This window comes from Cohnella lubricantis (assembly GCF_014212015.1).
Classification (GTDB): Bacteria; Bacillota; Bacilli; order Paenibacillales; family Paenibacillaceae; genus Cohnella; species Cohnella lubricantis.
Window position 1 is genome coordinate 57,672 of the sequence record NZ_JACJVN010000006.1, and the last position, 40,693, is coordinate 98,364.

The window sequence follows — 40,693 nt, forward strand, 5'->3', positions numbered from 1 at the left end:
ACATTACGGCGGAGACGGTCAAGTACCATCTCAAGAACGTGTTCCGCAAGCTTGACGTCAACAACCGCGTGAAGGCGCTGCAGCGCGCCAAAGAACTGAAGATCGTTCCGTAGCCTGCAGCCAGTATAGTAGAAACGATCGCTTCCCCCCCATTCGGGGGATTTTTTATTATAGGAGAATCTTTTACATTAATAGACGATGAATGCTCACAAGTGGGAGGAGAATCATGCGTCGAATCTTGTCATTGTTGATGTTGTGCGCGCTGCTTGGCGGCAGCTTGCCCTTGCCGGCGGCTCATGCGGAGGCCGTTCAGAACAACGATTTTACTTATGCGCTGCAATTGGACGACACGTTCATGGTTACGGATTACTTGGGAACGAGCACGGAGGTCGCCATTCCGAGCGAATTCGAAGGCAAGCCGGTGACCGCGATCGGAGCGAATGCTTTTCAATCCGATCAACTGGAGCTAACAAGCGTAACGATTCCGCCCAGCATTACGCATATAGGCGATTTTGCATTCGCGCGCAATCGTTTAACCGCTATCGAGATTCCTAGCGTCACGTACATCGGTAGAGGGGCCTTCCAATACAATCAGCTGCAGAGCGTTGAGCTCGGAGACGTCATCTTCATGAATGCCTACGCTTTCGCAGACAACCAGCTGGAACGCATGACAATCCCCGACAGTCTGACCTTGATTGAAGTAGGCGCGTTCCAACGCAATCGGTTGACAAGCGTATCTCTCCCGGAAGGATTGCGGCAGATTTATGAATCCGCGTTCGCCGATAATCAGTTAACGACGCTCCAGATTCCGAGTACCGTAACCGCCATTTACGCCAGAGCGTTCGAGAACAACCGATTGGGCAACGTGGCGTTACCGCCGAACATCGATCTCGGCAGCGATAATGAGAACTCCGTATTCAGTAATAATCCGAAAGTGACGCTATATGATCCCGGCGGCGCATCGGTGAATAACCACGCCACGAAGTATAGCCTTGATACGATGCTTTGCACTTATACCATCAAGTATGACGGCAATGGCAGCACAGGAGGAGACCTGCCCGCGTCGACGGCTTACAGGTGCTATAAGCAGGCCTCCGCGGTTCCGGGCCAAGGCTCGCTAACCAAGGACGGCTACACCTTCAAAGGCTGGAACACGAAGCCGGACGGAAGCGGGACGAATTATGACGGCGGTATATATCCGATTATTTATGGCATTCAGGATCGGTCCTTTACCCTGTATGCCAACTGGGAGTTGAACTCCTATCAAGTATCATTCGACCCGGGAGGGGGCGCGCCAATCGCCGATCGTCAAGAGATCCTTCACGGAGAGCATGCGGTCGAACCTCCGGCGCCGTCGAGGACGGACTACGTCTTCGAGGGATGGTATTCGGAGACCGGTTATTCTCGCCCATGGGACTTCGACAACGACACGGTTACCGAAGATCGGACGCTGTATGCGAAGTGGAAGTGGAACGGACCGGCGACGATCGCTTCCGTAGAGCTGACGACTGATGGTGACAATGTGACGGGCGGCGATACGGTCACGATAACCGTCACGGTGAGGGACAATCACGATCTGCCGGTTGCGAACGCCGTCGTCAACCTGTCCAGCAACATGGGCCAATGGAAGCTTACGAACGACGGCGATATGTCGACGACAACGGATGCGAATGGCGAGATTACGGCCGAATGGACGGCGCCTTGGGTAGAGGCATCAGAGCCCGTGACGATCACGGCGAGCGTAGACGGAACGATCGGCATGGCGGACAGCCAGACGATTCCGATCGTTCCGTCGGAGAAGTCCAATGTCCGGTTAAGCGGCTTGTCGCTTGGCTACGGCGAACTTGACTCCATCACGCTTAGTCCGGCATTCTCGGACGACACGCTCCATTATGCCGCGGCGGATGTCGGCAATGCCGTGACGAGCATCGACGTGACGGCAACGACAGACAGTCAACTGTCCACGCTGACCATTCACTATTCGTCCGCCGCGAGCGGGTCAACCTTCGGCGTACCTGCAGGCAGCGGATCGGCTGTTAGCGTACCTTTGCAAACTGGCTTGAACCTGATTACGGTCGTCGTATCTGCGGCAGATGGTATCCATACGCAGGCGTATACGATACTCGTGCGCAGAGACGATACGGCGACCAGCGGGGATTATGCATACAGCCTGAAGGATGAGGGCAGCGGGATTGCGATTAAGAGGTACAATGGAACGGATTCGGACGTTGATATACCCGAGAAGCTAGACGGCTATGTCGTGACGGAGATCGGGATGAATGCTTTCGCGAATGAAGAGCTAACTAGCGTCACGATACCGGATACGGTGACGACCATTTCTAGCTTCGCATTCAATAACAACTTGCTGACGGCGGTGACTTTGCCGAAGGCTTTAACGAGCATTGGGGACTATGCCTTCTACGGGAATGAATTAGCTGAAATAACGCTTCCCGATGGCTTAACGGCAGTGCCCAGCCATGCATTCGAAAATAATCAGCTAACCTCGATCTCGATCCCAAGCAGCGTCACCCTGGTAGATGATTATGCGTTCTCTAACAATCTTCTTACCGAGGCGAATTTCGCTGAAGACGGATTGCAGGAGATCGGTTTCGGCGCATTCTCCGACAATCAGTTGTCTTCTGTCATCCTTCCAAAGACGACTACCTACTTGGATACGAATGCCTTTATCAATAACAAGCTCACGAAAGTGATCATGCCTGCGACCTTGCAGCTAGGGGATAACGTGTTCGGAGGGACGCAGAATGGACTAACGCTGGTGTTCCCGGCCGAAGGCGATAGAGATATGGTCAATTATGCGACGTCGAACGGATTCCCATTTGTAGCGAGTTATGTCCACGTTGAATATGACGGCAACGGCGACAGTCAAACCGAAGGGGAAGCGCCGGTCGACTACACTCATTACGATTATTATTCATCGGTTCCCATTCAGCCGAGCGGGAGCTTGAAGAGAGAGGGATATACTTTCCAAGGATGGAGCACCGAGAAGGACGGCAGCGGACAATTCTATGAGGCAGGTAAAAGTTATGCTTTCAAGCTGATCGGCGGAATTGTTAAGCTCTATGCGGTATGGGAGCCTGCGCCATATTCCGTTTCGTTTGAGACGAACGGGGGAACAGTCGTTCCTGCGACAACCGTCAATGGCGGCGCTCTTCTTGCCGAGCCGACGCCGGCGCCGAGCAAGGCGGGATATAGGTTTGCCGGTTGGTACTTGGACCCGGACTATAAGACGAGATGGAATTTCGAGCAGGATACGGTTGCCGGGGATATGACCTTATATGCCAAATGGGAGAGCAAGCAGCTCGCGGTCAGCTTAGTAACGAGCGGCAACACGGTGTTCGGCGGCCAAGAAATCTCGGTTACAGGCACCGTTTATGATGAAGACGATACGCCCCAAGCGAACGTCTCCGTTCACTTGAGCAGCTCGAGCGGAGGCATGTGGAGCGTATCGGAAGCCAGCGAGGCGACGGTGACGACCGATGATCGCGGCACATTCGAGGTGACTTGGGAGGCTCCGCATGTATTCGATGCTGCAACGGCCGAGCTATCGGCAAGCCTCGATGGATCGAGCACGGAGCCGGCAACGGTGTCCATTCAGGTAAACCCGCTGCTAGGCCCGATTCTAAGTTCGGATGCCGGCTTAGCCGGCTTGACGTTGAGCGACGGTGACTTGACGCCGGAGCTCCAAGCAGAGGTTACCAGCTATACGGCCGACGTCGGATATGCGACGAGCAGCGTCGCGATCATACCTGAAGTATCCGATGAGGCAGCAACGGTGACCGTCAATGGGAATGTAGTCGAGTCAGGTCAGCCCGTACAGATCGATCTGAATGTGGGTTCCAATTCCGTAACGATTGTCGTTACAGCTGAGGATGGTACAACTCAAACTTATGACGTAACCGTCAAGAGGGCCTCGGCTCCGATCGTCACGATCCCTGTTGCAAACGTCACGGTAACGAGCGTTCAATCCTCCGTTTATGAGGGTGACAGGCTGCAAATGATCGTCATCGTGAGTCCGGACGATGCCGCCAACAAGCAGGTGTCGTGGTCGGTGCAGAACGGAACCGGTGCGGCCGCCATCGACGAGAATGGACTGTTAACGGCCCAGAAGGCCGGTACGGTAACGGTTCAGGCGACGGCTCAGGATGGCTCAGGAGTAGTCGGAAGTCTAGCGATCACGATCTATGAACGCCAACAAGACGGCGACCCGACAACGCCGACAGAGACAGACCCGACGCCGCCAATAGATAACGCGGGAACGCAACCGACTGCGAAGCCTCCGGTTCTTCACGTTGTTCCCGGCAGACCGCCGATTGACGTGAATGACGCGGAAGCGGTCCAAACGATGATAGAGGCACTTACGGCAAAATTCAATGATCCTAAGAATGCGAACGCACCTGTGTTTCCAGATGCGGAAAACCACTGGGCGGCCGATAGCATCCGATTGTTCGCAAGGCTCGGTATTGTCCAGGGATACAGAGACGGGACATTCAAGCCGGACGCAAGCGTTACGCGAGGGGAATTCGCGGCGATCATCGTGAAGCTGTACCCGCTTGCCCAAGGAAGCGCGGCGTCGCCCGAATTTAGCGATCTCGGGAACGGTTGGGTGAGAGAGGCGGTCCTAACGCTGGCCGGCAACGGCATCATCAGCGGTTATGAGGACGGTACCTTCCGCGCCGACCGTGAGATTACGCGCGCCGAGATGGTGGCGATCATCGCAAGGATTGTGAATCTGGCTTCGGTGAAGCAAGAGAATACGGTGAATCTTCAGGATATCGATCATGCGTGGGCTAAGGAGCAGATTCAGTTAGCCGCGAATACCGGAATTATCAACGGCAGAAGCGAGAATGCTTTTGCCCCGGAACAGAGCGCTACCAGGGCAGAAGCTTTGACCGTGCTCTTGCGCGCGATCTTGCTAAGTCCTGAAATCGCACAGCTATTGGAGGGGATGAACTAAGCCATGGCAGCGAACGAATACTACATGCCTACCCATTGGCGGGTGAAGGGAAATATCTGGGAGATTTACGAGATTTGCTCGGACTTCTTGGACTACCAACGGTGGTGGCCCGAAGTGTACTTGCAGATTCAGAAGGGAGACAAGGACAAAGAGACAGGCGGCGAGGTCTACGACATTCTCTCAAGGGGCAAGCTGCCGTACAAGCTGCGCTGGAAGTCTTGCAAGACGGCCGAACAAGCGCCGCATTCCATCTCCTTGAAGTCTTCGGGAGACTTGGTCGGTCACGGAACATGGATGTTTGAACAGGACGGCGACTATGTGAACGTGCAATTCGATTGGTATGTGAACGCCCAGAAGCCGCTGCTCAAATACTTCTCCCCGATTCTCAAGCCGATCTTCACCTCGAACCACTACTGGGCGATGGCTAGAGGAAGAGAGAGCCTTGAGAGGGAATTGAGGCGTAGGCGCGAGGCTTGAACTGTCAGGCTGCAAGTTGCGATTAATCCACTTGACACTCCGCACTCGCGCGCTTCCTCTAACTAACTGCTTCACACGAAATCCACATAGCACTATCCACCAGTCTAATCTCCAAAGAAAAGGAGGTGCAGAGAGTCACAGCTCCCTGCACCTCCTTCTCCGCTATCACTAGCCGTGCGCTTCCAACAGCCAAGTGCCAGCCCCTAAGCTTCCATCTTCTGCGCCGTATACAGCCTGTAGTACAAGCCCTTGCGCGCGATGAGCTCGTCGTGCGAGCCGACTTCGGCGATGCCCTTGTCGGAGACGTACATGATGCGGTCGCAGTTCTTCACCGTCGACAGCCGGTGCGCGATAATGAACGACGTGCGTCCCTTGAGCAGCTCGTTCAGCCCTTGCTGCAGCAGCCGCTCCGTCTTGGCGTCGATCGACGACGTCGCTTCGTCCAAGATCAAGATCCGCGGGTCCGCCAGCAGCGTCCGCGCGAACGAGATGAGCTGCCGCTGCCCTTGGGACAGCTTCGAGCCGCGTTCGTTGACCTCGGTGAGGTAGCCCTGCTCGAACTCGCGGATGAACTCGTCGGCGCACACCGTCTTCGCGGCGGCGATGATCTCTTCCTCGGTAGCATCCAGCTTGCCGTACCGGATGTTGTCGAGAATCGTGCCGGAGAAGATGAAGCTGTCCTGCAGCATGATGCCCATCTGGCTGCGCAGCGACTTCAGCGTCACCTGCGAGATATCGTGTCCGTCGATGCGAATGCTGCCGCCGGTCACATCGTAGAAGCGGGAGATGAGGTTAACGACCGTCGTCTTGCCGGCCCCCGTCGGTCCGACCAGCGCGATGCTCTCGCCCGGCTTCACGTCGAAGGAGAGGTTCTCCAGAATGTTAACGCCGGGATCGTAGCCGAACGTGACGTTGTCGAACGTCACGCGGCCCTTCATCTGCGGCATCTCCGCAGCATCCGGCACGTCGCGGATCGTCACCGGCTCATCCAGCGTCTCGAAGATCCGCTCGAGGTACGCGACGGCGTTGATGAAGCTGTTGTACAGGTTCGACAGGTTCAGAATCGGCTGCCAGAAGCGGGCTGCATAGCTGCTCATCGCGAGAATGACGCCGAACGTGACGTCCGCGGGGCTTAGCGCTAGCAGCCCGATCAGATAGATCAGCGCCGTCACGATCGTAGCCAGATTGTCGACCGTGAACGGTATGAGGGCATTGTAGACCATCGCCTTCATCCATTCGGCCCGGAAGTTCGTCGCCAGCCGCGTGAAGATGCCCTCGTTCCGCTTCTCGCGCGAGAACATCTGCGTCACGCCGATGCCGCTGATGCTCTCCTGCATGTAGGCGTTCAAGTTGGAGCTCTTGTTCGAGACCGCTTGCCACGACCGGCGCTGCTTCGTCTTGATGAGCAGCATGACGCCAAGGAAGACCGGGAGCCCCGCCAGCGTGATGAACGAGAGCTTGACATCGACGGCGAACATGAACGCGGCGATGAAGATCAAGTTCACGATCTCGAGAATGAAGTTAATGATACCGTTGGACAGCACGTCCGAGACCGAGTTGACGTAGTTGACAATCCGGATCAGAATCTTGCCTTGCGGACGGTCGTCGTAATACTTGAACGGCAGCATCTGCAAGTGCTTGAATAGATCGGTTCGAATCTCGAAAATAATCTCTTGCCCCACGTTCGTCATGATCCGCGAGCGAATCGTCGCGAGCACGACGCTGACGACGATCGTCAGCAGCATCAGACCGGACCAGCCGATCAGCGCCCCATGCGCCTTCGCCGGAATGATCACGTCGACGACGTGCTGCATGATGAGCGGCGCCGACAGCCCGATGGCCGCCGACAGCGCGCTCAGCACGAACGCGATGATCATCGGCTTCTTCTGCCGCTTGATATATACCAACGCTCGGCGGAAGTGCTTCATATCGAAGGGAGACTCCAGGTTCTCGTCGATGTCGAATTTATTTCTAGCCATTCGCGCTCACCTGCCTCCCGATGCCTTCGTTCTGAAGCATGAACACTTCATAATAATAGCCTCGCTTCGCCAGCAGCTCGGCGTGCGTGCCCTCCTCGATGATGCGTCCGCTCTCGAGAATAATGATGCGGTCGGCCTTCGCCGTGGTGGAGACGCGCTGGGCAATGATGATCTTCGTACAGGGGAAATCCAGATCGCGCAGGCTCTGCTGGATGTGCATCTCTGTCTCGAGGTCGACCGCGGACGTCGTGTCATCGAGAATGAGGATCGGCCTGCGAACGGACATCGCGCGCGCCAGCGCGATCCGCTGCTTCTGGCCGCCGGACAAGCCGACGCCGCGCTCGCCTACGATGGTGTCGTATCCTTCCGGCATCTTGCGGATGAATTCATGCGCAGCGGCGAGCTCGGCGTACCGGACCACTTCTTCTTCGGGCAGATCCGGATCACCGTAGGCGACGTTGCCGTCGATCGTGTCGGAGAAGAGAAGGACGTCCTGCGTCGCAATGCCGATATTGCCGCGCAGCTCGTCGAGCTCCAGCTCGCGGACGTCGACGCCGTCCACCAGCACGCGTCCCTCGGAGACATCGTAGAAGCGCGGAATCAAGCTGATGATCGTCGTCTTGCCCGAGCCGGTGGCGCCCATGATAGCGATCGTCTCTCCGGGCTTCACGGTGAAGCTGACGTCGTGCAGCACCGTCTGGCTGTCGTATTTGAAGCTGACATGATCGAATTGGATATGACCGTCATAACGCTTCTTGTCCGCCGCACGATGTTCATTCACGATGTGCGGCTTGGCGTAGTAGATCTCCGCGATCTTGCTCAAGCTGGCGAAGAAGCGCTGGATGTCGTTGATGATGATGCCGATGTTGCGCATCGGGTTCGAGATGGCCCAGATGAGCGACGAGAATGCTGCGTATTCGCCGAACGTGATGCGGCCGTTCATGACGAAGAAGCCGCCGGCGATCATCAGGATCACGTTGAACGCCTGCGCGAACGTCTCCAGATAAGGGAAGTAATCGAGCCAGACGAGGGCCGCGGCCTTGTTCGCCTTCGAATAATTCACGTTCTTCTCCGTGAACTTCTCGATCTCATATTCCTCGCGGGCGAATGCCTTAATGACGCGGTTGCCGGCAATGTTCTCCTGCGTCGTCGAGTTCAGCTGCGACAGCTTCTCGCGGAGGCTGATGTACATCGGGCGAACCCGTCTCGCGAACAGGAAGGCAACGATGAAGATCGGAGGCGCCAGGATGAGCAGCCAGAGCGTCAGAACGGCATCAATGGTGAAGAAGTAGATGACCGCCGCCACGAAGATCGTCAGCGATTCAATGATCGTCTTGATGATCCACGCCATCGAGTGCCGAACCATGTCGAGGTCGCCCGTCATCTTCGTCATCAGGTCCCCGGTTCGGTTGCGATCGTAGTACTCCATGTCTTGGCCCTGAATCTTGTTGTACAGATAGATCCGGATGTTGTACAGCATGTTCTGCGAAGAACGCTCGTACTGCATCGTCGTCACGTAGGCCAGACCCGTACGCAGCAGGGAGAAGCCGATCATGCCCAAGGCAAGCGCGATGAGCAGTCCCCTCTGGTCGATCAGATTCTGGCGCGCATCCTCATTAGAGATGAACGTGTCGATGATGAGCTGGCCGAGATAAGGATTCGCGATCGTGAGAGCGGAGCCCACTACCGAGAGACAGAGCGCAAGCAGGTACCGCACCCTGTTGCCTTGCAGGTTGTTCCATAACCATTTGATCTCGAACATGGGGTCACCTGTTTTCCATATGGTCTGTTAATTCTGTCAATTGCGTTGCCAAGCTTCCGTTATCCAGTGATAAACAAACGTGATTATACCATAATTATCGGCAGGTCAAGACCCTAGATGTTGCTTTTTATTTAATCGATTTTGCGGTGTGTGCCGCCCGGAATTAGGAGGGGAATGGAACATTAGAAGATTCTCAATCTTTTCTAATAAAGAGTGATTTTCCCCGGTATGGCGGCGAATTTTTCCTTCATGGAAAAGTTTAGGTCGGACGAACTATGCTATCGTGAATTTCGAAATACAACACATGGAGGGATTCACATGTCTAGATCCAAGCCAATATTGCGTCAGCTCGCGGCGGTCGGCCTGTGCGCCGCCATTGGGTTCGGAGCTTTAAACATTGGACAAGCCTCGACGCCGAAGGCAGCTGCTGCAACCGTCTATGAGACGAAGGTTACATATGGAGTGAACCTTCGAGCCAGCGCGAGCACGAGCGGCCGCGTCATTCGATTGATTCATACGGGAGAGAAGGTCCATGTCGTCAGCCAAGTGAACAGCTACTGGCTGAAGGTGAAGGACCAGAACGGCAACACCGGGTATATCTCGTCGAGCGACAAGTATACGAACTATAGCGGTTCCTCCTCTTCTTCGAGCTCCTCTTCCTCTAGTTCCTCTAGCAGCAGCTCGAAGGGCGACCAAGTCGTTGACATTGCGAAAAGCTACATGGGCCGCGTCAGCTACGACTTCGGCACGCGCAACCCTTCCAAGCTCATCTTCGACTGCTCGTCGTTCACGGAATTCGTCTTCGCCAAAGTCGGCGTCGACTTGAAGTGGGGCACGAAGTATCAGAAGTCGGCCGGCTCCTATGCGAGCAAGAGCAGCTTGAAGAAGGGCGACCTCGTCTTCTTCGACACGGTCGGCAGCAATAACAAAGTCATCAACCACGTCGGCATCTACATCGGCAGCGGCCAGTTCATCCACGACACGCCGTCCCAGGACGGGCTGGCGATCAACACGCTGACAAGCGGCTACTGGTCGACGCATTACGTCACCGCCCGCCGCGTACTATAACAGTTAGTATTGATTGAGCTGTCCGGATTGTCCGGGCAGCTCATTTCGCGTACGCGGGTTGACACCTCGCAGTCCGGTTAATCCGGATAACGCAACTCTCGCATGGGGCCAAAGCCGCAGTTATAATGAGCTAGAGGTGAGGTGCCGGATGTTCGAACGGCTGATACAGCGAATGGATCGTCATAGCAAGCTGCTCCGAGCATGGGAGCTGAAGGGCGGCGTCTCAGCGCAGGTGACCGCCTTGGAAGTTCTCCTGTCGAACGGTGAGGTGCGGAAGTTAGTAGTGCGTCAGCATGGTCCAGCGGACGTAGCGCGGAACCCTCATATCGCAACGGATGAATACAAGCTGTTGAAGCTGCTGGCCGATACGGACGTCCCCGCGCCAGCCCCTTACGGCGCCGACGAATCCGGCGAGATTCTCCCTTCGCCTTATATTGCCATTGAATTCATAGAGGGAGAGACGATCCTCTCTGCCCCAACCCCTAATCAAGCCATTGACCTGTGCAATCAGTTGGCGGCCGCTCTCGCGGCGATCCACCAGGCGGATATCTCCTCTCGCGACGTCTCCTACTTGCCGAAGCAGGAGAGACGGTTATCCGAATTCCTGGCGAGAATTCCCGCGGATGTTGCCGATATGGCAGAATCCAGCCTTATAAGGGAGGCGTTGCAGCGCATCGAACCGTCGCCGCCAAGGAACAAGGAGACGCTGCTGCACGGCGATTATTGGCCGGGAAATATGCTGTGGAAGAACGGCCGTCTCGTCGCCGTGATCGACTGGGAAGATGCCGCAATAGGCGATCCGCTCGCCGATCTCGCGAATGCCAGACTGGAGATTGCCTGGTCATTCGGGACCGAGGCTATGCACCATTTTACCCGACGCTATCAAGCTCTCATGCCCTGCCTCAACTATACTTCTCTTCCTATCTGGGACTTGCGCGCCGCGCTGAAGCCCGCGATCCATATGTCCGGTTGGGGCTTGGACGAAGATACGGAGAGGGGGATGCGGGAGAAGCTGGCATGGTTCGTCAAGCAGGCTGCTAATCGACAAGGTTAGCGGCCTCTTGGCATTTGGCATGGTCGGATGATTGTCCGATGCCAACGGCGTTTAATCGACATACGCTACAGTATGCAGACAAGATGATGCGCTCATGGCTAAGGAGGTGGCGTCCCGTTGAAGCTTACGTTTCCCATCTTGACCCTCTGCAAGGGCGGCGCCCAACGAATGCTGGCAGAACTCGTGAACGGTCTTGTCCGCAAGGGACACGACGTGACGATCGTGATGCCTTCCGAAGGCGTGATCGAATATCCAGTCCAGGCCCGCGTCATACAGACTACCCGTACGGTTCTGCGAGCCGATGATTTGCCCTCGTCGGACGCGATCGTCTCCAATTATTATTTGACGGTTCCCTTGTCGCAAGCGGCAAGCGAGCAGGGCAAAGGCCGACACATCCGCCTAAGCATGTGCTACGAGCCGGTCGTGCTTCCGAACAATCACCAATCCTTCCCGACATACTTCGCTACGCAATCGTTAATTGTCATCTCTTCATGGCAGCAGAAGCTCATCGAATTATTGCACGGAATCAGAGGGACGGTAGTCCCGGTCGGTCTCGATCCCGTCTTCCGGAATCTGCACATTCGCGAGCAGAGCCGGACGATCCGTATCAGCGCCATCGTTCGGGAGCCTGAAGGGTTTGCCTTTCACCGGGATCAGCATTATTTGATGGAAGAGCTGTACGCGGTGAAGCGGGATTACCCGCATGTCGAGATCGCGTTGATCACCCCGCCGGGCGAGATGTATCGCTCCCCCGCGCTGCAACGGATGAGAGCGACGCTGCCTTACTTGTTCTATACGCCGGGCGATGATGTCGAGCTCTGCTACCACTACAATCAATCGCATATCTTCGTGACTTCTTCCATCTATGAAGCGGCCAACATGCCCGGTCTGGAAGCGATGCGGTGCGGAGCGGCGCTTGTCTCGGCTTATTCCGGAGGCAATACCGACTATGGCCGGCATGGGCACACGTGTCTCGTAGCCTATCGCCACGAGGGCTCGTTAGGGCAACAGATCCGCTTGCTGCTGAATCGTCCGGAGCTGATGCAGAGCATTGCGGCCGCAGGTGAGCAAGAGTCGCAGAAGTGGACCTGGGCGCGCAGCGTCAATGCCTTCGATCAGGCGTTAAGAGAGTATCTGTTCAATCGATAAGGGAGGTTATGATTCGATCATGTATCCGCAAGGGCCGATATCGCTGCCGCCCTTCATCTCCAGCTCCGTGCCTAAGAGCGGCACGCACTTAATGCATCAGATGCTCAACGGTATTCCAGGCGTGACGAACGACATTAACGATGCGAGCAAGAAGTTCTTCGCCAACAATCCTCCGGCCGGATTCTACGACGATCATTCCCGGCGTCTCGCCCTGCTGCAGCCGAACCAATTCGCCATCGGGCATCTGTATTACGAGGATCGTTATGCTCGAATGCTGGAACAGTACAAGCTTAAGCACATTTTCCTCTATCGCGATCCTCGTGACGTGTTCGTCTCGTTAATCTACTACATCGCCGACAACTGGATTGCGCATCCGCTGCATCCCTACTTCCGTACGAGGTACTTCACGTTTGAGGATAGGGCCGCGGCGCTGCTTCAGGGGATTCCGGAGTATTCGCTCACATTCGGGCAATATATCACGCTGTTCTACGGCTGGATCCGAGAGCCCAATTGCTTGAAGGTCTCCTTCGAGCAGCTGATGGTGACGCCTGAACGAAGAAGGGAGACGGTTCTTCGCATCCTGCACTACCTATGGGAAGGCCGTATGCTGCCGATGCCGATGCAGACGATGGCCTTCTCGATGGAATCGCGCATTAACAGCACCACCTCTCGCACCTTCCGCAAGGGACTCATCGGGTCGTGGCGTACGGAGTTCAGCGGCAGAATCAAGCAGCTGTTCAAGCAGAACGCCGGGCAATTGGTGATCGATACGGGCTACGAGAAGACGATGAACTGGTAATTAGCCTTAGGCTCCGCGGCGAACGGACATGCGCTGGTTAGGGAAGGAGGGTTCCATTGACTATGCCGGTGTTCCTTAATTCTGTGCCGAAGAGTGGAACTCATCTGCTCAAACAGATCATGTCCGGGATTCCGGGCATGCAGCTGAAGCCGTATGAATTCTATGAGGGGTATCCGCAGGATCTTGCCTTGCATGAAGCCGGCTTCACGCAGTTGAAGGACGGTGACTTCGCGGCGGGGCATGTATATTATTCGCCGGAATATGCCGCCATGCTGAAGCGCAACCGAATCAAGCAGGTGTTCTTGACGCGCGATTTGCGAGATATCGTTGTCTCATATGTTTATTTTATTGTCGGGCCGTATCCGGATCATCCGCTTCGGGAGTACCTGCTCCTGCTTGACAGCCGCAAAGAGCAGTTCCTGGCGCTGATCCGGGGCGTTCAACTGGGCAAGTTCCGCTATCCGGACATCGGGACGTGGTACGGCCAATTCCGCGGCTGGATTGGCCAGGACGACGTGTGCTGGTTGACGTTCGAGCGATTGACGGCCTCTGAGGCCGCCCGGCGCCAGGCGTTGGATCGGTTGCTGCGGTATGCGCTGAACGGACGGCTGCCTCCCGCTTCGCAGCTAGAGGCTGCGCTGGACGAGATGGAGCGGCGGATTGATCCGTCGACTTCGCTGACGTATCGCAAGGGGGTCAGCGGCGAGTGGAGGCATGAGTTCGACGACGAAGTGAAGGCCGCCTTCAAGCAGGTTGCCGGGCCGTGGCTCATCGTCGACGGCTACGAGAAGGACGATCAATGGCAATAGCTCATGGAGAGAGGGGAAGAAGCGAATGCAGAGAGGCGTAACGCTGTGGTTCACAGGGTTGTCTGGAGCCGGCAAAACGACGGTATGCCTTGAAGTCGCCAGATTGCTCGCTCTTCGGGGCGTGAAGGCAGAGCTGCTGGACGGGGACGAGATGCGCGGGCAGCTTACGGCCGGGCTCGGCTTCTCCAAGGAGGACCGCCGGAAGAATACGGCGACGGCCGCTTATATCGCGCGGCTGCTGACGCGCAACGGCATTATCGTGCTCGCGTCGTTCGTATCGCCGTACAAGTCCATTCGGGAGTCGGCGCGCGAGTCGATCGGCTCATTCGCGGAGGTCTATGTGTGCTGCCCGTTGGAAGAATGCGCTCGCAGAGATGTGAAAGGGCTGTACAAGAAAGCGTTCAGCGGGGAGATCGGGCAGTTCACCGGCGTATCTGATCCGTTCGAGCCGCCGGAAGCCCCGGAGCTCGTGCTGCACACCGACCGGGAGACAGTCGACCAATGCGCCGCGCGCGTCGTCGAATTTTTGGAGACGCGCGGCTATATCGGGTAACTCGCCTTGCAGGCGCAGAACAGCCGTCCGCACTCGCTGCGGACGGCTGCTTCTCTGTGCAGCGAAGATACTGGCTTCGGCAGTGCAACTCGCCTGGGGTTGGGCTTCGCGAGGGAGAGCGGAGATGATCGGCTTGACCGAGCATCTCCGCCCTGCGCGTCAAGCGAGCCCGCCGCTCTGCGTGTCAAGCAAGCCTGCCGCACTGCTCGAGCAGCATAGCGCGCAGATTCTGCCCGTATCTGGCGAGGGAGAACTCGGTCCTCACCAGCTGCTCCGCCTGTTCGATGATCGCTTGGCGGGCTTTGGCGTTGCTCATAAGTTCATACGCGGTTAGAGCCGCTGGCCCGGGTGCGTGCGGTGGAATAATCATTCCGCTCTTCCCGTTAAGGATCATGCTGCGGATCCCGTCCGAGTCGGTGGAGATGACCGGACAGCGGCAGAGCATCGCTTCAGCGACCGCGTAGCCGAACCCTTCATTAAGAGAGGTCGAGGCGAGGAACCCGCCGGAACGGCCGACTATGGAATAGTATTCGGCCATCTTGCTATGCGGGACATTATCGCGCCACACCGGCCGCGAACCCGGAAGCTGCTGGCTTATGAAGGCTTCGTATGCCTGCAAGTCGGCCGGTTGATTCAAGGAGGAGTCCCCGAAGATCCAGATATCCAGATCGGGACGAAGCTTGCGCAGCTCCCGGCAGATCTCGAGGAAGTACCGCCAATTCTTGTTCGGCTCCAGCCGTCCTACCCATGCGGCGATCGGGCGATTGTGCGGCGGAAGCTCGCGGTAACCGAACCGCTCCGTATCCAGACCGTTGTGGAAGCTATATTGCTTAAGCCCCGGGTACATGGTCTGGAACAACTCGCGAAGGTGCGGCGTCTGAGGATACAGCGCCGCGTTGCAGAACGAGTAGATGTAGCTTCTCGCTTGCTCCAGCGTCTCTCGGGCTTGCACCTTCGTCCCCAAGCCCTGCACCTCGAAGATCACGGGGCCGCCGAAGCCGAACTCGCGAATCCGCCATAGCATCCCATAGTTGCAAGAGACGATGACGGCGTCGAACCGCTCTTGGCGCAGAATACTCTGGATGTTGTCTCTGTTCTCCGTCACGTAGACCGGGTAACCGGGATTGTTCTTCAGGCCGGAGCCCGGCCATTGGTACAACACATGGCATTCGATGCCTTGCATCTCCAGCGCTCTGCAGCGCATCCGGTTCAGCGTCTCGACTCCTCCGCTGGCGATGAAGTAAGTGACGAGTACCTTCATAGCGCGTTCATCACCCCCAGCCTTTGAACAGGCATACCGCGAAGCTTCGGCCTGCCTGATCCTTGAACATGCGATCGTGGGCGATGGGGAAGCGGCGCAGCTCCTCCATGCTCCAAGCGCTTAAGTGGCGCTCGTGCTCATTGCCGTATACGGCGCCTTGCGGCCAATTCGTCCCGATCGGGATGATGAGCAGCACGTGGCTGCTCCGATACAAGCATTTGTCCAAGAAGTGAAGCGCTTGTGTCTTCTCGAAATGCTCCAGCACGTCCCCTAGGATGATCAGATCGTAGCGGCCCAGCGTATCGATAACCGTATAGGCGTTGCCGACATAGATTTGGTTGTAGAAGTATTGGTGGTATTGGTCGACGTTCGCGGGGAAAACCTCGATGCCGTCTATCTGCGTCGTCCATTGGCTCCGGAAGAACTTACCGCCCCATACGTCCAGGAATTCCCGGCAGAGCATCCCCCATCTGCCGTAACCGACGCCCACGTCCAGTACCTTAGCCGGCTTAACCAGGCGAATCAGTTCGACGCAGTAAGATATATTTTGCCAATTGGAAGTGCCCATCCTTACACCCCTGCTTCCTTATTGGAAAGTTTCGATCCGCCGCGGCGACGGCTTGTTGTATTGTACGGGTATTCGGCTCGGAACGGCACTACGGTTGTCCCCCCTGCCGGCAAATACGCTTCATATTATCCGCCGGGCAAGTTACAATGAGATTATGATCTCTAGGCTAAGAAGCGATGGGCGTGTATGCCCTATTCTTAAAAAAAGATGCTGCTTCAGATGAGTCGCTGGAAGACGGGGTATCCCAAGAGGCCACGATAGTGGCTTGAGGGACAGCCCTTTTTTTGCGCTTTGACCGATGGTCGGCGCACTGTGGCTATGGCTAAGTCCCGCAACAAACGCTAGGTCCGTGATCAATAAACTAACGGTCGCAACAGCCGTTATTGCGCCGTCGGAAGCCGCATCAATTGGCCAAATTACGGACGTGGCTTCCGTTAGCGATAGAGCCCTCGGCTGCTATCGCTCCAAGCAAGAAAACATCTTAACTGGTGAAAGCTATACGATGTAAATCCAACGCTCAGCTTATTGTTTAAGGAGCTATCGCATGAAGAATCGCATTTGGAACGGAGCACTCATCCTTCTTGCGCTGCTGTTCGCCGGTCTGCTCGCGGGCTTCGCGATGACTGTTCAGCATACGCGAGATTTGACCTCGCAGCTCAAACCGGAGAATGGGGCAGAAGCCGCGGCAACGGCGGGCGAACGAACCCGAATCGCCCTGATCTCGCAGGAGCAGGACAATCCGTTCTGGCAATCCGTCGAAGCGGGTGCTGCGGCGGCCGCCGAGCGTTACGGAATGGAACTCGAATATATGGGGCCTACTCGGATTAATCCCTCGGAGCAGACCCGGCTGCTCGAGAAGGCGATCGCGGAGGGCTTTGACGGCCTGCTTGTGCAAGGCCAGAACGACCTTGCCTACGCGAGCTTGATCGATCAGGCGTCCGCCAGCGGGATCCCTGTTCTGACGATTGACGCGGACGAGCCGGACAGCGCGCGGGCGGCATATGTCGGAACGGACAACTTGGAGGCAGGCCGGCGCATGGGCGAGCTCGTCGTGCGCAGCGTCGGCGACAAGGGGGAGCTCGGCGTCCTGCTCGGCAGCGAAGCGAGCAACCAGCAGCTCCGCCTGGAAGGCTTCCGCAGCGTCATCGCCAGGCATCCCGATCTCGTCATCGCGGATGTGCGTACCTCTAACATCTCCCGCTTGCAGGCGGAAGAGCAGACGGAGGATATGTTGCGCGAACATCCGGACCTGAAGGCCGTAATCGGCTTCAGCGCGCTGGATGCGCTCGGTATCGCAGAAGCGGCCGACCATCGGCAAGCGGACGGCCTCCTCGTGTTCGGGTTCGACGATCCGGGCAATACCCGACAGGAGATCGGCCGAGGCCGGATTGCGGCGGTGATCGTTCAACAGCCGGGGCAGATCGGCGAGAAGGCTGTCACCCTGCTTCACGACTATATGCAGGGCAAGAAGATCGAAGAGCTGCACTATACCGGCACGGCTGTGCTGGACCGTGCCGCGCTCGCCGCAAGCGAAGACGGCGTGTCCAGTCAAGCCTGTGTCCCTTTGGAGAGCTGCCCATGACGATTCGCGCGAAGCTGCTCATTGTCATTCCGCTTCTAGTTCTCGCGGCGAATACCGTGATCTTCTTCCTATTCCGAAGCTCTGCGCTCGTTCAAGGCGGCTACGACCGGATGATGAACCGGATTCTCGCTTACAAGCAGTCAGTTCAGAGCGCGGACGAATCGCTTCAGGCGCTCTACAATTATCTGCTCGATCCGGGGCCGGAGCTTCTCACCGAGATGGAGCAACTGAACGATGAGCTGCGCTTTAGCGGGGATACGCTCCATCAGCTTGGCCAGCTGCCTTCCCTTGCCTCGCAAGCGGAAGGCTATCTGAACTTGATCGACACGCTCGCCGAGCAGGAACGCCAAGCAGCGGAGGCTGCGTCCGCAACGCCGAAGGAAGCGCTGGCGCAGTATGAATCCGCGGAGAAGACAGCCGGGTTCATTCGCGAGGAGGGCTCGCATCTCGTCGATCTCGAGCTTGGCGTCGACCGCCCGGTCTTCCTGCAGATCCAACGGGAGAACGAGCGAATGAACCGACTGGGAGCCGCCGTCATCGCCGTGCAGACGCTTCTCGGCGTAGGGCTCGCCCTCTGGGTATCTCGCAGCGTGACCGATCCCGTCGGGCGGCTCGTTCGCATGGCTCGCCGCATCTCTCAGGGGATGCCGCTTGCGGAACCGGCTGATGCAGCTTTGACTGCCGGCCGGGCCAACTGGGAACCTGACGATCCCAATGCCCGCTCCCCAACCGGCAGCGTCGCTCAAGCTCATGACCAAGCCCAAACCAATCCGGGCGCTCAGTCCCGATCCGATGCCCGCCTCAACGCCTCTGCCAAGGACGAGCTGGGCATCCTGACGAACGCCTTCGTCCAGATGATCGAGTCGCTTCAAGCAGCCGCCGATCGGGACAAGGAACGGCTCGAGCAGGACCGCTTCGTCAAGGAGCTGGAGCTGCGCGCGCTGCAGAGCCAGATTCAGCCGCACTTCCTGTTCAACTCCTTGAACGTGCTATCCAAGCTCGCGCTCCTGGAAGGAGCGGAGCGGACGTCCGATCTTATCGTCTCCATGTCCAAGCTCATTCGATACCGTCTTCGCAGACTGGACGAGCCGGTCTCGCTGCGCGACGAGCTGGGGCACGTCATGGAGTACGTCGCCATTCAGCAAGCCCGATTCGGCAGCCGCGTCCGGTTCGAGACCGACATCGACGATGCCGCCTTGCCGGCGAGGATTCCGGCGCTGACCGTTCAGCCGCTCGTCGAGAACGCGTTCGTGCACGGCATCGAGAGCATGGAAGCGGGCGCCGTCATCAGGCTGGCTATCGCGCGGGAAGGCGGCGACGCCGTCATCGAAGTCGCAGACAACGGCGCCGGCATGGACGAAGCGATCCGCCTAGCGCTGCTGCAGCTCGATTATGAGCCGGAAGCTCAGCCGCAGCCGCAAGCCTCGCCGCAGCCGCAAGCCTCGCCGCAGCCGCATCCACATGCCGCGCCGATCTCGGCCGGCCTAGGCACACGCAACGTTTTCCGAAGAATACAGCTGTTCACCGGACGCAGCGATGCCATCCAGATTCGGAGCGAGCCTGGGCAAGGCACGACGTTCACGATCCGCATACCGATGACACCGAAGGAGGAACCCGCCGATGTACCGCCTATTGATCGCGGATGATGAAGCGCTGGAGAGAGAAGGCCTCGAGTGGATCGTCCAGCGGATGCTCCCGGACACCTTCGAGATTGTGCAGGCCGAGAATGGCAGGCGGGCGATCGAGCTGGCGGAGGAGCGAAGGCCGAATATCGTGCTAATGGATGTCCAGATGCCGGGCATCCAGGGGCTTGAGGCGCTGCGGGAGATTCGCAAGCTGCTGCCCGATGCGAAGTTCGTGCTCGTGACCGCGTACGATTCGTTCCACTATGCGCAGGAAGCGCTGACGCTCGGCGTCAAGGAGTATATCGTCAAGCCGGCCAGCCGGGAGCAGGTAGCCTCGCTGCTGCAGCGGTTGGCGGACGAGCTCGACCAGGAGAGATCGAAGCGGGCCGAACATCTGACCCTTCGGAACAAAGTGTCCACGCTTCAGCCTCTCGTAGAGAATGAGCTCGCTCTTATCCTGATGGTCGATCAAGTGGCGGGCGAAGGTCCGGAGCAGCTCGCGCAGTGGCTGGAATTCCCGCTAGAGGATTGCCGCTGCCTCGTCATCGCCTTCCCCGGGCACGATAGCGCGGAGGACCGCAAACCGCTGTACGAGACGATTCGGCGAACCGCGAAGTCGTTCGGGCCGTGCCTCGTCAGCTCCATCGTGGAGCGCCATCTGGCTGTCTTCCTGCGGAAGCCGCCTCAGGCTGCGGACGATTGGAAGGAGGAGCCGATCCGCCTCGCGCGCAAGCTGAACGACGTTGTCCAGCCTCTGCTGAAGACGGAGATCTCCATCGGCATCGGTTCGCTTCAGAGCGGGGCAGAAGGCCTGCGGCAGTCCTACTTCGAAGCCGTGTTCGCCTCCACATGCTCGGACCAGGTGTGCCTGTTCGAGGATTTGAAGGCGGGCGGAGGCCCCCGGGTTCCCGGGCAGGGAGCTGACAGCGAGGGCTGGCAGAGCTATGTCGCATCCGCCCTTCGGCGGATCCGGGAGATTCGCGAGGAGCAGACGTCGACGGTGATCGATCGGGCCAAGCAGTATATCCGCCAGCATTATTCCGAGGAGCTGTCGCTCGAGGAGGCAGCAGAGTCGGTTCATCTGAACCCGTTCTACTTCAGCAAGGTGTTCAAGCAGCACGTCGGCGAGACGTTCATCGATTACCTGACCGGCCTGCGCATCGACCGCGCCAAGCAATTGATCGAGGAGGAGGACCTGAGCCTGAAGGAAGTGAGCTACCAGGTCGGCTACAAGGACCCTAACTACTTCAGCCGCGTGTTCAAAAAGGTAACCGGCGTCGCCCCTTCGGAATACCGTTCGCAGCTGAAGTGATCGGCGTACACCTTCCCGGGTCTGCTTCGCCGACATGGATTATTTTGCGGTATCGCGCAATATTGTGCGATTCGCGGTCGAATCTGCCCCAAACTCCCCGCTGGCAAAATAATTGTGCGGGAACTACGCAAATTAGTGAAGAAGATCATGCGCCGTCCGTCGCCCTCCTGGTGCTATACTGAAGTCCAATCGCTAGGGAAAGGACAGATCACCAATGGCATCCATAACAGCTAAGTCCCGCAGCGGCGAACAGCTGAATATGAAATACGTGCTTCTCATCTCCATCATCGGCGCGGTCGGCGGCTTGTTGTTCGGCTTCGACACAGCGGTCGTCTCCGGCGCTGTCGGCTTCTTGGACGAGCGCTTCAACTTGAGCGAATTCGGCGAAGGCTGGGCGGTATCCAGCTTGATCATCGGCGCCGTCGTCGGCGCCATCTCATCCGGCTGGCTCAGCGACGGCCTAGGCCGCAAGAAAGTGCTGATCAGCGCAGCCGTTCTATTCATTATCGGTTCGGTCGCTACGGCGCTTCCGTCCACATTCTCGGGCTACATTATCGCCCGGATGGTCAGCGGCATCGGCATTGGCATCACGTCGACGCTCTGCCCCATCTACAATGCGGAGATCGCTCCGGCCCGCTATCGCGGACGGCTGGTCGCTCTGAACCAGTTCGCCATCGTAACCGGCATCTTCTTCACCTACTTCGTCAACTCGGGCATCGCTGGCGCAGGCTCTGACGCTTGGGACATCTCGACCGGCTGGCGTTGGATGTTCGGCGTCGGCGCGGTACCGGGCATAATCTTCATGGCTCTGCTGTTCCTCGTGCCGGAGAGCCCGCGCTGGCTGATCAAGAACGGCAAGCCGGAGAAGGCGCTGAGCATTCTGCTTCGGATCCACGGAGAAGAAGCGGCCAAGCAGGAAGTGCTTGATATCAAAGCATCGTTCCGTGAAGAGCGCGGCTCGATCCGCGACTTGTTCAAACCGGGCCTTCGATTCGCGATGTTCGTCGGCATTGGTCTGGCGATATTCCAGCAAGTAACCGGCATTAACGCGATTCTGTACTACGCTCCCGAGATCCTGAAGCAGACGGGAGCGGGGACGAACGCAGCGCTCATTCAGACGATTCTGGTCGGCGCGGTGAACATGGTCTTCACCGTCGTGTCGATCTGGCTCATCGACAAGGTCGGCCGCAAGGCGCTTCTGCTGACCGGCGTATCGATCATGGCTGTATGCCTCGGAGTGATCGGCCTTCTCTTCAACACCGGTCACAGCTCTGGATATACGGTGCTGGTCTTGATCCTGATCTACACGGCGGCATTCGCTATCTCGCTCGGCCCGGTCGTATGGGTGATGCTCTCCGAGATCTTCCCGAACCGGGTGCGCGGCTTGGCGACGTCGATCGCTTCGATGTTCCTCTGGGCTGCGGACTATGCCGTCTCGCAATCCTTCCCGCCTCTACTGGATTGGGCAGGCCCTGCGGCAACCTATTGGACATTCGGCATCCTGTCCGTTATTGCGGTCCTCTTCACGGTCTTCTTCGTGCCGGAGACCAAGGGCAGATCGCTGGAGCAGATGGAGAGCCTCTGGAACCAAGGCAAGGCGCAGAGCCGTTAATCGAATCCTATCCTTCGCTCGTCACCGCTTGACAGCTTAATGCTGCCGAGCGGTTTTTTTTTTGAAGTTCACTGGAGGAAACCGAGAACAATGTCGAATATAACAGTATCCTGATTGAATCGGCTAGCGGAGGTGAGCGTCCTGAGTTTAAGAGTCGGCCTGTCTGAAGTCTTGTTAGCGGCAACGGCTCTCATGCTGGTTGTATCTTATCTCGCCTATCGGAAGAGAAGACAGGACGTAGCCCAATACTGTGCTTGGGCCATGCTGGCCGCTTCGTTCTACTCCTTCGGGTATGCTTGCCAGATCATAAGCACGAATCTACAGCAGGCGAAGCTCTGGCTCAATGTGCAATACATCGGCATTCCATTCATCGTGACCTTCTGGCTTCTTCTCGCCATTGTCTACACAGGGAATCGAGCTTACCTGAAGAGATGGGCGGCTGTCCTCTTGTTCGCGATCCCCGTAATCATCTTGATCTCGCAATTGACGAATGATATCCATCATCTCTTCTACCGCGAGCTGCGGTTTGATCCGAGCGATTCGAATCTATCCTCTGTCGTCATAACGAAGGGTCCTTTGTATTGGCTGCATTTCGGTTATTTTAACGTGGAAGCCGTGGTTGGCATGGCATTGTATCTTCGCATGTATGCGAAGTCCATACCGATTGTTCGTCGGCAAGTGGTGATGCTGATGGTCAGCGGCGCGGCTCCATGGTTGTTGAATATGATTTACCTGGCGATATTCGGTCGTGCGGAGGTGGATCTGACGCCGTTCGGCTTCGCGATATCCAGCTTCGCCTATCTATGGGGGATCTATCGGTTTAACCTGCTTCGGCTGGTTCCCATCGCTTATCAGAAGGTGTTCGAGACGATGCAGGACGGCGTCGTCATTCTCGATTATGACCATAATCTATCCCACGTGAATGAAGCCGCGAGAGGAATGCTGAGGGAGCTGCGGTTATGGAACGGACAGACGGTGTCCGTCCATAAGGTGTTCGCATCGAATCCGGAGCTATTGGCGAAGATCGCGGCCGGGGGGGCCGATGAGAGCCGTATCGCCATTAGGCAAGGGCAAGAGCTTCGCCAGTACCAAGTGAGAATATCCACGATCTATGATCAGGCAGGCATGGAGATGGGCAAACTGATTATCTTCAGCGATGTGACGCAGGCCGTTCTGTACCAAGAGCAGCTGCTGGCCAATGCCAGTCAATTGGAAGAATTGAACGCCTTCAAGGACAAGCTGTTCGCGGTAGTGGCTCATGATATTCGCGATCCTCTCGCTATGATGGTTAATTTATCGGAGATTATCGAAGAGGATTTCATCGAACCGGGAAGTGAAGAATCCCATATTTTCCAGAAGATTGGCGGCCAAGTCCGGGATACCCACCTGCTGGTGGAGAATCTATTGGACTGGGTTCGCAGTCAGAGAGACAAGATTAACTTCCACCCGATGGTATGGGAGCTGGAACCGAGTATTCATCAAGCGGCCCAGACGCTCAAGCATCACCTGGAGCGGAAGCGGATTCGAATGTCCGTCTCCGTGCAAGAGGGTTCCGAGGTGTACGCAGACAAGGATATGATGGAGCTGGTCCTGCGGAATCTCATGCTCAACGCGATTAAGTATACCGGGACTGGCGGCTGGATTCAGGTGGAGGCGGCCGATCATGGCGGTCATATGATCGTATCGGTGAAGGATTCCGGAGCAGGCGTAGATAGTGAAGTTGGGAAAACGTTGTTCCACGAAGTGCAGCCAGGTTCCGCTCCAGGCACCGATGGCGAACGGGGGACGGGGTTAGGGTTATATCTGTGCGGCAAGTTCGTGCGGTTGAACGGCGGCGACATCGGGTATACATCTGTTCCGGGGCAAGGCAGCACCTTCTACTTCACCCTCCCGTCAACCAAGACGGCGAACGTTCGACAGCGAACATGGAAGGAGATCGACGCGATATGAGGGTTATCGTCATCGACGATGAGAAGGCGATGCATCTCATTATGTCCAAGATGCTGGGCAAGCTTGCCGATGTAGAGGTTGCGGGATGCTTCTTCGATACGGCCTCGGCCTCCCGCTGCATCGACGAGCATGAGGTCCATGCGGCCTTCGTCGATATCAGCATGCCGCAGGAGAGCGGCATGCAGTTTGCCGAGCGGATGGCGATGGCCCATCCTGATCTGTACATCATTTTCGTCACGTCGCATAAGGATTACGCGCTGGATGCCTTTGAATTATCCGCGCTCGATTATATCGTGAAGCCCGTGTCGCCGGAGCGGATCGAGAAGGCGGTCATGCGGGCTAGAGCGGTTCATTCGTTCGCCGAAGCGGAGCGGACGGAGCCTAAGACGGACCGGGTTCGCATAGATGTCTTAGGCGGCTTGGAGGTCAGCACCGCGTATGGCAGCGTGAAGTGGATCTCCCGCAAGAGCGCGGAGCTGTTCGGCTACCTCCTGATCCATCCCGGCAGGATCGTATCGAGAGCGAGAATTCTGTACGACGTATTCGGCGATATGGCGTCCAAGAATGCGGATACCTATCTGAACACATCCATCTATCAGCTGCGCAAAGCGTTGGCGCCGCATGGGTTGAAGTCGATGGTCTTGTCGGATAGCGAAGGGTACGGACTGGACCTGACAGACGCAAGCATTGATTATGCCGAGTTCGAGGAACGAATCCATCAGCAAGCAGAGTGGGCAGCAGACGATCTGGACAAGGCGATGGAGATAGAGAAGCTGTATGCCGGCGAGCTGTTCGGAGAGAAGGGGTTCGGCTGGGCGATGAACGATACAGAACGCTTGTCCGCCCTGTATGCTGCATTCGCCAAGAGGCTGGCGGCAGCGCTGCTGGAGCATCGGGAGGAAGACACAGCGGTCCAGCTCTTGAATAAGCTGTTCGACCGCAACGAGCTAGACGAAGAGACGGCGAGCCTGCTGCTTCGCGCCTATGCCGCCAAGAAGGATCGGGCTTCGCTGGCCAAGCTTTATCGAAGGTACGTCAAGGTGCTTCATCAGGAGCTGCATCTCGATCCTTCTAAGGAATTAATAGAGCTGTACACTCGACTTCAAACGACATGACAATTGTTATCAGAGACCCGCGAGGCCAATAGCCGCGCGGGTTTTGTTGTTTCGTGACAGATATTCTTTCATTCTTCTTTCAGTGGACGAGCGTATTGTCGAATATGTATGCACACAACTCTGTCATTCAGAGTTCAGATTGAAGAATAAGGAGAGATGCTTGGAGCGAAGGAAGCGGATGGTTGACCGGTCGATCGAGCAGGGATGCATAGGTTAGTGACAAATTTGAATGGAAACGAGGTTCTGATATGAAGCAGAATTTAAGAAGATGGCTGTCGCTTGCGACCGTAATGGCGGTCTTGGCCGTAACGCTGCTGGCCAATGTTGCGCCTGCTGCTTATGCGGCGGGTTCAGATATTACAATAGAGCGCGCGGTCTTCAGCAACAATAATCGAGATATTATCGTGACCTTCAATGAGCCGGTTGAAGTGAAGCCTGGCGTGACAGATCAGGCATCGAGAGTTGGTTTGAAGCCTCAGTATATCGGTTATTATATGTCGGTGTCTGAAGGCGGAGGCACATTGGAGATATCGGATGCCGGAGAGCTGATCGTGCATCTGAACAGCACAATGCCGAATGGCTCCTACCAGATCCGAATCCTTGCAGGCACGCTTCAAGGCAGCGAGGATTCCGGCTATCAACAGACGTCTGAGTTGATTAGCGAGTTGTTCTCGTCTTATACAATTCCCGCTTTCCAAAGTGTTGCGCTGACCGACGAGAATGATGTGACGATTACGCTGAACACGTCGGTAACGGCGGCGACGTATTCAGTCTCCGGCGCGACATACAATTATGATCCGCACGAATTCGTGCAGATTAGGAAGAACGGCGATCCGGACTATAGCGAACTGGACAGCGACGACATCGTGACGGTGAGCGATGATCTGTTGAATATTGACTTCGCTTCGCCGCTGGCAGACGCGACGCAATATTCCATCAAGGTATTGGCAGGCGCGGTGCAGAGCGCTCCGGGTATTACAAATTCGGAGTTCACTGTTGGCGTCAATACGAAGGCTCCGACGTATAGTTCCAGCTCTAAAGATGAGTATTCAAGCTACTCTAGAATTTATGTAAACTACGATCAAAATATATACAAGAATGGCTTGAGCGATGATGAACTGAAAGCTGCTGTCACAATATCCTCGGATGGCGGAGATTCGTTTGAACAGCTGGCTGAGGATGCCGAGGTTTACATCAGTGGAAGTAATTATTTGACTATTTATTTCGACTCACCGTTAGCGGCGGGCGATTACCAAGTGAAGATTGGTGCCGGCGCACTGAAGAACAGCGTTGGGGTACCGTCTAATGTAGTGACAACGCCTGCCATTACCTTTAGCGACCTCACCGGTCCCGAATACCAGTCGCTGGAGCTTAGCGAAGGCAATACCAAGGTCACTCTTACGTTTGATGATAATATTTACATTCGCAATGGCTACAATTTAGTGAATTACATCTATATCCGCAAGGATGGTAGTTCGCTGCCGAACAACGACTGGATAGAGTCAGCCGTTACATCCGGCAACCAACTTGTGATCACGCTAAGCAAACCGCTTGTCGGCAATGGATACCAATTCGTAATTTATTACTATGTGTTGCAAGATGAGAACGGCAATTCCTTGAAAGATAGCTGGGACGTAGTAACGGACCTGATTGACACAGCTAATCCGGATTCGCCGGCTTATGACTATTCCAAGTTCAGCAATACGAACCATGACTTGACGCTCTACTTCGACGCGCCGATTCTCAACAATACCGCTTCGAACGATGCGCTGAAGGCTGGGATCGCCTTAAGCGTCAATGGCGGAGCGCCTCACGCGCTGGCCGCTTCCACGACGGTAACGATTACAGGTCAGACAATCTTGCTGCACTTCGCCGACCCGTTGGTTGATCCGAATATTCAGGTTCATATCGCGGCGAATACGCTGAAGAGCGAATCGGGCCATGCTTTGGCCAATCCGATTACGACCGAAGCAGTGTTCCCGAATACTCTGTATCCGCCGGAGCTGGATGATGCGTATCTCATCAGCAGCCATACGGCTGTTGTCGAGTTTGATACGAACGACGGGAATCTGGCAGACAATACGCCGGGGACAGACGAATCGAATCTGAAGACCGCCGTGTCCTATTCGCTGGATCATGGCAGTACCTTCTTGCCGCTTGGGACAGATGACGACGTCATCCTGAATGACAGTCAATTGTTGGTTTATTTCCATGAAGCATTGACGGGCGAGGTTCAAATTCGGATAGCGGGCAGCACGTTGAAGAATTCGTTCGGCAACGTGTTGACTGAGGCTGTGACAACCGAAGAGCTGACTGCTGATGCTCCTTATAACATCTCAGGCGATGCTTATACGGATGCGCCTAGCGTCATCACGTTTGACGATGATCCCGTATGGAGAGAACATATCTCGGGTGTAGGGATTTATAATGACAACACAGGACAGGATCAAGAGCTAGCGCAGGAGGATTACACGATCAGTCCAGGGAAAATCACGATTCGGCAAGGTGTCTTTGAAGAGTTTACCACTTACTATTTTTATATCGATGCAGACGGATATGATAATCGGGACGTAGAACTATTCTCTCATCCGGTCCAAATGAGTTTTGCTATGGGACCTGTCAAGACGGATAGCGCCAACGGCATCACCGCTTCTGTTAAGGTAGCTCCTTATGCTTCGTACTTAGGAAGTCAGGCGACGGTCATCTTCCAACTGATGGACGGGGAGAAGCCGGTAAGCATTGCCGCCATTCATACGGATGTTCTGGATGATATCGGAACGTTTACGGCTCACTTCAACGCAGCCGACGCAACCGACACGACCAATCATGATTATACGGTAAGAGCTTACGTCGTGGATCAATATACGAATGATCCTTCCTCTGTCGGTTACGATTTGGCTACACGGTTCACTGAGGCTGAGATGGAATCGAACGAGGATCTGCAGGATTACTAGAATCTCTAGGACAACAACAATTAATTTCTGAGCCGTTCCAGTATAACCAGTTGAAGCTGCCTCTTAGGGGGCAGCTTCAACGACTACGATGAAAGCGAGGAAACAATGCGCGTGAAACCTCAAAAGCTCTTAACCAAAATGTCGCTGGCGGCAGTCCTGGCACTGTCGGGTTCCATGACGGCCGTGCCGATCATGGCATCGGCGGCTGAATCGGCGCCGCAGGTGACGCTTAATCCGATAAACTCGATCGAGCTCGGCGGCAAGGTGACGATCTCGGGAACGACTTCGGATAGCGAAGTTATTATCAAAGTGGTGCGTCCTACGGGAGATATCGTGTTCTTCAATATCGTCGAAGTAACCGACGGCGTCTTCACGGATTCGTTCGTGTTGGGCAGCAATGAGCCTGCCGGAACTTACCAGGTGGTCGCAGGGCGGGGAACCATGGTTGCCCAGCAGAATTTAACCGTGACGGCTCCAGATAATTCGAGCGACCCCGGCAGCCCGGACAACCCTGGCAACCCTGGCAACCCGGACAATCCGGGCACTCCTGGAAGCCCCGGCTCTGGTACCGTAATCATCGATCCGGGCGCCGCCGCTCCCGGTAAGGACGGGCAAGTCAGCATCGACCCCAGCAAAGTCAAGTCCGTCAGCGTCACCGGCCCCGACGGCCAAGTGACGACGACCGTCACCGTCGACAATCAGGCGCTTGCCGATTCGTTCAGCCAACTGCAGAAGAGCGATGCGAGCCAGCCAGTCATCTCCATCGCGATCGACGCCATAGCGGCGAATGGGACGACCAGCGTCTCTCTACCGGCATCCGCGCTCGCGGAAGGCGTGCAGAACGCTCCGAATGCGGTTATTCTCCTCCAATCGGGCGAAGAATCCTACTCTCTGCCGCTAGCGGTTCTGGACCTGAATGCCATCGCGCAAGAGCTTGGAACGTCGAACGCTATCATTCATGTGAATATCTCCTCGCCAGGATCGAATATCAACGATCAGATTAAAGCAGCAGCCAATAAGCGGGGTGCCCAGTCGTTGGATCGTTCCATCGATTTCGCTGTCACGGCTGAAGGCAGCGGCAAGACGATCGAGCTGAATGACTTCGGCCGCACGTATGTCAGCCGCGAGATGGTCGTTCACCAATCGATCGACCCGAACACATCGACAGGCTTCGTCTTTGATCCTGCTACCGGGGCTATGTCCTTCGTGCCGACGGTATTCACCACAGGACAAGATGGGGCTACTCATGCGGTATTCAAACGGAACGGCAACAGCATCTATTCGGTTGCGACGTACGCCAAGTCGTTCGATGATATCAAGGAGCACTGGGCGAAGTCGGATATCGAGCTGCTGACCTCCAAGATGATCATCAGCGGCGTGACCGACTCGAACTTCGCGCCGGGACAGAACATTACCCGCGCCGAGTTCGCGACGCTGCTCGTGCGTTCCATGGCGCTGAGCCCGGATGCTGAATCGGCTTCCTTCAGCGATGTGCAGGCGGATGCTTGGTATGCCGGTTCCATTGGTGCCGCCGTTCAAGCTGAGCTGGTCAGCGGCTATGCCGATGGAACCTTCAAGCCGGACGCGCCGATCACCCGCGAACAGATGGCGGTGATGGCGGCCAACGCGCTAAGCGCTGCCGGCCACCCGGCCGCCGCTCAAGCGGATTCGCTGAACGCGTTTAACGACCGCGCCGACATTGACGCGTGGGCGAAGGACGCCGTATCCGAAGCCGTCCAAGCCGGGATTATCTCCGGCATCACCTCTTCCGCCTTCGTGCCGGACAACAACGCGACGCGCGCGGAAGCGGCCGTCATGCTGAAGCGGCTGCTTCAATACGTTGATTTTATTAACTAAGAGATAGGCATTGCCCATTAAGGCCTCGAGCGCAATTCGCTCGGGGTCTTTCTTAATTAACAGGTCCGTCCAAACTTTTACAAACAACTTATTTATGTAATTAAGGTTGTCAGTTATCCATATGTTTGTTATAGTAATAAAAACCCAGCGAAATAACAGCGGTATCCTTTACAGCCCATTCTGTGGCAGTCCGCAGTTCGCAATCCGCTTCCTCCTCGCATTACCGCTTCAGCCTCTATCTAATCGCGTTCGCGCATCGAACATGTGAATAGCCGGAGAGTAGGACGGTGCTCTGCACTGGTCTTGTTTTGTCATATCAAATATAGATCCGCCGAGGATAAGGAGGAGATATCATGATCCAATTTGACGGCGTTAACAAGGTTTACGACGACGGGCATCAAGTGCTCAAGAACTTGAATCTGGAGATTAAGCAGGGTGAGATTACGGTGCTGATCGGTCCCAGCGGCTGCGGCAAGACGACGACGATGAAGCTGATCAACCGGCTCATCAGTCCGTCCTCCGGCCATATTCTGGTCGATGGGCAGGACATCTCGACAGTGGACCCGGTTGCGCTGCGGCGCAAGATCGGTTACGTGATCCAGAACATCGGCCTGTTCCCGCACATGAACATCGCGCGGAACGTCGGCGTCGTGCCCCGGATGCTGAAGTGGGACAAAGCGAGAATCGCGAGCAAGGTGAACGAGCTGTTGTCGATGGTCGGGCTGGACCCGCGCATCTTCGGGAACCGCTATCCGTCGGAGCTTAGCGGCGGCCAACAGCAGCGCATCGGCGTCATTCGGGCGCTGGCGGCGGACCCGTCGATCATTCTGATGGATGAGCCGTTCAGCGCGCTCGACCCGATCAGCCGCGAGCAGCTGCAGGATGAGCTCATTCGGCTGCAGCACGAGCTGAAGAAGACGATCGTATTCGTCACGCACGACATGGACGAAGCGATTAAGCTCGCCGACACGATCGTCCTGATGAATGACGGCGAGATCGTGCAGGCGGGACCGCCGGAGCGAATTCTGCGCCATCCGGCGAACGACTTCGTGAAGAGCTTCATCGGTCAGAAAAGAATGCAGCTGGAGCATCCGCTGCGCGGCAGCCTCCCTGTTGCGAGCGACGTCATGGTCGAATCGCCTGCGGTCGCTTCCCCGACCAGAGGCTTGGCCGAAGCGGTGAAGATGATGGAGAAGCGGCGCGTCGATTCGCTCCTCATCGTCGACAAGGGCAACCGTCTCGTCGGATCGGTGTCGATCTATCAGGTTCTCGACCATTACACGGACGAGAGCAAGACGGTGGCCGACGTCATGAAGCCAATCGAGCATGCGGTGAAGACGAATACACCGCTATCCGTTGCGTTGCAGCTGATGAGCGCGCACCAGCTGCCGAATGTGCCGGTCATCCGGGACGACAACGAATTCGTCGGCCTCATCACCAGAGGGTCCGTGGTCAGCCATCTGGCGGAGGTCTATTCCGAAGAATCGGGGGAGACGGCCAATGTGGGCTGATTATCTGGAATTCTGGCGGGACCGCTACCCGGATCTGCTGACAGCGGCGCGGGAGCATCTGACCATATCCGCCGTCGCCATTCTGCTCGGCGTCCTCGTGGCGGTGCCGCTTGGCATTTACTTGTCCGGCAATCGGAAGAAGTGGGTGCACAGCGTTATTTTCACCATTGCGAATCTGTTCCAGACGATCCCGAGCCTCGCGCTGCTCGCTCTGCTCATCCCGCTGCTGGGAATTGGCGTTAAGCCTGCCATCTTCGCCTTGTTCCTATATTCGCTGCTGCCGATTCTGCGCAACACGTACGCGGGGTTCCAATCGGTCGACCCTTCGATTCTGGAATCGGCCAGGGGGATGGGCTACAGCCGAACGCAGCAACTGCTGCAGATTCAGCTTCCGCTTGCATTCCCGTACATCATGTCCGGCATTCGCCTGACGACGGTGTACGTGATCAGCTGGACGACGCTCGCGGCTCTGATCGGCGCCGGCGGCTTGGGACAGCTCATCGTCTCGGGCATCGGCGTGAACCGGACGGAGCTGATCGTCTCCGCGGCCGCTTGCGCGATCGTGCTGGCGCTGCTCGCCGACCGCCTGCTGGGGGCGCTGGAGAAGCATCTGTCGAAGCGGGCGAGAACGTCCAAGTCGGAAGCATCGCTTATTTAAGGTAATTCATGAACTGCAATCATAGGAGGAAGATATGAGAAAACAACTTTTTATCGTCGCTGCAATTGTCCTGATGTTATCCGTTGTCGTCACCGCATGCGGAGGGAAGAACGGCGGTAGCGCCGCATCCGGCTCGATTAAGATCGGAACGCAGACGTACACGGAGCCGAAGATTCTCGCCGAGATGTACAAAGCGTTGATCGAAGACCAGACCGATGTGAAGGTCGACATTGTGCCCGACCTCGCGGCCAGCCCGATCGTTATTCAGTCGATGAAGGCGGGCGATATTCAGATGGCTACGCTGTATTCGGGGGAGATCTTCAACGGCTACTTCGATATTGAAGATACGAAGGACCGCGCGGAAGTGCTGAAGCAGGCGCAGGAAGGGTTCGACAAGACCTACGGCTTCAAGTGGTTCGACGGGCTCGGCTTCGAGAATACGTATGCCTTCACCGTGCGCAAGGAAGTCGCGGATGAGAACGGGCTGAAGTCAGTGTCCGACTTGAAGGATCTGGCCGGCGATATGCGGATCGGCGTGGATACGACGTGGCTCGAACGGGAGAACGACGGCTATAATGCCTTCACTGATGTATATGGCTTCAAGTTCGCCAAGACGTTCCCGATGGAGATCTCTCTCGTCTACAAGGCGGTCGCGGACAAGGAAGTGGACGTCGTGCTCGCTTATACGACCGACCCCGGCATCAAGCAGTACAACCTGCAGACGCTGGCGGACGACAAGCAGTTCTTCCCGCCGTATGACGCATCGCCGGTCGTGCGCAATGACACGCTGGAGAAGTATCCGGGCATCGAAGACGCGATCTCGCCGCTCATCGGCAAGATCGACGCGGAGACGATGACGTCGCTGAACTACGAAGTAGACGTGAACAAGCGCACGCCGCAAGAAGTCGCGGTGGAGTATCTGCAGAAGCAGGGCTTGTTGAAGTAAGGATTGCTGGTGTAAGGACTGATGAGGTAAGGGTTGCTGAAGTAAGGGCTGCCGAAGTAGGGACTGATGAGGACGTAATCTTACGCGACGGCCGAATGCCGAACGGGAGACGTATTGATCGCCGTCGGCCCAATTCACGCAACCCTGCGCGAACGCGCGAATTTGAACGTAGGAGGTGAGACGTATGGGGAATACCAATCTGCTGACTTACCTGCAGGACAACTGGCCGCATCTGCTCAGCTTAACGTGGGGACATATCGTCATGGTGCTGTGCGGCCTGGGGCTCGCGCTCGTCGTGGGCATCCCGCTCGGCGTCGTCAGCGCGAAGAATGAACGGCTCGCTTCCGTCATTCTGGCGGTGGCCAATGTCATTCAAGTGCTGCCGAGCCTGGCGCTGCTGGCGCTGCTGATGATCTTCCTCGGGCTTGGCTTCAAGACGATCGTCGTCGGCCTGTTCCTCTATTCGCTGCTTCCGGTCATCCGGCATACGTACGTCGGCCTGAAGCAGGTCGACAAGAGTGTGGTCGACGCGGGCCGCGGGGTCGGCATGAACCAGCTGCAATTGCTGCTGCGAATCCAGATGCCGCTGTCTCTGCCGTTCTTGACGGCGGGGCTGCGCGTCGCCGCCGTCATCGCGATCGGCGTCGCGACGCTCGCGCCGCTGATCGGCGGCGACGGGCTCGGCCGCGAGATCTATGCCGGGCTCAATCTGCGCAACAACGTGCAGATCTATGCGGGCGCGATCCCGGCGGCGGCGCTGGCCATTCTGGCCGACGTCCTGCTCGGCCGGCTGCAAGGCCGGTTCCGGACGTAACCGGCGCACGCCGGGTTACAGAGCCGAGCAACGCAAGCTGACACGCTGTAAGCGGGCGAAGCCGGGTTACAGAACCGAGCAACGCAAGCTGACGCGCTGTAAGCGGGCGAAGCCGGGTTACAGAACCGAGCAACGCGAGCTGACGCGCTGTAAGCGGGCGGAGCCGGGTTACAGAACCGAGCAACGCAAGCTGACGCGCTGTAAGCGGGCGAAGCCGGGTTACAGAACCGAGCAACGCAAGCTGACACGCTGTAAGCCGGCGAAGCCGGGTTACAGAACCGAGCAACGCGAGCTGACGCGCTGTAAGCGGGCGAAGCCGGGTTACAGAACGCGCGCCATTCTGCGCCAAGCACCCCCGCAAGCCGTCAGAGCCGGCCAGCGGGGGTTTTGCTTCTCAAATGAGATGTGGCACCTGAACTTTGGCTTTGTTACCCGTCCCCGCTGTCTCCCCGTCCCCCTATCACATGATGCTCCCTTTCCGCGAAAATCCGCTTGGCCACGAATACGGCGTTCAGCACTCGCGGAAAGCCCGTATATGGCGCACAATGCATGAGGGTCTCCACCACTTCGCTTGCCGTGAGCCCAACGTTCAGAGCCGCGTTGATATGGACATTCAACTGCGATTCACATCCTCCCAGCGTCGTGAGGGAGGCGATCGTCGCCAATTGTCTCTGCCGGGCATCCAGTCCCGGCCGGGCGTAAATATCGCCGAAGGCAAATTCAACCACATACCGGCCCAGGTCGGGAGCGATATCCCGCAGCGATTCGATAACGCGCTTGCCGCCCTCGCCGTCAATTCTCAACAGCTGCTCCCATCCGCGTTCATAACGTTCATCCGTCATCGGACAACCTCCATCTGCTGCTTCCTAATTTAATATCGCGCTTCGGCCGCCATTCGCGATGGAGCTATCGTATCGTTTAGAGCGCGCTCTAAGGCAAGCTGATTTTTGATATAATGGTCTCATGACGAAGACAACCTATACAATTCAAGAGGTCTCGCAGCTTACGGGGCTAACCGCCCACACGCTTCGGTATTACGAGAAGATCAGTCTCATTCGGGGAATCGAACGGGATGCCAACGGCTATCGGCTGTACTCGGAATCGGATGTTGCCTGGCTTGAATTCTTAATTCGATTGCGCGAGACGGGGATGCCGATTCAGGAGATGATCCGGTTCTCCTCGCTGCGCAGCGAAGGAGAGACGACGGTCCGGCAACGCCGCGAGCTTCTGGAGCTGCATGAGCGGAGCATTCGGAGCCAGCTAGCTGACCTGTATTGCCATCTGGGCAAGATCGAGGAGAAAATCATCCACTATAAGCAGCTAGAAGAGGAGCATGGCTGACGGGGGGAAGGCTGTTCAGTCGGGTCGCCTTGACATCGGCAAGCAGGTTTTCTAATGTTAGATGATAACGAGGCGAATCTGCAATATGTGCGCCTATTCGTTCAGATTGGGGGGAGACCACGATGATGCAGCGCATTATACCGTCGGAGGTTCAGCGCAGAATTGAGCTTTTCACAGACCAAGATATATACGTTCACATGGAGATGACAACCGGGGCATACGCCGCCCATCATGATAGCTCGAAGCATCCGGCTGCGAACTTCATTAGCAACGCCGTCATCCGCTTCTCGCATGGCTCGATCTCGGGAGTTGATCCCTATTATCGCGTCGGATTGAAGCTGGGCCAGGGCTGGGTATACACGGAAGGTCTGACGCATTACGAAGAGAGCGAGACGGATCGGCTGATCATGGCAGGCCACAATAGCGAAGGCAAGCTGGTCGTCGCTTTGCAGCTTAGCCGCGAGCCGTTCTGAGGAAAGGGGATGAACGAATCGATGGGGACCCATATTCTAGTCGTACTGCCGCATCCGGATGACGAATGCTTCGGCTTGTCGGGCACGCTGGCCCAGCATATCAAGAACGGAGCGCAGGTGACTTACGCTTGCCTGACGCTTGGGGAGATGGGGCGCAACATGGGCGTTCCGCCCTTCGCGAATCGCGTGACGCTGCCGTCGATCCGCAAGCAGGAGCTGGAGCAATCGTGCCGCGCGATCGGCATTCAAGATTTGCGGATGCTCGGATTCCATGACAAGACGATCGAGTTCGAGGACCAGGACCTGCTGGATGAGAAGATCGGCGCCGTGATTGCGGAGGTTCGGCCTTCGCGGATTTATACTTTCTACCCTGGATATGCAGTTCATCCGGACCATGACGCTTGCGGTGCGGCGGTCGTTCGCACGGTGGGCAAGCTGCCGGCGGGAGAGAGACCTGTCGTTCTGTGCATGGCCTTCGCCAAAAATATAGACGAGATCGGGCAGCCCGACGTGCGCCACGATGTGAGGGAGTTCATGTCCCAGAAGCTGGCGTCCATCGAAGCGCATCGCTCCCAGTTCCAGATCGCGCCGATGCTCGGCAACAAGACGTTCGCCGATCCGGATATCCAGGAGCGATTCGGGTATGAGCGGTTCTGGACGTACAAGTTCGATTAAGACGTTGAATAAATCATCTATCCAACCCAACTGGTACGACATTATATGTCGTACCAGTTGTTCTATAATGGGGCCGTAACACCACCATTCGAACATTGCAAAGGGGTCTCTAAAATGGCCAAAACGAAGAGGGGCCGCGTGCTATGGAGTTTGCCGTCCCGCGGACGCGGGACTTGTCCGGTATGCGGTACTCGCCGAATCAAACTGTTGTATCCCCGGACGAAGTCCGACGGCACCGCTTTGAAGGTGTGCAAGAGATGTCAAGGCTCGGAGCAAGCCCGAGTCGATTCTGCTGTCGTCTGAATCGCTTGCCGGCAGGCCCGTTTCTTCGATGAAGGAACGGGCTTGCTGCTGGAACTGCTTGCCCGTGTCCGGCGCTCGTGGTGTAATGGAGCGGTGAGGAAGGATTCGTTCAGGAAGGAGCCTGGTCCCTATGAGCCAGATCCACCGGATTCAGTGGTTTGATCAACAGATCCGGGTAGGCGGCTATCCGAACAGCGGCTCGATCGCGGAGAAGTTCGAGATCTCCCGGCGGCAGGCGCAGCGCGATATCGAATATATGGAATCGACCCTGAGAGCCCCGCTCGTCTATCTGGCCAAGCATCGCGGCTACACGTACGAGGATCAGACGTACGTGCTCCCGCATTTGTATATGACCGAAGAGGAGAAGAAGGTGCTTCGTTTCCTCGTTCACCGTTACCGGCAATACAACTATGATAACGCCGAAGCCGCACGCCGCGTCGCCCATTTGCTCGATCGGTTCACCGGCGAAGAAGAGACGGAGATATACAGCCGGCTGCCGCTCTTCGACGCGAATCCGAAGCTGCTGCAGACAATGCTGCGATTGTCCAGCGCGATCCGCGAAGCCCGCGCGGTCCGGCTCGGATACGAGGGCAGCAGCCGGACCGTTCATCCGCTGCGGCTTCTGTCGCACTACAATACGGATTACGTGGCGGCCTATTGCGAATCCACGTCCAAGCATCAGTTGTTCAGATTGGACGGTATCGATGATCTGACGGTGACGGACCGGAGCTTCGACCCGGCCGAGTCGGAGGCCGGCATGCCGGAAGCGGAGGCGCTGCCCGTGCGCAAGCCGTTCACGGCGAGATTGCGGCTAAAGGACGCGCTGGCCGGCGGGAACTGGAATGGCTTCACCGCGCGAGCTTCGGAAGAGGCGGGCGTGTACGAGGTGGATTTTCACGATATCGACGCGTTCATGAGGCATCTGGCGACGGCTTCGTGGGAGGCGATTCTAGCGCCGAAGTGGCTGAAGAACAAGCTTCGCGAGAGGTGTGCGGACATGTTGAATCGGATCGACGGAGGGAATGGTTAGATGAGCGGCGTTTATCTGAAGGATATCCGCATGAAGCGAGAGTCGAAGTCATTCGCCGACAGCCTCCATGCGGTGCTGACCGCGGCCGGAATGTTCGAGGGACCGAAGTATATGCTCTCCGGCTTGACCGGCATGGCGTTCAAGTTCTCCGTCCACGAGCGCCTGCTGCCGCTGTCGGTGTCCGCCTATGGCAATTGGGGCGATGAGCACAGCCCCGGCGTCGACAACATCGGGGTACTGACGATATGGGACGGAGGCCGAAGCCGGCATCCGACCTTTCGATTCTATCAGCAGGACGCCATCCGTTGGGTGAAGAGAAGTCTCGATGAAGGCGTCGGCGTCATCTATTGGCTCCCGGAGTTCGGAGTCATTCACGGGTATGACGACGAAGACCGGATTTTCTACATACAGGACGGATACTCCAGCGACGACCGCATTGTATTGTACGATAACTTCGGCCTCAACTTCACGGAGTTCTGGTATGCTCGCACGTTCGGCGGGGCGGTTCGGGTGCCGCTGGAGACGATGGTTCTCGAGTCCGTCCGGCTCGCGCTGCACGACTGGGACACTCCGTACAGAACGCTGCCGAATACGGATATCGGCTCCGGCCGGCTCGCTTACTCGTATCTGACTCAGGCTTTGAGAAGCGGAGATTACGACGAGGGCGGAGCGCGGTATATCCTCTCATCGTTCGTATATGCAAGGGACGAGATTCGGCGTTACTTGGCGGAAGTCGCCCATCTGTGGCCGCAGTTGGCGGAGGCGGGCAGCCGGTACGGAGAGCTTGCGGGCTTGTTCGACGGCTGGAGCTTGGAGAACGCGCAGGGACTTATCGGGGCGTTGGAGCAGGCGGCCGCGCTTGAGGAGCGGGCGATGGAGCTCTTTCGGGAGCTGTCCCGGCAATACCCCGATCCAAGGCGCGATACCGTTCCGCGGTGGGGGATATCCTCCGCGAGATAAAGAGGAAAGCGACGTGACGCGAGATGGGAATGGTTGTGCTGGAAGGGCTGCGAATGCGGTCGGAGCGACGCCCTTATACGGACGCGCTTCACGCGGTATTAATTCACAGGGGGTGGTTCCGCGGGTCGAAGGCCATGCTGTCGGGCATGACCGTGACGGGGTTCCGATTCACAGTGAACCGGCGGCTGACGGCGGAATCCGCGACGGCTTACAACTGGCATTCCGAGAATTTCCTGGCGGCAGACTTCACCGGAATGACGTCTTCGCAGCACATGGGATTCGTCTTCCAGCCGACGTGGCCGCTGTATCGGGAGCTGGCGATCGCCGAGATCAAGGCATCGATCGACCGCGGCGCCGGAGCCGTGTTCTGGCATGGCGAATTCGTCGTCGCGGCGGGTTACGACGATGAAAGAAGCGTGCTCTATTATTCGGACGGGCGGGATTCGCAGCTTCGCGAACTGCCCTATGAGCGCTTCGGCAACAACGGAACGCCGTATTGGTACTATCAAATCATCGAGGGCCGAATCCCGATGGACGAGCATGCGATCGTGAAGGAATCGTTTCTTCAGGCGATTTTTAAGTGGGAGACGCATGACCTGGCGCTGCCGGAGCGGGGTTATGCCTGCGGCCGCGCGGCTTATGACGCAATCGTGACGGCGCTGCGGAGCGGCGACTACGATCGGGACGGCGCCCGCGAGACGTTCGCGACCTATGCCGCGTTTAAGCGTGATCTGGCCGAGTACACGGCCGGTGCGGCGGGAGTGCGGTCGCAGGCTGCGGCGGTGACACGCGAGGTGGACGAGCATGCGGCGCAAAGGGCAGGCGCATGGCCGGAAGTCGCGGCTGCGGCCGAGTGTTACGGCGAGGTCTCGCGGCTGTTCGAGCGAATCGCGGCCGAGCCCGGCCTGCCGGATGCGGAGCGGATATTGCTGTTCGAGGCCGCACGACAGGCCGAGGAGCAGGCGATCGCCGCACTGAAGGCGCTCGTGCGCGAGACAGCGGACAACCGTTACCATGACATAGGATTGAGATAGGCCCGGCACACCGACCGTTGTCGACAAGAGATTTGCGAAGTGCCGCCGAAGAAGACCGCCGGATCGGCAACAAGCACGCCGAACGCCGGAATGGCGTCCAAGAAGTCGACCAGATCGACTACATGCGCTTCTGACGCTGGAATGGCGACCAGGAAGTCGACTAGATCGACTACATGCGCGCCTGACGCTGGAATGGCGCCCAGGAAGTCGACTAGATCGACTACATGCGCGCCTGACGCTGGAATGGCGACAAGGAAGTCGACCAGATCGACTACATGCGCGCCTGACGCTGGAATGGCGACCAGGAAGTCGACTAGATCGCCTACATGCGCGCCAATCGCCGGAATGGCGCCCAGGAAGTCGACCAGATCGCCTACATGCGCGCCAATCGCCGGAATGGCGACCAGGAAGTCGACCAGATCGACTACATGCTCGCCGAACGCCGGAATGGCGCCCAGGAAGTCGACTAGATCGCCTACATGCGCGC

The 40,693-nt window shown here is 57.1% G+C and carries 34 protein-coding genes (1 of these 34 running past the window's edge); 28 read left to right on the forward strand and 6 right to left on the reverse strand.

The features are described from left to right. The 3 genes from H4Q31_RS01005 to H4Q31_RS01015 all read left to right on the forward strand — a co-directional run. A protein-coding gene (locus tag H4Q31_RS01005) for a response regulator transcription factor (protein ID WP_185177205.1) crosses the window boundary here: on the forward strand, window positions 1-113 show its 3' portion. It extends 481 nt beyond the left edge of the window; the window shows 113 of its 594 coding nt (coding positions 482-594); its start codon lies beyond the left edge, outside the window; its stop codon occupies window positions 111-113. Window positions 114-226: 113 nt separating this feature from the next. After that, entirely contained in the window at window positions 227-4,975 is a 4,749-nt protein-coding gene (locus tag H4Q31_RS01010; protein WP_185177206.1) for a leucine-rich repeat protein, read from the forward strand. A gap of 3 nt (window positions 4,976-4,978) precedes the next feature. Further along, on the forward strand, window positions 4,979-5,452 hold the full coding sequence (locus tag H4Q31_RS01015) for an SRPBCC family protein (RefSeq protein WP_185177207.1): 474 nt from the start codon (window positions 4,979-4,981) through the stop codon (window positions 5,450-5,452). Between the two features lie 203 nt (window positions 5,453-5,655). Here the strand turns inward: H4Q31_RS01015 and H4Q31_RS01020 are convergent, their stop codons facing one another. Together H4Q31_RS01020 and H4Q31_RS01025 are read right to left on the reverse strand one after the other, a co-directional pair. Continuing rightward, window positions 5,656-7,431 carry an ABC transporter ATP-binding protein gene (locus tag H4Q31_RS01020; protein ID WP_185177208.1) on the reverse strand — a complete coding sequence of 592 codons (1,776 nt, stop codon included), beginning with the start codon at window positions 7,429-7,431 and terminating at the stop codon, window positions 5,656-5,658. Then, complete coding sequence (locus tag H4Q31_RS01025; RefSeq protein ID WP_185177209.1) at window positions 7,424-9,193, reverse strand: ABC transporter ATP-binding protein; 1,770 nt, start codon at window positions 9,191-9,193, stop codon at window positions 7,424-7,426. The genes H4Q31_RS01020 and H4Q31_RS01025 overlap by 8 nt, the downstream gene beginning before the upstream one ends. Window positions 9,194-9,511: 318 nt before the next feature. Here H4Q31_RS01025 and H4Q31_RS01030 point away from each other — a divergent pair, with 318 nt between their 5' ends. The 6 genes from H4Q31_RS01030 (at window position 9,512) to cysC (ending at window position 14,625) form a co-directional block, all read left to right on the forward strand. Next, window positions 9,512-10,261 carry a C40 family peptidase gene (locus tag H4Q31_RS01030; protein WP_185177210.1) on the forward strand — a complete coding sequence of 250 codons (750 nt, stop codon included), beginning with the start codon at window positions 9,512-9,514 and terminating at the stop codon, window positions 10,259-10,261. A 148-nt stretch (window positions 10,262-10,409) separates the two neighbouring features. Continuing rightward, the gene (locus H4Q31_RS01035) at window positions 10,410-11,315 is read left to right on the forward strand and encodes a phosphotransferase family protein (RefSeq protein ID WP_185177211.1); all 906 of its coding nucleotides are present in this window, start codon (window positions 10,410-10,412) and stop codon (window positions 11,313-11,315) included. A 117-nt stretch (window positions 11,316-11,432) separates the two neighbouring features. Further along, on the forward strand, window positions 11,433-12,464 hold the full coding sequence (locus H4Q31_RS01040) for a glycosyltransferase family 4 protein (RefSeq protein ID WP_185177212.1): 1,032 nt from the start codon (window positions 11,433-11,435) through the stop codon (window positions 12,462-12,464). 19 nt (window positions 12,465-12,483) lie between these two features. After that, a complete protein-coding gene (locus H4Q31_RS01045; RefSeq protein ID WP_185177213.1) occupies window positions 12,484-13,263 on the forward strand; it encodes a sulfotransferase domain-containing protein in 780 nt (259 codons plus the stop codon). Window positions 13,264-13,319: 56 nt separating this feature from the next. Then, window positions 13,320-14,072 (forward strand): sulfotransferase family protein, encoded by a 753-nt coding sequence (locus tag H4Q31_RS01050; RefSeq protein WP_185177214.1) that lies wholly within the window; start codon window positions 13,320-13,322, stop codon window positions 14,070-14,072. Between the two features lie 25 nt (window positions 14,073-14,097). Further along, window positions 14,098-14,625: an adenylyl-sulfate kinase gene (cysC, locus tag H4Q31_RS01055; protein WP_185177215.1), complete on the forward strand. Its 528-nt coding sequence runs from the start codon at window positions 14,098-14,100 to the stop codon at window positions 14,623-14,625. 184 nt (window positions 14,626-14,809) lie between these two features. Here the strand turns inward: cysC and H4Q31_RS01060 are convergent, their stop codons facing one another. Both H4Q31_RS01060 and H4Q31_RS01065 read right to left on the reverse strand, forming a co-directional pair. Further along, window positions 14,810-15,886, reverse strand: a complete 1,077-nt coding sequence (locus H4Q31_RS01060) for a glycosyltransferase family 4 protein (RefSeq protein WP_185177216.1) — start codon at window positions 15,884-15,886, stop codon at window positions 14,810-14,812. 10 nt (window positions 15,887-15,896) lie between these two features. Beyond that, window positions 15,897-16,454: a methyltransferase domain-containing protein gene (locus H4Q31_RS01065; RefSeq protein ID WP_185177217.1), complete on the reverse strand. Its 558-nt coding sequence runs from the start codon at window positions 16,452-16,454 to the stop codon at window positions 15,897-15,899. Window positions 16,455-16,998: 544 nt separating this feature from the next. On the opposite strand from H4Q31_RS01065, the gene H4Q31_RS01070 reads away from it, so the two are divergent. The 12 genes from H4Q31_RS01070 to H4Q31_RS01125 all read left to right on the forward strand — a co-directional run bounded on the left by H4Q31_RS01070 (window position 16,999) and on the right by H4Q31_RS01125 (window position 34,390). Further along, window positions 16,999-18,036, forward strand: a complete 1,038-nt coding sequence (locus tag H4Q31_RS01070; protein ID WP_185177218.1) for a substrate-binding domain-containing protein — start codon at window positions 16,999-17,001, stop codon at window positions 18,034-18,036. Next, window positions 18,033-19,682, forward strand: coding sequence for a sensor histidine kinase (locus tag H4Q31_RS01075; RefSeq protein ID WP_245347208.1), 1,650 nt, complete (start codon window positions 18,033-18,035; stop codon window positions 19,680-19,682). Before H4Q31_RS01070 ends, H4Q31_RS01075 begins: the two co-directional genes overlap by 4 nt. Next, entirely contained in the window at window positions 19,657-20,973 is a 1,317-nt protein-coding gene (locus H4Q31_RS01080; protein WP_185177219.1) for an AraC family transcriptional regulator, read from the forward strand. Before H4Q31_RS01075 ends, H4Q31_RS01080 begins: the two co-directional genes overlap by 26 nt. 214 nt (window positions 20,974-21,187) lie before the next feature. Beyond that, a complete protein-coding gene (locus H4Q31_RS01085; RefSeq protein ID WP_185177220.1) occupies window positions 21,188-22,585 on the forward strand; it encodes a sugar porter family MFS transporter in 1,398 nt (465 codons plus the stop codon). Between the two features lie 114 nt (window positions 22,586-22,699). Further along, the gene (locus H4Q31_RS01090; RefSeq protein WP_185177221.1) at window positions 22,700-24,535 is read left to right on the forward strand and encodes a sensor histidine kinase; all 1,836 of its coding nucleotides are present in this window, start codon (window positions 22,700-22,702) and stop codon (window positions 24,533-24,535) included. Further along, the gene (locus tag H4Q31_RS01095) at window positions 24,532-25,650 is read left to right on the forward strand and encodes a response regulator (RefSeq protein WP_185177222.1); all 1,119 of its coding nucleotides are present in this window, start codon (window positions 24,532-24,534) and stop codon (window positions 25,648-25,650) included. The genes H4Q31_RS01090 and H4Q31_RS01095 overlap by 4 nt, the downstream gene beginning before the upstream one ends. A gap of 248 nt (window positions 25,651-25,898) precedes the next feature. Continuing rightward, window positions 25,899-28,604 (forward strand): hemoblobin-interacting domain-containing protein, encoded by a 2,706-nt coding sequence (locus H4Q31_RS01100; RefSeq protein ID WP_185177223.1) that lies wholly within the window; start codon window positions 25,899-25,901, stop codon window positions 28,602-28,604. 111 nt (window positions 28,605-28,715) lie between these two features. After that, window positions 28,716-30,461 carry an S-layer homology domain-containing protein gene (locus H4Q31_RS21735; RefSeq protein ID WP_185177224.1) on the forward strand — a complete coding sequence of 582 codons (1,746 nt, stop codon included), beginning with the start codon at window positions 28,716-28,718 and terminating at the stop codon, window positions 30,459-30,461. Window positions 30,462-30,814: 353 nt separating this feature from the next. Next, window positions 30,815-31,972, forward strand: a complete 1,158-nt coding sequence (locus H4Q31_RS01110; protein ID WP_185177225.1) for an ABC transporter ATP-binding protein — start codon at window positions 30,815-30,817, stop codon at window positions 31,970-31,972. Beyond that, complete coding sequence (locus H4Q31_RS01115) at window positions 31,962-32,630, forward strand: ABC transporter permease (protein ID WP_185177226.1); 669 nt, start codon at window positions 31,962-31,964, stop codon at window positions 32,628-32,630. The genes H4Q31_RS01110 and H4Q31_RS01115 overlap by 11 nt, the downstream gene beginning before the upstream one ends. Window positions 32,631-32,664: 34 nt before the next feature. Continuing rightward, a complete protein-coding gene (locus H4Q31_RS01120) occupies window positions 32,665-33,576 on the forward strand; it encodes a glycine betaine ABC transporter substrate-binding protein (RefSeq protein WP_185177227.1) in 912 nt (303 codons plus the stop codon). Between the two features lie 184 nt (window positions 33,577-33,760). Then, on the forward strand, window positions 33,761-34,390 hold the full coding sequence (locus H4Q31_RS01125) for an ABC transporter permease (RefSeq protein ID WP_185177228.1): 630 nt from the start codon (window positions 33,761-33,763) through the stop codon (window positions 34,388-34,390). A 428-nt stretch (window positions 34,391-34,818) separates the two neighbouring features. Here H4Q31_RS01125 and H4Q31_RS01130 read toward each other — a convergent pair whose 3' ends face one another. After that, window positions 34,819-35,232: a carboxymuconolactone decarboxylase family protein gene (locus H4Q31_RS01130; RefSeq protein ID WP_185177229.1), complete on the reverse strand. Its 414-nt coding sequence runs from the start codon at window positions 35,230-35,232 to the stop codon at window positions 34,819-34,821. A 121-nt stretch (window positions 35,233-35,353) separates the two neighbouring features. Between H4Q31_RS01130 and H4Q31_RS01135 the strand changes: the two genes are divergently transcribed. The 7 genes from H4Q31_RS01135 to H4Q31_RS01160 all read left to right on the forward strand — a co-directional run bounded on the left by H4Q31_RS01135 (window position 35,354) and on the right by H4Q31_RS01160 (window position 40,206). Continuing rightward, a complete protein-coding gene (locus tag H4Q31_RS01135) occupies window positions 35,354-35,731 on the forward strand; it encodes a MerR family transcriptional regulator (protein WP_185177230.1) in 378 nt (125 codons plus the stop codon). Between the two features lie 125 nt (window positions 35,732-35,856). Beyond that, window positions 35,857-36,204, forward strand: a complete 348-nt coding sequence (locus tag H4Q31_RS01140; RefSeq protein WP_185177238.1) for a YojF family protein — start codon at window positions 35,857-35,859, stop codon at window positions 36,202-36,204. Between the two features lie 21 nt (window positions 36,205-36,225). Next, on the forward strand, window positions 36,226-36,879 hold the full coding sequence (gene bshB2 / locus H4Q31_RS01145; RefSeq protein ID WP_185177239.1) for a bacillithiol biosynthesis deacetylase BshB2: 654 nt from the start codon (window positions 36,226-36,228) through the stop codon (window positions 36,877-36,879). Between the two features lie 114 nt (window positions 36,880-36,993). Continuing rightward, complete coding sequence (locus H4Q31_RS21450; RefSeq protein ID WP_245347207.1) at window positions 36,994-37,182, forward strand: hypothetical protein; 189 nt, start codon at window positions 36,994-36,996, stop codon at window positions 37,180-37,182. A 130-nt stretch (window positions 37,183-37,312) separates the two neighbouring features. Beyond that, on the forward strand, window positions 37,313-38,212 hold the full coding sequence (locus H4Q31_RS01150) for a helix-turn-helix transcriptional regulator (RefSeq protein ID WP_185177231.1): 900 nt from the start codon (window positions 37,313-37,315) through the stop codon (window positions 38,210-38,212). Then, a complete protein-coding gene (locus H4Q31_RS01155) occupies window positions 38,213-39,172 on the forward strand; it encodes a cysteine peptidase family C39 domain-containing protein (RefSeq protein ID WP_185177232.1) in 960 nt (319 codons plus the stop codon). A gap of 23 nt (window positions 39,173-39,195) precedes the next feature. Continuing rightward, window positions 39,196-40,206 carry a hypothetical protein gene (locus H4Q31_RS01160; RefSeq protein ID WP_185177233.1) on the forward strand — a complete coding sequence of 337 codons (1,011 nt, stop codon included), beginning with the start codon at window positions 39,196-39,198 and terminating at the stop codon, window positions 40,204-40,206. Here the strand turns inward: H4Q31_RS01160 and H4Q31_RS01165 are convergent. Then, a partial coding sequence (locus H4Q31_RS01165) for a hypothetical protein (RefSeq protein ID WP_221626684.1) occupies window positions 40,182-40,693 on the reverse strand: 512 nt, incomplete at its 5' end. The two genes, H4Q31_RS01160 and H4Q31_RS01165, sit on opposite strands and share 25 nt — an antisense overlap.

Excerpts from the sequence above, each read along its gene's own strand:
- H4Q31_RS21450 (WP_245347207.1), top strand. The coding sequence starts at position 36,994 with ATGGCCAAAACGAAGAGGGGCCGCGTGCTATGGAGTTTGCCGTCCCGC.
- H4Q31_RS01095 (WP_185177222.1), top strand. The coding sequence starts at position 24,532 with ATGAGGGTTATCGTCATCGACGATGAGAAGGCGATGCATCTCATTATG.
- H4Q31_RS01120 (WP_185177227.1), top strand. The coding sequence starts at position 32,665 with ATGAGAAAACAACTTTTTATCGTCGCTGCAATTGTCCTGATGTTATCC.
- H4Q31_RS01070 (WP_185177218.1), top strand. The coding sequence starts at position 16,999 with ATGAAGAATCGCATTTGGAACGGAGCACTCATCCTTCTTGCGCTGCTG.
- H4Q31_RS01125 (WP_185177228.1), top strand. The coding sequence starts at position 33,761 with ATGGGGAATACCAATCTGCTGACTTACCTGCAGGACAACTGGCCGCAT.
- H4Q31_RS01085 (WP_185177220.1), top strand. The coding sequence starts at position 21,188 with ATGGCATCCATAACAGCTAAGTCCCGCAGCGGCGAACAGCTGAATATG.
- H4Q31_RS01160 (WP_185177233.1), top strand. The coding sequence starts at position 39,196 with ATGGGAATGGTTGTGCTGGAAGGGCTGCGAATGCGGTCGGAGCGACGC.
- bshB2 (WP_185177239.1), top strand. The coding sequence starts at position 36,226 with ATGGGGACCCATATTCTAGTCGTACTGCCGCATCCGGATGACGAATGC.
- H4Q31_RS01100 (WP_185177223.1), top strand. The coding sequence starts at position 25,899 with ATGAAGCAGAATTTAAGAAGATGGCTGTCGCTTGCGACCGTAATGGCG.
- H4Q31_RS01010 (WP_185177206.1), top strand. The coding sequence starts at position 227 with ATGCGTCGAATCTTGTCATTGTTGATGTTGTGCGCGCTGCTTGGCGGC.
- H4Q31_RS01015 (WP_185177207.1), top strand. The coding sequence starts at position 4,979 with ATGGCAGCGAACGAATACTACATGCCTACCCATTGGCGGGTGAAGGGA.
- H4Q31_RS01065 (WP_185177217.1), bottom strand. The coding sequence starts at position 16,454 with ATGGGCACTTCCAATTGGCAAAATATATCTTACTGCGTCGAACTGATT.
- H4Q31_RS01110 (WP_185177225.1), top strand. The coding sequence starts at position 30,815 with ATGATCCAATTTGACGGCGTTAACAAGGTTTACGACGACGGGCATCAA.
- H4Q31_RS01155 (WP_185177232.1), top strand. The coding sequence starts at position 38,213 with ATGAGCGGCGTTTATCTGAAGGATATCCGCATGAAGCGAGAGTCGAAG.
- cysC (WP_185177215.1), top strand. The coding sequence starts at position 14,098 with ATGCAGAGAGGCGTAACGCTGTGGTTCACAGGGTTGTCTGGAGCCGGC.
- H4Q31_RS01150 (WP_185177231.1), top strand. The coding sequence starts at position 37,313 with ATGAGCCAGATCCACCGGATTCAGTGGTTTGATCAACAGATCCGGGTA.
- H4Q31_RS01115 (WP_185177226.1), top strand. The coding sequence starts at position 31,962 with ATGTGGGCTGATTATCTGGAATTCTGGCGGGACCGCTACCCGGATCTG.
- H4Q31_RS01075 (WP_245347208.1), top strand. The coding sequence starts at position 18,033 with ATGACGATTCGCGCGAAGCTGCTCATTGTCATTCCGCTTCTAGTTCTC.
- H4Q31_RS01135 (WP_185177230.1), top strand. The coding sequence starts at position 35,354 with ATGACGAAGACAACCTATACAATTCAAGAGGTCTCGCAGCTTACGGGG.
- H4Q31_RS01045 (WP_185177213.1), top strand. The coding sequence starts at position 12,484 with ATGTATCCGCAAGGGCCGATATCGCTGCCGCCCTTCATCTCCAGCTCC.
- H4Q31_RS01080 (WP_185177219.1), top strand. The coding sequence starts at position 19,657 with ATGTACCGCCTATTGATCGCGGATGATGAAGCGCTGGAGAGAGAAGGC.
- H4Q31_RS01060 (WP_185177216.1), bottom strand. The coding sequence starts at position 15,886 with ATGAAGGTACTCGTCACTTACTTCATCGCCAGCGGAGGAGTCGAGACG.
- H4Q31_RS01140 (WP_185177238.1), top strand. The coding sequence starts at position 35,857 with ATGCAGCGCATTATACCGTCGGAGGTTCAGCGCAGAATTGAGCTTTTC.
- H4Q31_RS01020 (WP_185177208.1), bottom strand. The coding sequence starts at position 7,431 with ATGGCTAGAAATAAATTCGACATCGACGAGAACCTGGAGTCTCCCTTC.
- H4Q31_RS01025 (WP_185177209.1), bottom strand. The coding sequence starts at position 9,193 with ATGTTCGAGATCAAATGGTTATGGAACAACCTGCAAGGCAACAGGGTG.
- H4Q31_RS01035 (WP_185177211.1), top strand. The coding sequence starts at position 10,410 with ATGTTCGAACGGCTGATACAGCGAATGGATCGTCATAGCAAGCTGCTC.
- H4Q31_RS01030 (WP_185177210.1), top strand. The coding sequence starts at position 9,512 with ATGTCTAGATCCAAGCCAATATTGCGTCAGCTCGCGGCGGTCGGCCTG.
- H4Q31_RS01130 (WP_185177229.1), bottom strand. The coding sequence starts at position 35,232 with ATGACGGATGAACGTTATGAACGCGGATGGGAGCAGCTGTTGAGAATT.